The sequence below is a fragment of the Nocardia sp. NPDC050718 genome, assembly GCF_040654235.1.
GTDB lineage: Bacteria > Actinomycetota > Actinomycetes > Mycobacteriales > Mycobacteriaceae > Nocardia.
The window spans coordinates 625,514-681,056 of record NZ_JBFAHQ010000004.1 but is presented as its reverse complement, the minus strand read 5'-3'; the positions used below and the strand labels follow the sequence as shown (position 1 = coordinate 681,056).

The following is a 55,543-nucleotide window of genomic DNA, read 5'->3' as shown; positions in this document are numbered from 1 at the left end:
TGACCAGCGCCTTCGCCGGCGCCGCCGACATCGACACCGATCAGGCCGTCGCCCTGGCGACGCGCGCGATCGCCCGCCCGGAGACCGTCCGCGCGATCACGGTGGACGGCACCGCCTTCCACAACGCCGGCGCCGCCGACGCGCAGGAACTGGGCGCGTCCGTCGCGGCCGGACTCGCGTACCTGCGCGCGCTGACCGCCGCCGGTGTCGACATCGCCGACGCGTTCGGCCAGCTCGAGTTCCGCTTCGCGGCCACCGACGACCAGTTCGCCACCATCGCGAAATTCCGTGCGGCCCGGCGCCTCTGGGCGCGCGTCGCGCAGGTGTGCGGTGCGCCCGCCTTCGGCGCGGCCCCGCAGCACGCGGTCACCTCGGCCGCCATGATGACCCAGCGCGACCCGTGGGTGAACCTGCTGCGCACGACCCTGGCCGCCTTCGGCGCCGGTGTCGGTGGCGCCGACTCGGTCACCGTGGCGCCGTTCGACTCCGCCCTGCCCGCAGGTGAACTCGGTGTCTCGCAGTCGTTCTCGGAGCGCATGGCCCGCAATATCCAGCTGCTGCTGCTGGAGGAGTCGCGCCTCGGACATGTCCAGGACCCGGCCGCCGGCTCCTGGTACGTCGACTCGCTGACCGACGACCTGGCCGCCAAGGCCTGGGAGTTCATGCAGGAGATCGAGGCCGCGGGCGGTTACCCCGCCGCGCTCGCCGCGGGCCTGGTCGCCGACCGCATCGCCGAGACCGCCGCCGGCCGCGCCGCCGACATCGCGCACCGCAAGACCGCGGTCACCGGTGTCAACGAGTTCCCCAACCTGGCCGAGACCCCGCTCTCGGAGCAGGCCCGCGCCGGGGATTCGGTCGCGCGCTACGGCGCCGCGTTCGAGTCGCTGCGCAACCGCTCCGACGCGTTCCTCGCGGCCACCGGCGCCCGTCCCAAGGCGCTGATCGTGCCGCTCGGCCCGGTCGCCGAACACAACGCGCGCACGATCTTCACCGCGAACGTGCTGGCCTCCGGCGGGATCGAGTCGGTCAACCCCGGCCCGCTCACCGTCGACGGGATCGCCGCGGCCGCCACCGAATCCGGCGCGCCCATCGCGGTGCTGTGCGGTGCGGACAAGCGCTACGGCGAGGAAGCGGGCGCCGCGGTCGAGGCCCTGCGCGCCGCGGGCATCGACACGGTCCTGCTGGCCGGACCGGAGAAGTCGGTCGCGCAGTACAGCGGTACACAGCGTCCCGACGGATACCTGACCCTGCGCATCGACGCGGTCGCGGTCCTGTCGCAGCTGCTGGAGAAGGTGGGAGCCTGATGACGACATCCGATATCGAGCACCTGATCGGTAGTTTCGCCGAGGTGCCGCTCACCGAGCACGCGCCCACGGCCGCCGAGGTCGACGACGCGCAGGTGAAGGAGTTCGTGGCCGAGGCCGCCGCGGCCAACCACACCACCGCCGATCAGCTCACCTGGGCCACGCCCGAGGGCATCGACGTGCCGCCGGTGTTCACCAAGGCCGACCGCGATGCCGTTGTCGCGCAGGGTTATCCGCTGGACACGGTGCCCGGCGTGGCGCCGTTCCTGCGTGGTCCCTACCCGACCATGTACGTCAACCAGCCGTGGACCATCCGCCAGTACGCGGGCTTCTCCACCGCCGCCGACTCCAACGCCTTCTACCGCCGCAACCTGCAGGCCGGTCAGAAGGGCCTGTCGGTCGCCTTCGACCTGGCGACGCACCGTGGCTACGACTCCGACCACCCGCGCGTGCAGGGTGACGTCGGCATGGCCGGTGTCGCGATCGACTCGATCCTGGACATGCGCCAGCTGTTCGACCAGATCCCGCTGGACCAGGTGTCGGTGTCGATGACCATGAACGGCGCGGTGCTGCCGATCCTGGCGCTCTACGTCGTCGCCGCCGAGGAACAGGGCGTCACGCCCGCACAGCTGGCCGGAACCATTCAGAACGACATTCTGAAAGAGTTCATGGTCCGCAACACCTACATCTACCCGCCCAAGCCCTCGATGCGGATCATCTCCGACATCTTCGCCTTCACCAGCGCCGAGATGCCGAAGTTCAACTCGATCTCCATCTCCGGCTACCACATCCAGGAAGCCGGTGCCACGGCCGATCTGGAGCTGGCCTACACCCTCGCCGACGGCGTGGAGTACATCCGGGCCGGTATCGCGGCGGGCATGGACGTCGACAAGTTCGCCCCGCGGCTGTCGTTCTTCTGGGCCATCGGCATGAACTTCTTCATGGAGGTCGCCAAGCTGCGCGCGGGCCGGCTGCTGTGGAGCGAGCTGGTCTCGAAGTTCGAGCCCAAGAGCGCGAAATCGCTGTCGCTGCGCACCCATTCGCAGACCTCGGGCTGGTCGCTGACCGCGCAGGACGCCTACAACAACGTGGCGCGCACCTGCATCGAGGCGATGGCCGCGACCCAGGGCCACACCCAGTCGCTGCACACCAACGCCCTCGACGAGGCACTCGCCCTGCCGACGGACTTCTCCGCCCGCATCGCCCGCAACACCCAGCTGCTGATCCAGCAGGAGTCCAACACCACGCGCCCGATCGACCCGTGGGGTGGCTCGTACTACGTGGAGTGGCTCACCCACCAGCTCGCCGAGCGCGCCCGCGCGCACATCGCCGAGGTGGAGGCGCACGGCGGGATGGCGCAGGCGATCTCGGAGGGCATTCCGAAGCTGCGCATCGAAGAGGCGGCCGCGCGCACCCAGGCGCGCATCGACACCGGCCAGCAGCCGGTGATCGGCGTCAACAAGTACCAGGTCGAAGAGGACCAGCAGGTCGAGGTCCTCAAGGTCGAGAACTCGCGCGTGCGCGCCGAGCAGATCGAGAAGCTGGAACGCCTGCGCGCCGAACGTGATTCGGCCGCTGTCGAGGCCGCGCTGGCCAACCTGACCCGCGCCGCCGCCTCGTCCGAGGGCGGGATGGAGAACAACCTGCTCGCGCTGGCCATCGACGCCGCCCGTGCCAAGGCCACCGTCGGTGAGATCTCCGACGCACTGGAGAAGGTCTACGGCCGCCATCAGGCCGAAATCCGTACGCTCTCCGGTGTGTACCGTGACGAAGCAGGCAAGGCTTCCAACATCGGCGCGGCCATCGCGCTCGTCGAGGAGTTCGCCGAGGCCGAGGGCCGGCGCCCGCGCATCCTGGTCGCCAAGATGGGCCAGGACGGCCACGACCGCGGCCAGAAGGTGATCGCCACCGCGTTCGCCGACCTGGGCATGGACGTCGACGTGGGCCCGCTGTTCCAGACCCCCGAAGAGGTGGCGCGCCAGGCGGCCGACAACGACGTGCACATCGTCGGTGTCTCCTCGCTGGCCGCGGGTCACCTCACGCTGGTGCCCGCCCTGCGGCAGGCGCTGGCCGAGGTCGGTCGCCCCGACATCATGGTCATCGTCGGCGGTGTCATCCCGCCCGGCGACTTCGACGAGCTGTACGAGGCGGGCGCCGCGGCGATCTTCCCGCCCGGCACGGTCATCGCCGATGCGGCCATCGACCTGCTGAAGAAGCTGGGTGCCTCGCTCGGACACGAGATCGGCGGCGGCGCGCAGGCATGACCGGTGAGCGCCCGGAGGCGGTAGCCGGCGTCACGACGAAGGGTGCCCGAGCATGCCGTTGGGGAACACGATGAGCGAGCCCGCACAGGGAGGCGGGGGCGCCGTGGCGCACCCCCGGCTCGGCACCACCGCGGGTGTCGGGGCCCCGCGCAACGAAGGCCGGACCGTCGCCCGTGCCGCGCGCACGATCGATATCGGTGAACTCGCCGACGGGATCCGCGCGGGTCAGCGTGCTCCGCTGGCCCGGGCGATCACGCTGGTCGAATCGACCCGCGCCGATCACCGGGAGCTGGCCCAGCAGTTGCTGCTGCGGCTGGGGACCGAGCCGGGCACGGTCGTGTCGAACCGGGTCGGCATCACCGGTGTTCCGGGCGTGGGCAAGTCGACCTTCATCGACGCGCTCGGGATGTACCTGCTCGGCAAGGGGCATCGGGTGGCGGTGCTGGCCGTCGACCCGTCCTCGACCCGTGCCGGCGGCTCGATCCTCGGCGACAAGACCCGGATGGCGCGGCTGTCGCTGGAGGCCGACGCGTTCATCCGGCCCTCGCCGACGGCGGGCACGCTCGGCGGCGTCGCCAAGGCGACCCGCGAGACCATCGTGCTGCTCGAGGCCGCGGGCTACGACGTGATCCTGGTGGAGACCGTCGGTGTCGGCCAATCCGAGGTGACCGTCGCCAATATGGTCGACGTGTTCTGTTTCCTCACCCTGGCCCGCACCGGTGACCAGTTGCAGGGCATCAAGAAGGGTGTGCTGGAGCTGGCCGAGCTGGTCGCGGTGAACAAGGCCGACGGCAAGCACGAGATCGAGGCCAAGGCCGCCGCGCGCGAACTGGCGGGCGCCCTGCGCCTGATCCACCCGCACGACGCCCTCTGGCGGCCGCCGGTGCTCACCATGAGCGGCCTCGAAGGTGTCGGTCTCGACAAGTTCTGGGACACCGTCCTGGAACACCGCCGCGTCCTCACCGACGCGGGCGAGTTCGCCGAGAAGCGCCGCCGCCAGCAGGTCGACTGGACCTGGACCATGGTGCACGACCAGATCCTGCGTCGCCTCGCCGACAATCCGGCCGTGCGATCCGCACGCGCCCAGATCGAATCCGCCGTCCGCGACGGCACTCTCACCCCGGCGCTGGCCGCCGAGGAAATCCTGCGCGCTTTCGACGCCTGACAACTTTTCGCGACCCAGGGGTTGCGCGAAGTCTTGTCGGTGTGAATACTTAGGCATGTGCCTAAGTATTCGGGTGGTGAGTCGGACGGGGGACTGGACAGTGTCTTCCGGGCGCTGGCCGATCCGACGCGGCGGGCGATCGTCGAGCGGCTCGCTCGGGGTCCGGCCTCGGTGTCGGATCTCGCGGCGCCGTTCGAGGTCGCGCTGCCGACGATCGTGCAGCACCTGAAGGCGCTGGAGGCCGGGCGGATCGTCAGCTCGGCCAAGATCGGGCGCGTGCGGACCTATCAGCTGGCGCCGGGGGCCTTCGGGTCCGCGATCGACTGGCTGCGGCAGCAGCGCCCACCGGCCGAGCGTCAGCTGGACCGGCTCACGGCACTACTCGTGGAATCAGCGAACAACGCAGAGAGAGAAGAACAATGAACAACACCGCTACCCGCTCCATCAACCACGCCCAGTTCACCATCGAGCGCGAGGTGCCCGTGGCGCCCGCGGTCGCGTTCCAGGCGTTCGCCGACCCCACCATCAAGAGCAAGTGGTTCGGCGGCGAGGAGGGCTGGGAGCTCACCGAGGCCTCCGTCGACTTCCGGGTCGGTGGCATCGAGGTCAACGAGGGCGTCTTCCAGGAGACGGTGACCTCGCGCTTCGTCGCCACCTACACCGACATCGTCGCCGACGAACGCCTCGTCTACACCTACGACATGTGGCTCGACGGCGCCCACATCTCCACCTCGGTCGCCACCTGGGAGTTCGAGCCGACCAGCACCGGCACCAAGCTCACCCTCGTCGAGTTCGGCGCCCACCTCGACGGCCACGACACCGGTGCCCAGCGCGAAGAGGGCACCCGCGAGCTGGTCGCCGCCCTCGCGAAGTACCTCGAATCCGTCGCCTGATCACCCGTGCCCCATGTCCATCCGCATCGGGGCGGGCCGCTGCCCCGGCGCGAGGACCAGGAACTGGCCCATCATGCCCTGGTCCTCGTGATGCAGCAGGTGGCAGTGGTACATGTAGGGGAAGGTCGGGTCGGTGTGATCGGCGAAGTGCATAGCCAGGGTGTACGTGACGCCCGGTGCTGTGTACACGGTGTCCTTCCAGCCGGAAAGCGCTGGGGGCGGTGGATTTCCGTCGATCGCGAGGATCTGGAACTGGACATCGTGGATGTGGAAGTTGTGTGGCCAGTTGTCCTCGTTGCGGACCGACCAGACCTCGGTGGTGTCGACCGGGATCGTCAGATCTATGCGGTTCATGTCCATCCGGCGGTTGTTGATCATGAACCACCGCAAGGCGAAGGTCCGGGTCGGCGCGGTGCTCGCCGCGGCGAGCGGCCGGATCGGCACGAGCGCCGCGGGCACGGCCGCGGTGGGGCGCAGGGTGCCGGCGCCCCGGAGGGCGAGGATGTCGAAGGTGTCGTCGAAACCGAACTCGGTCGCCCGATCGATTCCCGCGCGGTCCTCGATCGGGAGCGACCGTAACGTGACGGTTTCACCCGCGCGGACGGTGACCACGATCTCCACCCTCTCCCCGGGGCTGAGCTGGATTCGGGACAGCGCAACGGGTTCCGGGAGCAAGCCACCGTCGGTGGCGATCAGCTGAAACGTCCGGTCGTCGCCGAGCGCCAGGTGGTACAGGCGGCCCGACGACCCGTTGAGGACACGCAGCCGGACCCGCTCGGTGGTGACGTCGAGATGGGCACCGACGATGCCGTTGGTGACGATGGTGTCGCCCAGCAGGCCGACATCGGTCGCGTCGGATTCGTCGATGCCGCCGTCGGCGGTGAACCGGCGGTCCTGGATCACCAGCGGGATATCGTCCACCCCATAGGTTTTCGGCAGGTCCAGCGCATCGGACGGATCGTCGTCGAGCAGGAAGAAGCCGGCCAGTCCGCGGTGGACGTGCTTCTCGGTCGCGCCGTGCGGATGCGGGTGGTACCAGAGCGTGGCCGCCTGCTGGGCCACCGTCCAGCTCGGCGTCCACACCGCCCCGGGCGCGATCATCTGGTGCGGTCCGCCGTCGACCGCGGCGGGCACGTGCATCCCGTGCCAGTGCACCGACGTCGGTTCGGGCAGGTCGTTGGTCACCGTGACACCGACCCGCTCACCGCGGCGGGCCCGCAACGTCGGGCCGAGGACCGACCCGCTGTACCCCCAGGTCGCGGTGCGCGACCCGGGCAGCATCTCGGTGCTGCCTGCCTGGGCCCGGAGCGTGAACCGGCGAACACCGTCGGCACCGACGGTCGACGGCGCCTGCGGTGGGATCGGCAGCGGACGCGTGCCGGCCGGTGCCGCGGGGGAGGCCGTGCGGACCGAGCATCCGACGGCATAGGCGAGCGGGGTGAGGGCGAGCCCGGTGAGGAAGCCTCGGCGGGAGACCACGTGTCGTACTCCTTGTCTGTGCGGGTGCCTCCAGCTTCGATCGGGCCGGGCCCCGGCGACTCCGCCCCGGAGCCGGATCGCGGGCGGTCGATTCCGGCCGCGCGGCTGTTGCGGACGCGCCGATCGCGTGCTAGTCCCGACGCGTCGCCTACCGTGGGTGCGTGATCGACACCAGCGCACGCCGCACCCGGCGGCCGATCCTGCGGTGGCTGCCGCTGGCGCTGATCCCGGTCCTGCTGCTGGCGAGCACCTATCCGGGCCAGTACCGGGTGCCGCCGCACTACTGGGTGCTCGCGATGACGGCCGGGGTGGTGTTCCTCGCGGGAACGCGATGGCCGCTGGCGGTCTCACTGATCCTGTCGGCGCTGGCCGTGCCGATGCTGCGGACCCCGGCCTGGGGCGTGTCCGGGCTGGTGCCGTACCTCGGCGCGGTCGCACTGGTCGACGTGATCGCGCGCACGCATCGGCGCTCGACGGTGTGGGTGGCGACCGCGGGTTGGGCCGCCGCGGTGGTTCTCGGGCGCGTCGGCCTGCACGACACCTCGATCGGGCGGGCCTCGACCGTGGTCGAGGCGGTCGCCTATGTCGGCCTGCCGCTGTTGCTCGGGCTGTACCTGCGCGGCCAGCGCGATCTCGCGGACAACCTCCGGATGCGCGCGGCCGAGGCCGAGGCCCGCACCCGCCTCGACGAGCGCGCGGCCATGGCCAGGGAACTGCACGATGTGGTCGCCCACCACATGGCCTCGATCATCCTGCGGGTCGCCGTCGCGGGCCGGGTGGTGCGCGACGCCGATCCGCGGGTGGTCGCCGTCCTCGACGACGTGCGCGCCACCGCCGCCGACGCGCTCGCCGACATCCGCCGCTTCCTCGCCGCCCTCCGCGATCCCGCCCTCGGCACCGTGGCCCTGGTCGAGCCGGACGCCGTCGACGCCGAGATCACCGCCGCGCTGGCCCGCGCGCGGGCCGCCGGATTCACCATCGACGCCGAGATCGCCACCGACCTCGGCGCACTCGACGCGATGCGCAGGCTGACCCTGCTGCGGGTGGTGCAGGAATCGCTGACCAACATCATGAAACACGCGGATCGCGCAGTGCCCGTGCGATTCCGGATCGACCGGCGCGCGGACGGCATCGACCTCGAGGTGATCAGCGGCCGTGGCGGCGGCACCGCGCCGCCGGGCCACGGCCTGGTCGGAATGCGGGAGCGCGCCGCACTGGCGGGCGGCACGCTCACCGCCGTGGCCGACGACCGGCACTGGATCGTGCGGGCCTGGCTGCCCGACGTCGCGAAGGGAGCCGAACCGGCATGATCTCGGTACTGCTGGCGGACGATCAGCGCCTGGTGCGCGCGGGACTGCGCATGCTCATCGAGGACACCACCGACCTCGCCGTCGTCGGCGAGGCGGCCGACGGCACGGCAGCCGTGCGCCTGTGCGCCGAACTCGCGCCCGATCTGGTGGTGATGGACCTGCGCATGCCCGGCCTGGACGGCGTCGCGGCCACCCGGCAGATCATGGCCTCGTCGCCGGGCGCGAAAGTGCTGGTGCTCACCACCTTCGATGACGACGAGCACCTGTTCCCGGCGCTGGCCGCCGGTGCCGCCGGCTACTTCGTCAAGGACACCGACCCCGAGGTCCTGCTCGATGCCATCCGGCGCACGGTCGACGGTGACCTGGTGTTCTCGCCCGCGCTCCTGCGCCGCCTGGTCGACCGGGCACTCACCGCCAAGCCCGCGGTCGCCGTGCCGGAGCTGAGTCCGCGGGAGCGCGAGGTGTTGCGTCTGGTCGGTGCCGGGTACGGCAATCAGGAGATCGCCGAGCGGCTGCACCTCGGCGTGAGCACTGTCAAGACCCACCTCGCGAATCTGTTCGAGAAGACAGGCACCGACAACCGCGTCCGCTTGGCCGTCTACGCGGCCGAGCTCCCGGAGTATCTCAATGGTGAGATACATCATGATTAACTAACTCAATATTGAGATATATTCGTCCTGTCAGGCAGTCGGGTTGTCGCACAGGAGGATTGATCATGCGGATCGCGGTGTTCGGAGCCGGTGGCGCCGTCGGGAGCCGGGTAGTGGCCGAGGCCCTCGCCCGCGGACACGAGGTGACCGCGGTGGCCCGGCGGGCGGTGCCGATGCCCGCGGGAGTGCGGCTCCTGCTCGGCGACGCGTCCAGTGCCGAGCAGGTCGAGCGGCTCGCGGCCGGGCAGGATCTCGTCGTCGCCGCGACCCGGCCCACGCCGGGCTCCGAGGCGGAGCTGCCGGTGGTCGCGGCGGCGATGCTGGCCGGGGTGGCGCGTGCCGGCGCGCGGCTGCTGGTCGTGGGTGGTGCGGCGACGCTGGTCGTTCCCGGCGTCGGGCTGCCGTTGCACGAAACCGCGGAGTTCCCGGCGGAACTGGCGGCGATCGCCCAGGCCTGCGCCGAGCAGCTCGCGACCTGCCGCGCGGACGCCGTGGCGGACTGGACGTATCTGAGCCCGCCCGCGGACCTGGCGCCCGGCACGCGCACCGGTGTCTACCGGATCGGCGCCGATGAGCTGCTCGTCGACGCGGACGGCGCGTCGGCGATCTCGATGGAGGATTTCGCCGTCGCGCTGCTGGACGAGGCCGAGCGCCCGGCACATCGGCGGGCCCGGTTCACCGTTGCTGCTTCATAATTCACCCGGGGTTCCGTTGTCTCTGGTGACGAATCGGTAAGAAGCCGGTAACGGCGCTGTGATCTTCCCCGATACTGAGTCGGACCGCACTGAGTGGTCGGTTTTCAGTAGGAGGTTCGATCGATGAGGTGCCGCAGCGCGCTCTCGGCGTTGGCGGCGGTGTTCCTCGCCGTCGGCGCGACGGTCTCCGGTGGCGCGACGGCCACCGCGCAGGGCCCGGAATCCGGTGTCGCGGTGGCCCATCGGGCGGTGACGATCGACGGCTCCCGCGCCGAGGTGACCTCGGTCGACGGACGGCAGGTGACGGTCCGGATCTACTCGGCGGCGATGGCCCGCGAGGTGTCGGTGAAGGTGCAGCGCCCCGCCGACACCTCGGTGCCACGGCCCGCGCTGTATCTGGTGAACGGCGCCGGTGGCGGCGAGGACACCGCGACCTGGGAACAGAACACCGACGTGGTGGACTTCCTGGCGGGCAAGGACGTCAATGTCGTGATGCCGGTGGGTGGCGCGTGGAGCTACTACACCGACTGGCGCAGCACGGATCCGCGTCTCGGCGTGAACAAGTGGCGCACCTTCTTCCTCGACGAACTGCCCGCCCTCGTCGACACGATGTTCGAGACGACCGGCCGCAATGCCATCGCCGCGAACTCGATGACCGTCACCTCGGTGCTGCAACTCGCCATCGCGAAACCGGGGCTGTTCCGCTCGGTCGCGGCCTACAGCGGTTGCGCGCAGATCAGCGATCCGGTCGGCAGGCAGTTCGTCAACGTCGTCGTCGGCACCGGGGGCGGGGACGCGTCGAACATGTACGGGCCGCCCGGGGATCCGGAATGGGTCGCCAACGACCCGGTCGTCAACGCCGAGGGGCTGCGCGGCACCAAGCTCTACATCTCCAACGGCAACGGCCTGCCCGGCGAACACGACAAGCTCGGCGACCCGCACCTGATCACCTGGGGCCCGGTCGGGCTGGCCAATCAGATCGTCGTCGGTGGCGTGATCGAGGCCGCGACCAGCTGGTGCACCGAGAACCTGCGGGAACGGCTGGCGGAGCTCGACATTCCCGCCACCTTCGACGTGGACACCCAGGGCACCCACTCGTGGGGCTACTGGCAGAAGGCGTTCAAGAACTCCTGGCCGCTGCTGGCCGAGGGGATGGAGATCCCCGCCTGATCAGGCCAGCTCGAACAGCGCGACCGCGTTGTCGTGGCAGACCTTGCGCAGCCACTCCGGGCCAAGATCCAGGCGCTCCAGTGCCTGGACGGCCTCGGCGTACGGGTACGGGATATTGGGGAAGTCGCTACCGAACAGGATCCGATCACCGAAGCGGCGCAGGCGTTCCCGCTCGCCGGGCGGGAACGGGGCGCCGCTCTCGCTGAAATCGGTCCACACCATGGTCGTGTCGAGGTACAGGCGCGGGTACCGCTCGGCCAGATCGAGGAACTCGCTGTACTCGGGGGTGCCCATGTGCGCGATGATCAGGCGCAGGTCCGGGAATCGCCGCAGCAGTTCGGCGATGGGCGCGGGACCGGTGAATTCGCCGGGCGCCGGACCGGATCCGCAGTGGATGAGCACGGGCACGCCCGCCTCGGCGAGGATCGCCCACACCGGGTCCAGCAGCGGATCGAGCGGAGAGAACGCGCCGACCTGGATGTGCACCTTGAAGACCCGCGCGCCACGGTCGATCGCCGCGCGGACGTAGTCGGGGGCCGAAGGCTCGGGGTAGAACGTCGCGGTGTGCAGGCAGTCGGGCGTGCGGGCCGCGAAATCGGCGGTCCAGTCGTTGAGCCAGGCCGCCATCTGCGGCTTGTGCGGGTACACCAGCGAGGTGAACGCGCGGACGCCGAAGTCGCGCAGTGTCTTCAGCCGCACCTGCTCGTCGTCGCGATAGGTGATCGGCCACGTCCGCCCGGTCAGCGGGCCCGCCTGGTCGAAGTACGCCCACACCTTGCGCATCACCTGATCGGGCATGAAATGGGTGTGCACGTCGACGATCGCGGGCAGTCCGAGGCGGGCCCGGAAGTCGGCGAGGTAGGCGGCGGTATCGACGGTCACGAGGGCGGCTCCGGGTACAGGCGACGGGCCAGCGCGCCGACGCGGGTGACGAGACGTTCGAAGAAGACGGCGGGATCGGTGCCGATCACGATGTCGGCGTTGGGCTCCCGGCCCCACATGCCCGCCCAGTCGGCGACGGTGGTGGCGCGGGTCAGCGTGCCGGTCAGCTCGACATCGACGGTCGCGGGCCTGGTCGTGGCCAGGGTGGGGTCCAGCGCCACCGCGGCGGCGAAGGGATCGTGCATGTGCGCGAGGTAGCCCAGGTCGTAGCCGTCGTGGAAGTCGAAGTAGAAGCGCACCGCGTCGACCAGATAGCGGATCACCGGATTGCTTGCCGCCGAACGCCATTCGGCGGCGTCACCCGCCGCGACCCGCTCCGGCGGCGTGCTGTGCGCGGCCTCGGCCAAGCGCACCAGGTGCTCGGGCCACATCTCGATCGACTCGGTGATGTCGAGCGCGCACACGAGGGGCCGGCGGTCCGGCGGGGCGGCCGAGAACGCGTCGAAGACCTCTTTGGCGGCCTCGGGGTCGACGTGGATGTTCCACTCGTTGGTCGGCGTCGTGTTCCCTGGGTGGTTGAACGCGCCGCCCATGATGACCAGGCGGTCCAGGAGCCGGGGCAGCTCGGGCTCCATGCGCAGGGCCAGCGCCAGGTTGGTCAGCGGGCCGGTGCACAGGCCGATCGCGGTGCCGGGGTGCGCGCGGGCCAGCTCCACCCACATCCGCGCGGCGGAGCGGTCCGAGAGCGGCCGCGGCGAGGCGGGGAGTTCGGCGTAGCCAAGGCCCTGCGGGCCGTGGGTGTCCTCGGTGGTGCGCAGCGGCACGACCAGCGGTCCGTCCGCGCCCGCCGCGACCTCGACGGTGCCCGCGCGGGCGAGATCGAGCAGCGCCAGGGTGTTCGCGGCGACCTGGGCGGTCGGCACGTTCCCCGCGGTCGCGGCGATCCCGAGGAGTTCGGCCTCGGGGGAGGCCAGCAGATACAGCAGCGCCAGCGAATCGTCGATTCCGGTATCGACATCGAGGATGATCTTGCGCGCCACAGGTCGAGGGTAACCGCGGGCGTTTCGCGTTCCGTCGCCGCCCGTGCCGTTCGCCGCTGGTCATGGCGGTTTCGCCCGGTTGGAGGACGCGTCCGGCTCCCCGAATATGACGTCGGCGGGGGCGAAAGAGCTGTGACGGCGGCGGTTTCGGTTAGTCTCGCTGGGAGATTGCGGACCGATAGCTCATAAAACCGGCGAGGGTAGGTGCATCTTGAAGGCGACGACCGCTGCGAAATTGGCAGAGTTGCGGAAGAATCTGGCAGCCGCGCAGGAGCCTGCGGGGGACGTGGGGGTCGCCAAACGGGCCGCCAAGGGGATACCCAGTCCGCGAGAGCGGATCGGCATGCTGCTGGACGCGGGCAGTTTCGTCGAGATCGGGGCGCTGGTGAAGCAGCCCGGGGTGGCGAACAGCCTCTACGGCGACGGCGTGGTGACCGGGCACGGCACGGTCGACGGTCGCCCGGTGGTGGTGATCGCCCACGATCAATCGGTGTTCGGCGGTTCGGTCGGGGAGATGTTCGGCCGCAAGGTCGCCAAGGCGATGGACCTCGCCGCCGAGATCGGCTGCCCGTTCGTGGCGATCAACGACTCCGGCGGGGCGCGCGTGCAGGACGCGGTCACCTCGCTGGCCTGGTACGCGGCGATGAGCAGGCGGCAGCTGAACCTGTCGGGCGTGGTGCCGCAGGTGTCGATCATGCTGGGCAAGTGCGCGGCGGGCGCGGTCTACGCCCCGATCAACACCGATGTGGTGATCGCGACCGAGAACGCCTACATGTTCGTCACCGGACCGGAGATCATCCGCGAGACCACCGGCGAGGAGGTGACCCTCGAGGAACTCGGCGGCGCCTACAACCAGGCGCAGAACGGGACCATCCACCATGTCGCGGTCGACGAGCGGGCCGCGTTCGACTGGGCCCGAGCCTATCTGGGCTTCATGCCGTCGAACTGCTTCGAGCACGCCCCGGTGGTCAACCCGGCGCTCGAGCCGGAGATCACCGACACCGACCGGGAACTCGACACCCTGATCCCCGACTCCGACCGCGCCGGCTACGACATGTACGACGTGCTGCTGCGGATCTTCGACGACGGTGAGTTCCACGAGGTCGGGGCCAGTGCGGCGCGCAACATGATCACCGGCTTCGCCCGGGTCGACGGCCGCAGCGTCGGTGTCGTGGCCAATCAGCCGCAGGTGTTCAGCGGGGCGATCGATGCCCGATGCTCGGACAAGGCGGCGCATTTCATCCGGCTCTGCGACGCGTTCGGGCTGCCGCTGATCTTCGTCGTCGACACGCCCGGGGTACTGCCCGGCGTCGAGGAGGAGAAGATCGGCGTCATCAAGCGGGGCGGCCGGTTCTTCTACGCGGTGGTCGAGGCGACCGTGCCGATCGTGACCGTGGTCGTGCGCAAGGCCTACGGCGGCGGCTACGCGGTGATGGGGTGCAAGCAGCTCGGCGCCGACGTGAATCTGGCCTGGCCGACCGCGCGGATCGCGGTCATGGGCGCCGAGGCCGCGATCGGGCTCACCCAGCGACGGCAGCTCGCCGCCGTGCCCGAGGCCGAGCGCGACGGCGTCCGCCAGCAGATGGTCGACTTCTACAACACCGCGGTCGCCACACCCTGGATCGCCGCCGAACGCGGCTACATCGACGCGGTGATCGAGCCGTCGACCACCCGGCTGGAGATCCGCAAGGCCCTGCACCTGCTGCGGGACAAGCACGTCGAGCAGCGACCGCGCAAGCATCTGCTGATCCCGCTGTGAGCCCGGCGCCCGCGTCGCCGCGCGGCCGGGCGGCGCGGATCAGTAGGTCGGCAGGGCGAACTCCTCGGTGTGGCCGAAGAAGATCTTTTTGGTGATCGGCCGCATCGGACGCGACATCATGATCCGCACATTGGTCTTGGCCAGGCGCGCCATCAGCGGGGTCTTGGGGAGCATCATCGCGATGCCGCCGCCGGGGATCTCCTTGGCCTTGGCCAGGAACGGGGTGATCTTGTCCTGGTAGCGCCGCTGCGCGCCGGCCGGATCGTCCGGGGTGGCGGCGATCTCGGCGGCGAGCACATAGGCACCGACGATGGCCATGGCGGTGCCCATGCCGGTCAGGGGGGAGCCGCAGTAGCCGGCGTCGCCGACGAGGGTGACCCGGCCGACGGACAGCTCGGGCACGTCCACCCGGGCGAGCTCGTCGAAGTAGAAGTCGGTCGTGGTCTCCATCGCGGCGAGCACCGCGGGGGCGTGCCAGCCCGCGTCACCGATCATCCGGCGGATGAGCGCGCGCTGGGCGTCACCGTCGCGGCGCAGGGTCGGGTCGACCTCGGTGCGCAGGGTGATGATCGCCTTCGCGGTGGCCGGGTCGCCGTCGGGCCGGATGCCGAGCATGGCGCCGGGCACCAGGCGCATGCCGAACCAGCCGGGCTCGATATCGGCCGGTGACGGCATGGTGAAGAACGCGCCGTAGCCACCGAGGTTGGTGCTGAACTGCTCCTCCGGGCCGAAGACCAGCCGCCGGGTCGCCGAGTGCACGCCGTCGGCGCCGATCACCAGGTCGAAGCGCTCGGTGGGGCCGGAGGCGAAGGTGACCGTGACGCCGGTGTCGTCCTGGTCGATCTGTTCGATCCACTCGCCGTAGCGGTAGTCCAGCTCGCCGGTCTCGACGGTGGCGATGGCCTCGAGCAGGACGGTGTTCAGGTCGCCGCGGGTGATCTCGATTTCGGCGACGGCGCCCTGACCGTCGAAGTCCTCCATCGCCATCCTGGCGTAGATCTTGCCCTCGCCGTCGACGTAGGACATGCCGCGCTCGTCGAGCTGGTACTTCGCGATGCCCGCCATCAGGCCCATCTTCTCGGCGGCCTCCTTGCTCGGTCCGCGCAGGTCGACCGCCTGGCCGCCGGGGCGGGGGACCGCGGCCCGCTCGACCACCGTCGTGCGAATGCCGTTGCGCAGCAACTGGAGTGCGACCGCGTTGCCCGCGATACCGCCGCCGGAGACCAGAACGTGCAGGGGGCTGGTGGTGGTCATCATGTTTCCCGTCTGGAGAAGAACGAATGTCTTAGACATATGTCTAACACAGGCCTGGCACGAATGTCTAGCACAAATGTCTAAGACGATCCGGTACGCTCGTGAGCATGGGAAACAGGGAAGACCTACTGGCCGGGGCGCGAAAGGTGATCTTGGAGCGCGGCGTGGCGAAGGCGACCGCCCGCGACATCGCCACGGCGGCGGGGGTGAGCCTGGCCGCGATCGGCTACCACTTCGGGTCCAAGGACCGCCTCGTCACCGAGGCGCTGGCCGAGGCGCTCGGCAACGCGATCGGCGATGCGATGGAGGCGCTGATCGCCGACGGTGCCGGCTCGGCGCCGCTGGCCGGGTTCGCCGGGCTGTGGAACGCGATGCCCGGGGTGTTCGCGGACAACCACGAGGCGATGCTGGCCAGCCTGGAGAACATCGTGCGCATCGTGCGCTCCGACGAGGCGCGCGCGCAGCTCGGTGACCAGCTGACCCGCGCGGTCACCGACATCGGGGACAACGTGCGGGCCGCGCATCCCGAACTCGACGCGGCCCAGGCCGACGCCATCGGGCGCCTGTATTTCGCCCTGGTGCAGGGGCTGGGCGTGCTGTCGCTGCTGAAGCCGGGCGAGGCGGTCGCCGACGGCGACCAGCTGGCGACCGCGATCCGGGCGCTGGCGGGGAAATGAGCGTCGTCGGTCAGCCGCGGCGCAGGCGGTCCGGCGCGTCGAGCCAGAACGGCTGGGCCGAGCCGTACGGCGGTGCGGGCCAGCGGTAGTCGTCGTAGTCGGCGAAAGCCGGTGCGGCCGTGACGATATCGCCGTGCGAGGTGGTCGCGGCCGGATCGGGCGGTGCCGGTGCGGGGTGGTCCGGGCTGCGGTCGGCCGCCTGGAGCCAGGACGCGGTGCGGGCCAGCGAGACCCGCACCGTACGGCCAACGCCGTCGGTGCTGTGGGCCCGCAGCGCGTCCATGACGCCCGCGGCGAGGAGGTAGCCCGAGCCGTGGTCGAGTGCCTGGGCGGGCAGCGCGCCGGGGCGATCCGGACCGCCCTCGAGCAGGGAGATGCCCGCGGCCGCCTGGACGATGCTGTCGAAGCCGCGTCGCCCGCCCCACGGTCCGGTCGTGCCCCACGCCGAGACGGACGCCTCGATCAGGCCGGGCCGGGCCGCCGCGCGGACACCGGCGGCGGCCAGCGCTCCCGGCCGGTAGCCGGTCACCAGGACATCGGCAGCGGCCAGCAGTTCGGCGAAGGTCGCGAGGTCGGTGCGCAGGTCGAGCAGCGTCGAGCGCTTGCCCTGGCAGGTGTCGGCGAACTGCCAGTCGATCTCGGGCAGGTGCGGTGGGTCGACGCGGAGGACGTCGGCGCCGAGCAGGGCCAGGGTCCTGGTGGCGACCGGGCCCGCGAGGACCCGGGTGAGATCGAGGACGCGGACATCGGCCAGCGGCCGTTCGACGGTCGGGGTGGCGGCGCCGGGGCGTGGCGGGTCCGCGGGCACCCGATCCCGCCGCGGGTCGACCGCGACCAGCGGGCCGGTCGCGGCGGCCCGGCCTTGCGGGCTGGTCGACCACTCGGCCTCGGTGCGGACCCGCACCGCGATGGCGCCCACCGTGGCGGCGGCGTCCTCGATCTCGGCGCCCTTCAGTGTGGCGAATCCGGCGGTCAACCGGGCGCGGTCGGCATCGGCGGGCAGATCGAGCGCGCGCAGCAGCCGCGTGCGATGGTGCGGGTAGTTGGCGTGGGTGCGAACCCAGCCGTCGGCGCTGCGGAAGAACCCCGACAGCTCGGCGAAGATCGACGGCGCCGCCCCGGCCCGGCGGAACAGCCGTTCGCTCGCGAAAGCCGCGGCGATGCGGTCCGGGTCGAGCCGCGTCGGCCGGGTGGCCAGGCCCAGCGCCGCGCGGTACCGATTCGCCGATCCGGCCACCGCGGCCACCGATCCCGCGGCCAGCGCCCACACCGGTAGCGTGGCTGCCAGCCGGGCACCGGGCGCCGGCTCGCCGTCGAGTACCGACGGCTCGAGTCCGAGCCCGGTCTCATAGGCGTGCACGAGGTGCTGCGCGGTGGTCACACCGCTCAGCCTAGCGACGAGGATGTCAGGTGAGGAGCGTGATGTGGGCGTGAATACAGCGGCGACGGAATGGATTCGGGTGCTACGTGCCGATCCGGTGGCCCGGCGGCGGCTGGTCTGCTTCCCGCCCGGTGGGGGATCGGCCACCGCGTATCGTGCGCTGGCCCAGCACATCGGGCCCGGCGCCGAGGTGACGGCCGTGCAGTACCCCGGCCGCCAGGATCGGCTCGGCGACGCGGTGATCACCGAGCTGCACGCGCTCGCCGACCGCATCACCGAGGATGTCGCCCGCCGCCCCGGTCCGCCGCGGGTGCTGTTCGGGCACAGCATGGGCGCGACGGTCGCCTACGAGACCGCGCGCAGGCTGGCCGCCGCGGGCGAACCGCCGGCGGCGCTGATCGTGTCCGGCCGTCCCGCACCGGATGTCGTCGAGACCGGGCGACTGCACCGCGGCTCCGACGCGGCTCTCATCGACGACCTCGAGCGCCTCGCCGCCGACCCGGCCCCGGTGCGGCTGCTGCGCACCGAGCCCGGCCTGGCCGAGCTGGTGCTGCCCGCGGTGCGCGCCGACTACCAGGCGGTCGAGACCTACCGCCACGCGCCGGGCCCCGCGTTGACCTGCCCGGTCGTCGCGCTGGTCAGCACCGAGGACCCGACCACCACGGTCGAGCAGGCCGAGGGGTGGCGCACGGTCACCGAGGGGTCGTTCGCGCTGCGGACCTTCCCCGGTGGGCACTTCTACCTCGACGAGCAGCCCGCCGCGGTGGCGCAGGAGATCACACGGCACCTGAGCTGAGGCCGCGGTGGCGCAGCTGGAGACGCACATAGCCCGCCCACGACACCAGCACCGCCACCGCGGCCGCCAGCCGCACCAGCCCGAGCGCGCTGTCGGGATAGATCACGCCGGTCAGATAGTGGTCGATGAACCCGGCCTGCGGCAGCCGGGCCACCCCGGCCTGGGTGCGCGCCCAGTTCTCGGCGTAGGTCAGCGGGCAGTCGAAGCCGATCAGAATGGTGCCGAACCCCCACGACGCCGCCAGCAGATGCAGCCCGATGGTGCGCGGCCATCGCCACGCGAGGAAACCGCCGGCGACCACGTACGCGATGAACGCGACGTGGGTGACGGCGATCAGATCGGCCAACACCCGGAACGGCACATATTCAGATTAGGCGGCCGTTCGCCGATCGGAATCATGATCAACATTCCGGTTCGGCATCGCTTGGTTCGTGTCACCAGGGGGACGGTTGGTAATCCTTGAGGAAGCAGCCGTAGAGATCGACGCCGTTCTCGCCCTGCACGATCGGGTCGTACACGCGGGCGGCGCCGTCGACCAGGTCCAGCGGTGCGTGGAAGCCCTCCTCGGCCAGCCGCACCTTGGTGTAGTGCGGGCGCTCGTCGGTGATCCAGCCGGTGTCGACCGCGGTCATCAGGATCGAGTCGGCCTCGAACATCTCCAGCGCGCTGGTGCGGGTCAGCATGTTCAGCGCGGCCTTGGCCATGTTCGTGTGCGGATGGCCGGGGCCCTTGTAGCCGCGGCTGAACTGGCCCTCCATCGCCGAGACGTTGACGACGTACTTGCGCCGCCCCGCCGCCGCGGCCATCACCGGACGCAACCGCGACACCAGGATGAACGGCGCGACGGAGTTGCACAGCTGCACCTCGAGCAGCTCGGTGGCGTCCACCTCGGCGACCGTCTGCACCCAGCTGTTGGTGTGCGCGAGGTCGGGCACCAGCCCACCGGCATCGATCGCCACGCCCGCCGCGATCCGCTCCGGCGTCGCCGAGCCGGCGACCAGCGCCAGCTCGGCGACATCGGCGGCCGACAGCGACGGCGTCAGCGAGGCGGTGAGCGCGGTCGGATGCGCCTGCATGGTCTTGCCGAAGGTGACCATCTCCGGCAGCACACCCGCGGGCAGCGGCGCGGTCTCGGCGTCGACGAGGGCGCTGTAGGCGCCCACCGAACGGCGCACGGTCTGCGCGGCGTTGTTGATCAGGATGTCGAGCGGGCCCTGCGCGGCGACGTCGTCGGCCAGCGCGACGACCTGGGCCGGGTCACGCAGGTCGATGCCGACGATGCGCAGCCGGTGCAGCCAGTCGGCGCTGTCCTCCATGGCGGCGAAGCGGCGGATGGCGTCGTTGGGGAACCGGGTGGTGATGGTGGTGTGCGCGCCGTCGCGCAGCAGCCGCAGCGCGATGTACATGCCGATCTTGGCGCGGCCGCCGGTGAGCAGGGCGCGCTTGCCGGTCAGGTCGGTGCGGGCGTCGCGCTTGGCGTGGCTCGCCGCGGCGCAGTCGGGGCAGAGCTGGTGGTAGAACGCGTCGACCTGGGTGTAGCGCTGCTTGCAGATGTAGCAGGGCCGCGGCTTCAGCAAGGTGCCCGCGCTCGCGCCGGTGGTGGCCGAACTGATCGGGATGCCCGCGGTCTCGTCGTCGATGCGCTGCGGCGAGCCGGTCGCGGTGGCCGCGATGACCGCGCGGTCGGCCGTGGCGACCTGCTCCCTGGCCTCGATGCGCCGCCGCTGCTTGAGCTTCTTGAACATGTGCCCCACCGCGCGCTGGACGGCGATCGAATCGGGGTGTTCCTTTTCCAGCTGCCCGGCCTGTTCCAGCACCCGCAGACAGGTCGCCAACTCGTCCGGATCGATCATGTTCGCGGTCATCGGGGAGTGCGGCATTCCTTCGTGCGGGAGCGGGGGACGACACTCATTGTCGCATTGGCCGCTCGACGGACCCGCTGGGTATCGTGGTGCACCGTCACCGCAACAGCGCGGCGACCCTCGAACCCGACGGAGCAGCCCGATTTCCCCGCTCGACACCGATACCGCAGACGCGCCGCGCAGGCGCAGGCTCGAACCCGACGAGCGACGCGCGCAGATCCTGGCCTGTGCCATCGACATGTTCGGCGAGCGGCCCTACGCGGCGGTGTCCACCGCGGAACTCGCGCAACGCGCCGGTGTCGCCCGCGGGCTGATCAACCACTACTTCGGCAACAAACGTGACCTGTACCTGGCCGTCGTGCGCCGCATGGTGACCTTGCCGCGGCTGGAGAAGGTGTCCATTCCCGACGGCACGCAGGTCGAGCGGGTCGCCGCGATCGTCAGCTGGCTGCTCGACACCATCGCCGAGCACGGCACGACCTGGGTGAAGGTCACCAGTCACGAGGGCGTCGGCGACGACCCCGAGGTGCAGCAGATCCTCGACCAGGCCGACGACGCGGCCGCCGAGCGGATGCTGGTGATGATGGGCCGGTCCGATCTGGCAGGCAGTGCGACATCGCGCGCACTGGTGCTCGCCTACGCCGGACTGGTGAAGGTGGCGGGCCGGGAGTGGATCACCCGCGGCACGCTCACCCGCGACCAGGTGCACCGGCTGCTCGTCGACACCCTGCTCACGGTGATCACCCAGACCATCCCGAGCGTGGAACCGCGACCGGGCGTGCCCGGCTAGGACGTCAGCCTGCGCTGGCCGGGGTTCGGCAGCGGGATGTCGCGGGCGCTGTAGCGCTGCGGGCCCACATGACCCGGCGCGTGCCCGCTGCGTCCGTAGGCGAGTTCGATCTGCTGTTCCCTGCGGTGTTCGAACATCAGGGCGCCCAGGCCACCGACGAGGAATATCGCCGTCGCCACCCCGGCGACCACCGCCCAGCCGTAGTGCTCCGTCCCCGCCGCCACCAGTGTGCAGGCCAGGCCGACGACGCCGATCGCGCACGCGATGATGCCGGGAACGTTGTAATCGTCGGCGAGCAGATCGCCGGCCTGGGCATGCCAGGGCTGTTTGTCTGCCGGAGTGGTGCTGCCGGGCATAGGGTCCTCCTCGCGGGCCGATGCTGCGCGCTGTGGTTCACCTCATGACCAGCATGGACCCGTCGATGGTGGGGAGGCAAAGGTGTTTGCCGGTTCGTTACCCGTGTCCATGCCCCTGGATTCGGGGGCGAACCGCAGGTACACGCATTTGTCGTTTGCGCTGACCGACCGCCCCGGAGTCCCTATTCTCGTCGCGTAACCCGGCGCCGCAAGTGGTTCGATTCCGCGCCGGGGGGATCGAGAGGGACCCGGGGTTGATGGCACGGTACGACGAATGGGACGACGACCCCGAGGAGGAAGCCGACGATCGGCGCTGGAACGGCCAGCGCTGGCCGCACGCGACCCAGGAAGAGGGTGCGGCGGGCGGCGCACGCGCCGACCAACCGCGGGTGAACCCGTACGCGATGGTCGCGCTCGCCGCCGCGCTGGTGCTGCTGTTCCCGATCGCGATCGTGTTCGGTCTGCTCGCGTTCGGACATCCGCGGGGGCGCGGGATCGCGGTGTTCGCGCTGCTGCTCGGCATCGCCGAGGTGGCCGCCCTGGCCACGGTGGGACTGGTGATGTTCGGCGGGCTCGACGTCGAGGTGCCGACGCTGGCCAAGGAGACGACGGTGACCTCGGTCTCGACCACGGTGCCGTCGCAGGGCGCGCCGACGGCCACCGCGACCGGGACGGTCCCGGTGCTGGGCACCGTCGTCGAGAAGGGCACGCCGTGCTCGGCGGACCGGGCCGGGCTGCTCGGCGTCGCGGCCGACGGCGCGACCCTGCTGTGCCTGCGCGCCGACGGCGCCTACACCTGGTCGGGCCCGTTCCGGGTGTCCGGGTCGTACTACACCGAGGGCACGCGCTGCGATCCCACGGTCGACAAGTCGGGGCGCACCTCCGACAACCACGCCCTGGTGTGCGAGGGCAAGGCGGGGGCGGGCACCTGGGTGCCCTGGACCGAATAGGTCCTCAGTCGGCCTTCTTGGCCCGGCTGGGCTGCACCCGCGGTGGCTCGTTCGGCATCTTCGGGTACTGCGGTGGCCACGGCGCGTCCATCAGGCCGGCCGCCATATCGCGCTCCGACATGGCCAGCAGCGGTTCGATCGACTGGGGCGCGCGGTCGGCCCACGGGTCGCCGAACTCGGCCAGCCGGGCGGGCACGGTGGCGAGGGTGAGCTCGTCGGGGACGACGGTGTCGAGATCGGCCCAGGCGATCGGGGTCGACACCTGACCGCCCACCTTCGGCCGCACCGACCACGCGCCGAACACGGTCTTGTGCGGTGCGTTCTGGTTGAAGTCGACGAACACCCGCGACCCGCGCTCCTCTTTCCACCAGTGCGCGGTGATCTCCTCGGGATGGCGGCGCTCCAGCTCCCTGGCCAGCGCGACGGCGGCCGCGCGCACCTCGTAGCCGTCCCACCGGGGTTCGAGCACGGCGTAGATGTGCAGGCCCCGTGAGCCGGAGGTCTTGATCCAGCTCTCGATGCCCAGTTCGGTCAGCAGGTCCCTGGTGCGCACCGCGGCCCGGCGCAGATCGTCGAAACCGATCCCGGGCGAGGGGTCGAGGTCGATCCGCAGTTCGTCGGCGATCCGTAGATCGGGCACATGATTGGGCCAGACGTGGAAGCCGAGGCAGCCCTGGTTCACCGCCCACAGGACGTGGGCGAGGTCGTGCGCGACGAGAGCGTCGCTGGTGGTGCCGTTCGGGGTCGACACCTCGACGGTCCGCAACCAGTCCGGCGCCGACTTCGGCACCCGTTTCTGGAACCACGACTTGCCGGACGCGCCGTCGGGATAGCGCTCGAGCAGCAGCGGCCTGCCGCCGATGACGCCCAGCAGCGGCTCGGCCACGGCCTGGTAGTAGCGCACCAGGTCGAGCTTGGTGTCGCCGCGCTTGCTGAAGTAGACCTTGTCCGGATTGCTGATCGACAGCGCGCGCCCGTCGACTTCGAGCTCCACGGCGGCGCTCATCGCGCACCGCCGAAGATCGCGTCGAGCTCGGCCGGGGCGACCTCGTCGAGCTGGGCGTAGGTGCACGAGTCCGGGGTCCGGTCGGCGCGGAAGCGGACCAGCCGTCCGCCGTGCCGGAACCGTCCCGATTGCACGTGCTCGTAGCGGACCTCCGCGACCAGTTCCGGCCGCAGCGGCTCCCAGGACAGATCCTTGCCGCCGGTCCATCGGCTCACCCCGCCCGGCATCTTGCCGTCGGCGGTGGCCTGGGCGGCCGCGTCGGCCCAGGTGCGCCACGGGTGATCGTCGAGCGCGTTCTCCCGCAGCGGTGCCAGCTCGCCGAGCAGTTCGCGGCGCCGGGCCGCGGTGAAACTGGACGCGACTCCGACATGATGCAGGTTCCGGTCGTCGTCGAAGAGGCCGAGCAGCAGCGAGCCGACCCCCTCGCCGTCCTTGTGCATCCGGTAGCCCGCGACCACGCAGTCGGCGGTGCGTTCGTGCTTGATCTTGAGCATCACGCGTTTGTCCTGGAGATAGGCCAGATCGTCGGCCTTGGCCATCACGCCGTCGAAACCCGCGCCCTCGAACCGGGTGAACCAGTCCTGGGCGACATCGGGGTCCTGGGTGATCGGGGTCAGGTGGATGCGGCCCGGCGCGGCCTCGAGCAGCGATTCCAGCGCGCGCCTGCGCTCGGTGAACGGTTCGGCGGTCAGATCGCGATCGTCGAGGGCGAGCAGATCGAAGGCGACGAAGCTGGCCGGTGTCTCGGCGGCCAGCTTGTTCACCCGCGACGCGGCCGGATGCAGCCGCTGCTGCAGCGTGTCGAAATCCAGGCCCTGATCGGTGACGACGACGATCTCCCCGTCCACCACACAGCGCTGCGGCAGCGCGGCTTTCAGCAGTTCGGCCAGTTCGGGGAAGTACCGGGTGAGCGGGCGGTCGTTGCGGGAACCGAGCTCGATCTCGTCACCGTCGCGGAACACGATGCAGCGGAACCCGTCCCATTTGGGTTCGTAGCTGAGCCCGGGCTCACGGGGTAACGACGGGGTCGATTTGGCCAGCATGGGGCGCACTGGCGGCATCACCGGTAGATCCATCCGATCCTCCTCGCGGGTGGGTTCACCCGTGTCGACGGCGCGAGCGTGCCCGATTCATCGGTGCGGGTTCGATCGTAGGTCGGCCCACCGACACCGGCGCGGACATCGCGCGCGGTGGTGTCACGCTCAGCTGTCGACGTGCACGTGCGGCCGCCGCGCCGGGTCCGGCTCGGCCCGCCGGATGATCTCCCTGGTCACCGGCGCGACCTCGCCTTCGCCGACGAACAGGAACTTCAGCAGGTTGACCAGCGGATTGCCTTCGGTCCATTCGAAGTACACGTGGGGTTCGAGCCCGGTGCGATCGCGGATCGCGAACAGGATCGCCGCGATCGAGTTGGGCACCGCGGTCGCCTGCACGCTCAGGACGTGGTGGCGCCCGACCTCGATCGCGGTCACCCGCAGATCGGTACTGAACTCCGAGGCGTCGCCGACGATCACCTCGAGGAACAGGATCGAGTCGGCGTCCGGGATGTGGCTCTCGCGCCGCTGGTCGGCTTCCTTCTCGTCGTACTCGGCGGGCACACGCTGATCGATGGCGTGGGTGACGATCCGGACGACGTCCGTCGCGGCGGCCCCGTCGATCAACGTGGCCGCCGCGTCGTCGAAGCTCACCTCGATGGCCCGCAGCTCGAACGCGCGGTGCGCCCGCGAGGCCAGCGACACCACGATGATCGCGAGGATGAACAGCGAGGCCAGGTGCACGCCCTCGGGCCGTTCGAAGACATTGGCGATGGTGGTGTAGACGAACACCGCGCTGACCACCCCGAAGCCGATCACCTTGCGCCGCTCGCCCTTCCGGTGCGCCGAGAGCGTCACCGCGATCGCGGCCGAGGTGATGAGCACCAGCACGCCGGTGGCGTAGGCCGCGCCTTGGGCGTCGACATCGGCGTCGAAGTACCAGGTGATCCCGAAGGCCACCGCCGCGAACACCAGCACCAGCGGCCTTACCGCCCGCGCCCACTCCGGCGCCATGCCGTAGCGGGGCAGATACCGGGGCACCAGATTGAGCAGCCCGGCCAGCGCGGACGCGCCGGCGAACCAGAGGATCGCGATGGTGGCGATGTCGTAGACGGTGCCGAAGCCGTTGCCCAGGTACTCGTGGGCCAGGTACGCCAGCGCGCGCCCGTTCGCCTGGCCGCCGGGCTCGAACTCCTGCTCCGGGATGAGCACGACCGTGATGAAGCTCGACACCAGCAGGAACGCGCTCATGATCAGCGCGGCGGTGGTGAGCAGTTTGCGCGCGCCGATGATCCGCCCGCGCGGGTACTCGGGGGTGTCGCCGGGTTCGCCCTTGATCAGCGGCATCACCGCCACGCCGGTCTCGAATCCGGACAGGCCGAGCGCGAGTTTGGGGAAGACCAGCAGCGAGACCGCGATCATCATCCAGACGCTGCCGTGCTCGGTGGTCATCGCGTGGGTCCAGTCGATCACCCGGTGCTCGCTGGTGAACACGTGCCACAGCCCGACCGCGCCGACGATCGCGTTGAGCGAAAGATACACCCCGACCAGGCCGACGGCGATCCCGATGGCCTCACCGAACCCCTTGAGGAACACCGCGGCCAGCAGCCCGAGCAGGATCAGCGTGATGATCAGGCGCGAGTCCTGCCAGGCGGCCGGGGCGAACGGGTTCTCGATGATGTGCGCGGCGCCGTCGGCGGCCGAGAGCGTCATGGTGATGACGAAGTCGGTGCACGCGAACCCGAGCAGCACCAGGATGAACAGCTTGCCCGACCAGCGCGGCAGGATGTCGGTGAACATCGCCAACGACCCACCGCCGTCCGGGCTTTCGCGCGCGACGCGGCGATACACCGGCAGCGCGCCGAACAGGGTGAGCGAGACCAGCACCAGCGTGGCCAGCGGGGAGAGCGCGCCCGCGGCGATGGCCGCGATGCCCGGTTGATAGCCGAGGGTGGAGAAGTAGTCGACGCCGGTCAGGCACATCACCCGCCACCACGACCGCTGATGCGGTTCGGCGTGCGCGACCGCGCGCATCGGTCCGGAATGCTGGGCGTGCTTCGGGTCCGCCACGCCGTCGAGCAACCAGGCGGTGAAGCGTGACTGATCGGTGGTCGTCGTCACCGTGACTCCCTGGGCGGTCGGTCAAGCAGCACCGCAGCTACCGGATCAGTCGGGAGTCTAGGTGGCCCGGCGGCGGTGACCGCGCAGGCGCGAGGTCAGCTGTCGAGCCAGCCGTGCTCGTCGGCGAAGGCGGTGAACCGCTCGCGAATGGTGATGATCTCGGCCGCGGTGAGTGCGGGGGAGGCTTCCAGCAGCAGCTCGGTGATCTGTCGGCGCAGGTCCTCGGCGCCGAGGCGGTCGCCGCCCGCGCGCTCCTTGCGCGACTTCGGCGCGGGCGCGGTGTGCCCCGCGGCGGTCAGGTTGATCGCCTTGGGTCCGCGATCGCCTTCGGTCACATCGAATTCGAAGAGTCTGCCCTGGCGCAATTCGTCCTCGTCGAGGCCGATGTCGTTGACGTGGACGAAGACATCGGGCCCGCCGTCGTCGGGCCGGATGAACCCGAATCCCCGTGACCCGTCGAACGACACCAATTTCCCGATGGACACCGACCAGCTCCTCGCTCCGCTTCCCGACGCCACTGTAACGCGGCTTTTGGGCGTTTTTCCGGGAAAGCGGACAGACAGCGACATCGCGGGGCCGCGGTCCGGTCGGCCCGACCGGACGTGGTCACAATCCGGTAACTGTTAGTTCACATCCGCTCGTTAGCGTTCCGAATCTGTTGGTACGGGCGTGGAGGTTGTCGCGAGTGTTCGACCCCGGTCGGGGAATCAGGTCGGGGGGCCACGAGGACGGTCGCGGTGTGCTGACGGCGCCGCGAGACGGGTCGGCGGCGGTGTGTTTCCGGCCGCCGGTACCGCCGGTCGTCCTGCTCGGGCCGCAGCCGCGTCCGGCGTATGTGCCGCTGGCGCCCGCCCAGGAGCGCATGTGGCACGCCGCCCGGCTCGGCCGCTCCGCGGACTGGAATGTCGCGCGGGCGCTGCGGCTGCGCGGTGCCGACGTGGACCGGGCCGCGCTGCGGTCGGCGCTGGAATGCCTTGTCGCCCGGCACGAACCGCTGCGCACGATCTATCCGGTGACCGAGTACGGCCCGGCCCAGCACGTCGTCGACCCGGCGGATCTGCACCTCGACATCGCCGAATGCGCCGTCCCCGAGGCGGACCTCCCGGCGGCCGTCGCCGCGCTGTCGGCGCGGGCCTTCGATCTCACCCGCGAGCCGCCGGTGCGGGCGCGGGTGTTCGTCGTCGGCCCCGACGACGTCGTGCTGGCCCTGGTCGTGCACCACATCTCGGTCGACGGCCGCTCGCTGGGCCCGCTGATCCGGGACCTGGTCACCGCGTATCTCGCGTGCCGCGACGGCACCGCGCCCGAGTGGTCGCCGCTGCCGGTCAGCTACACCGACTACACCCTGTGGAAGCACGCCCAGCTCGGTGAGTTCACCGACGAGTGGAGCCGCGCGACCCATCAGCTGCGCTACTGGGCCAACGCGCTGGCCGGCCGGCCCGCCCTGCTGGATCTGCCCGCGCGCGAACCCCAGTCGCCACCGGTCGACCCGGTCGCCGGTGCGCTGCTGCCGATCTCGTTCGACGCGCGCACCCATGCCGGTCTGCTGCGCGTGGCCCAGGACCGGCGGGCGAGCCTGTTCATGGTCCTGCAGGCCGCGTTCGCGGTGTCGGTCGGCGCGTTCGCCCGCAGCGCCGACGTCACCGTGGCCACCGCGGTCTCCGGGCGTGATCACCGCCTGCTCGACGACCTGGTCGGCAACTTCTCCGACGACGTGCTCATGCGGGTGCGCCTGGACCGGGCAGGCGACGTCGACGAGCTCGTCGACCAGGTGCGCCGGGTCGCGCTCGCCGCCTACGCCCACCCGGACACACCCAATCCCCGGCTCAAGCGCTGCCTGCTCCAGGACGCGGCGCTGCCGCTGTTCCAGGCGACGTTGATCCTGCAGCGGGCCGAGGCCCCGCGCACCGCCACCGAACCCCCTCCAGCCCACGGGCTCTCGATCACCGAGATGCCGACCGGTGTGATCAGGGCCAAGCACGATCTCGAGTTCGGGCTGACCGATCACTACGATCCGGTCGGCGCCCCGGCCGGTATCGACGGCTCGTTCCTGTACCCGGTCGCCCGGTTCGACGAGGAGACCGCGGACCGGTTCGTCGCCCGGTTCCGGGCCGTCGTCGGGCTTCTCGCCGACGGCTATCGCGGCCCGCTCGGCGCGCTGCTCGCGGCCACGGGCACCCGCCGGTCCCTCGCCGGCGTCCGCCGGGCGGCGCGGGTGCTGGTCTGATCAGCCGCCGCGTTCGAGCGGATGACCCGCGTCGCGCCAGGCGACGATGCCACCGGCCAGGCTGTAGGCGTCGTAGCCCGCGCGATGGGCCAGGGCGGCGAAGCGCAGCGAGGTCTCGCCGACCGGGCACACGAACACGACCGGCCGGGAGCGCGGGAACGGCATGCCCTGGGCGAGCATCTCGTCGAGCTGATCGTCGCGGATATTGAGCGCGCCGGGCACGTGCCCCACCCGATAGGCCATCGCGCCGCGGGTGTCGACGACGGTCGGCCTGCCGGTGCGGTCCAGCTCGGCCAGCGCCGCCGGGGTGAGCGTGGGCGCGGCGGCGGTGTCGTCGGGGCCGGGCGCGGCCGGGCCCGGCGTCGTCCCGAACAGATCCGGCCTGCGCTTGGCGATATAGGACAGGTACGGCTCGAGCCGGTCACACACGATGAGGACCGCGACCAGCGGCCGATCGTCCGGGCGCGGCGCCGCGGCGAGCGCGCGCAGGGCCGCGGCGTAGCCCGCGCCGCTGGTCGGCCCAGCGAGCACGCCGTAGCCGTGGATCAGCGCGAGGGTGGCATCGATGGCGGCGGCCGAGTCGACGGTGACGATGTCGTCGTAGAAGTCGGGCCGGAACAACCCGACATCCCACATCTCGCGTTCGGAGCGGATACCGGGAATGAAGTCGAACCGGTCGGAGACCACCCCGATGGTGCGCAGCCCCGGATGATGGGCGAGCAGCGCGGTCGCGGTGCCGCGGGTGGAGCCGGTGGTGCCGAGCCCGCCGATGAGGTAGTCGAGATGCGCGATGCCCGCCGCGGCGAGGTCGGCGGCGATCTCGGTGCCGGTGCCGTCGTGGTGGGCGTCGATATTGCGCTCGTTGGTGTACTGCGACGGATGGAACCACCGCTCGGGGGCCTGGCCGGTGGTCTGCGCGATCACCGCCGAGACGTCGTCGGCCGCGTGCGGATCCGGGCATTCGGACAGGCCCGGCAGCTCCACGATCTCGGTGCCGAGCAGTTGCAGCAGCTGCCTGACCTCGCCCACCCTGATCCGGTTGGTCACCGCCCGCAGCGGGATGCCGTGCAGCGCACCGAGGACTCGCAGTGCCTTGGCGGTGTTGCCGCTGGAGGCCTCGATGAACGACTGCCCGTCGGCGGCGATACGGTCCATGTCGGCGCGGATCATCGCCCAGGCGACCCGGTCCTTGACCGAGCCGAACGGATTGTGCGACTCCAGTTTCGCGTACAGCTCGACCCCGGCCAGCCCGTGCACCGCCGGGTCGAGGCGCAGCAGGGGAGTGTTGCCGATGAGCTCGGTGATGTGGGTGTAGACCATCACGGCACCCGGAAGTCCGCGTCATGGCACAGCGTGAAGCCGCTGTCATCGTGCAGCACAGCGATTTTCGCCACCACCGGATGCATACTGGCCTGCGCGGCGGACAGATCCATGTGATAGGCGCCGGTATTGGCGAACAGCACGGGATCACCCGGCGCGGGCACCCCGGCCACCCGCACCTTCCGCTGGGTGACCAGATCCCGCTCCAGACACAGCTGCCCGGCGAAGAACACCCCGCAGGGTTCGGCGAGCGCGGGTTCGGCGAGCACCACGGGGTCGATGAGCACCTCCTGATCGGCGGCGGTGACCGTGTCGCGGCTCAGGTCCAGATGCACCAGGGTCGCGCCGTTGCCCGCCTGCTTCACGAATTCGACACTGGCCAGGGTGATTCCGGCCTGATCGACCAGTGCCTTGCCGGGTTCGAGCCACAGCTCGAGCAGATTGTCGGCGAGGACCTGTCCGAGCCCGCGACCGCCGTGCCCGGGCAGCGGTGTCGCGAGCAGGTCGGCGAGGATATCGGCGGCCGATTCGGTATTGGCGTACTTGTGGAACACCGGTCCGCCGTGGATCGCCCCGCCGGACACGTGATAACCGAAGGAGGCACTGCCCCAGTGCAGCGCCTCGCCCCGGCCGAGCAGGCCCGCGCGCAAGGCGTGATCGTAGGCGTCGTAGCCCGCGGCGTCGGCGGTGAACACCTGACGCAACCCACCGCCGATATCGAGCACGGTCGGCGTCAGATCGTGGCCGTAGGCGCGCTCGACCAGATCCAGGCACGCGGCGACCGCCCGCACGCGTTCCGCGGTGGCGGCGGTGTCGAGGTGGAAGGCGAAACCCCGCAGCCGCAACCGATCGCGGTGCCGGGTGAGCACGTCGAACGCGGCGTCCACGGCCGTGAGATCGATACCGAAGCGGCTCGGCGCGCTCCCGGGGAATCCCGAGATACGCAGCAGGACAGGGACTGTCGTCCGCGCCAGGTCGGCTAGCGTCGACAGCTCCCACAGATTGTCGACATTGACCGTCACGCCCGCCGCGAGCGCCGCGCGCACCATGGCCACACCCTTGGGTCCGGTCGCCTCGATCCGCTCGGCCGGGAACCCGGCGGCCAGTGCGGCCGACAGCTCCCGCGCCGACGCGACATCGACGGAGATCCCTGCGGCCGCCGCGGTCCGCGCGAAGGCGGCCGAACGGTTCACCTTGTGCGCGTAGCAGATCCGGTACCGGCTGGCCCCCGCGTCGAGCACCCCGCGCAGCCCGGCCAGGTTCGCTGCGAAGACCTGGGGGAACAGCAGGTGCAGCGGCGAACCGTAGCGGTCCAGCGCGGCCCGCACAGCGGTCCGATCGGCCAGGAACTCGGCGACCAGCGGGGGGAGCGCGGCGGGGACGGCGGGCGGCGTCATCCCACCGCCGCGCCCGGCGCCTGCGCCGGCACGTTGTCGACCGGGTTGTAGCCGCCGTCGCGCAGCGCCTCGAACACCCGGAACCGATGGCGTGGACTGCGGATCCGCGCGCTCACCCGCTTGGACTCCAGATCGACCTCGGCCACCGGGATGTCCATCGATTCGAGCAGCGCGGTGATCGTGCGGACACAGTGTTTGCAGCTCATATCGGGCACGTAGAACACGCCGTCGTCGGCAAGCGCACCGTCGGGGACGTGCTCGGCGGTGTCCTCGACGACCACCACCGTGGCCGCCAGCGCGGCGAAGGTCTCGACGAACCGGTCGACCACTGTGGCCAGCACATGCACCGCCGCCCCACCGACCGCCTGCGGCGCCGCCGCGAGGCAGGCGGGCCGCGCGCCCGCGGGCAGCAGGGCGTATTGCCGGGAGACGAGATCCAGCTCGTCGTGGTACTTGGCCACCGCCGCCTCGGTGTCGAGACCCTCCTCGGTGACCGCCCGGCGCATCACCGTGTGCGCGTCGGCGATGGTGGCGTCCTTCATGGCACGCAGCACCGCGATCGAGTCGGCCGTGTAGCGCACGCTCCCGTCGGGCTGGGCGACCAGGCGCACCGGGATCATCCCGCGCCGGAAGGTGGAGGCCTGCAGCTCCCAGAACCAGCGCGTCGCGACGGCGGCGAAGATGCCGGAATCGCGCAGCCCCCTGGCGAAGTCGACGATCTCGCGGTACGGGGTGTCCGCCGCCACGAGCCCGTGCTGGGTCAACGCGCGTCCGGTGGCCTCCACCCCGACGCGGAAGATCTCGTGCGGATCGTGATCGGTGGTCGTGCCGACCAGCACCGCGAGATCGGGCGCGGGCAGCGTCGCCGCGCGTGCCACCAGGCCCGAGGCGGCCAGCTCCCGCCACAGCGTCAGCACCGTCTCCCTGGCCACCACGGCCAGCTCGGGACCGGCGCCCCCGGTGTGGAAATACCCGGTGTTTGGCACGCCCGCGCTGTCGGTCCAGGTGATGCGATGGGTCGCGCTGGTGACCTGGTCGGGGCGGCACGGCCGCATGAACCGCTCCAGATACATCCGCTGCGACTGGGTCAGCGCGCTGCCGGGCTCGGGGCGTAACGCGGTGGCGCGGACAGTGATCCGGGTCGGCGACGGCGGCTCGGCGGCCACGAACAGTCCCGGTGCGGCCAGCTCGGCCAGTACCCGGGACGCGGCCCGCCGATCGTAGTGCTGCGTGGGGTGCGTGCCCATGGGTTCCTCCTCGGCTCGGGACAGGAAATGGTCAGCGCCCGTGCCCGGCGAGGCCGGCCACGCAGGCGACGAAACGATCGATCTCGTCCAGGGTGTTGTAGAGGTGGGTGCTCACCCGCACCGAATCCGCGCCGGGCTCGGTGCCCGGCACGCAGTGCGCTCCGGTGCGGACCAGGAAACCGGCGTCGGCCAGCACGAAACCGAGATCGGTGGCACTGATCCCGTCGAGGGTGAACGAGACGATCCCGTACCCCACCGCGCACCCCGCGTAGGCGGGCCCCGGCAGGAACTCCAGACCGGGCAGCGGCCGCAACCCGTCGATCAGCCGCAGCGTGAGCTCCCGGTTGTGCGCGGCGATCGCGATCGGATCCAGCTCGTCGAGCAGATCGAAAGCCGGTGCGAGGGAAAGTATTCCGGGAATGTTGTAGGTGCCGCCCTCGAGCATTTCCGGCATCGAGCCGGTGATCAGTCCGGTGTCGCCGACCCGCACCCCGGAATGGCCACCGGGCAGGAACGGCCGCAGCCGGTCGTGCACCCGCCGCCGGCAGTACAGCAGGCCGATCCCGGGCGCGCCGAACATCTTGTGCCCGGCGAACACCGCGAAGTCGGCGCCGAGGTCGAGCACGTCGACCGGCAGGTGCCCGCCGCTCTGCGAGCAGTCGAAGCACAGCAGGATCTCCGGATCGATCCGGCCGCGCAGTTCCTCGAGCGTGGTCAGCCCGCCGTAGACATGGTGCAGATGGCTGGTGGTGATCAGCCGGGTGCGCGGACCCACCTGGGCCGCGATGTCGTCGATATCGGCCTCGCCCGCCGCGGTGCTGCGGTAGGGGCGCAGCACGATCCGGCGCCCGAACCGGGCCAGGGTGTCGCGCAGGTGGTGCCAGGGCAGCACGTTGGACGCGTGATCGGCGGGGTTGTAGAGGATCTCGTCACCGTCGTCGAGGACGGCCAGCCCCCAGCTGTGGGCGACGGCGCCGAGCGCCGCGGTCGCGCCGGCGGTGAACACGATCTCGTCGGGATGCGCCGCCCCGACGAACGCGGCGGCCCTGGACCGGACGGCGGCGATCCGCGCGGACAGCGCTGTCGCCCAGCTGTAGGTGCCGCGCCCGGCGTTGGCCGTGTGCTCGGCGTGATAGCCGGTGACGGCGGCGATCACGGTGTCCGGCTTCTGGGTGGTCGCGGCGCTGTCGAGATACACCACGGCGGGATCGGCCAGCGCGGGGAAGCGGTCACGGATCGTGGCGGGCACCGGGGTCGGCGCGTGCCGCGGCGCCGGAACGGCGGTCAGCTCGGGCCGGAGGGGGTGCACCAGATCAACGATACGCACTTTTCTGGTACGGCCGACGAAGAATTCTCGCGGGCAACGCTTTTCGGGCCCCGGCTCAGTACCTGCCCTGCAGGTAGTCGACCAGGTGCCCGCGTTCGGCGGCCAGTTCGGTGATCTCGCTCTTCACCACGTCGCCGATGCTGACGATGCCGACCAGCCGGCCGGCCTCGACCACGGGCATGTGCCGGACGCGATGCTCGGTCATGATCTCGCGCAACGAGGAGACGTGATCCTCGGGCCCGCAGGTGCGGACCCGGTCGGTCATGATCTCGGCGACCGGCCGGTCGAGCACGGCGGCGTCGAGCCGGGCGAGGTGGCGGACCACGTCGCGCTCGGAGACGATCCCGCTGATGGCCGCGCCGTCGGGGGAGACCACCACCGCGCCGATATTGTGCTCGGCCAGCACGGTGAGCAGGACACGCACCGTGGTCTGCGGCGGCACCGTGGTCACCGTCGTGCCTTTGTTGCGCAGGATCTCCGCTATACGCATATGCCGCTCACCCGTGTCGAGCCCGATTCTTCATCTCCAGGATGCCCCGGGTGACACGGCTGTGACCAGCACGAAGACGTTACAACCGGCTATTCGTCGTCCAGGCCCGCGGACAGATAGGCCGCGGCGGCCAGCCACTGCCTGCACTGCGGTCCGTGCACGTCGTGCTGACGCAGCATCTCGCGGGCCTGCCGGTAGGTGAGCCCGAGCGGCTCGTCGCTACACGATCCGGTGGCCGCGCCTGCCGTGCCGAGGTATCGCGGGACCTCCAGGCCGGCGGTTCCGGCCGAGACCCTGCGGGGTGTTCGAAACGGCGTACTCATCCGAGTCCCCTCGCATCCGGCAGCGGAAGGCCCGTCCGGCTGGTGCTGCCGACGTCCCTTCCGGTGATCTTGTGGGCTGAGTCTACGGGGGTGTTGTTTGCAGGTGCAAGAACATCTGCACTGTCAATTCGGACGTGTCGGGCATCTGATCGGGTTGTGGCGCTTGCGAATTCAGGGGACTGGACGTCACCGATCGAGCGGCCGCCCAGGTCGTGTCGTCGGGTAAGTACCGACCGGTGCGACCGCATGTGAACCGTGTTAATGTCCCGATCGCGACGTGCAGATGCAAGAACGTTTGTACGTGCATCTGCAACTTTCGTACTGATGGCATCAATCGAGAACGAGGAGTGTGACGTGTCCGGTATGCACCATGATCAGCGGGAACGCCCCGGCGTCGGCGACTGGCGCAAGAGCACCTTCAGCAACCCCAGCGGCAACTGTGTCGAGGTGGCCGAAGCGACGGACGGTTCGGTCGCCGTACGCAACTCGCGCGACCCGCACGGCTCGGTGATCTTCTACACCCGGCCCGAGATCGACGCTTTCATCCGCGGCGCGAAGGCCGGAGAGTTCGACTACTTGACCCGGTGATCGGTAATATCGGCAGCCATGACGGCTGAACCCGACGAGATCGGTCGCGTGCAACCCGTTGTCGATCGCGGCCCCACCGTGCTGCGCATCGCCCTCGGTGGTCAGTTGCGCAAACTGCGCGAGAGCAAAGGCATCACCCGCGAAGCGGCTGGTGACGCGATCCGTGGCTCACACGCCAAGATCAGCCGGCTCGAACTGGGACGCACCGGATTCAAGGAACGCGATATCAGGGACCTGCTCACGCTCTATGGTGTCCACGACACCCGCGAGCGTGAGTCTTTCTTCGAACTGGCCCGGCAGGCAAGTGAACCCGGTTGGTGGCATCGCTACAGCGATCTGCTGCCCTCGTGGTTCAGTACCTATCTCGGGCTCGAGCAGGCGGCCAGCCAGATCCGCACCTACGAGGCCCAGCTGGTGCCCGGCCTGCTGCAGACCCCGGAGTACACGCGGGCGATCGTGACCCTCGGGTTCGACGACGCCGATACCGAGCGCCGGGTGCAGGTCCGCCAGCTCCGCCAGGACGTGCTGCGCCGGGTGGACCCGCCGGTGGTGTGGGCGGTCATCGACGAGGCCGTGCTGCACCGCCCGATCGGTGGGCGCGAGGTGCATCGCGCGCAGCTGCGCTACCTGGCCCAGCTGTCGACGATGCCGAACGTGACCGTGCAGGTGCTGCCGTACTCGGCCGGCGGGCACGCCGCCGCGGGCAGTTCCTTCAGTATTCTGCGCTTCGCCGAGCCCGAACTGCCCGACATCGTCTACCTCGAGCAGCTCACCAGCGCGCTGTACCTCGAGCGCAGGCAGGACCTGGCGCTGTACCTGTCGGTGATGGACCAGCTCAGTGTCCAGGCCGCGCGACCGGATCGCTCGCGCGAGATCCTGCTCGACTACGCCGAGCGGGCCTGAGGCGAGACACCGCTACCGGGCGCCGAGGACGGCGCCCGGTCCGGGTCGGTGATTCAGTAGCGGATGCAGCCCGCGGCGATCCGCCAGAAGGTGTCGGGGGTCAGCGTCTGCAGATCCCAGTCGTCGGCCAATTCGTGCGCGGTGGTCACGATCCGGTCGATATCGAAATCGTTGCGTGTCGCCGCGCCGGTGGATTCCACCGCGTCGATGACATAGGCGACCGCTGTTTCCCTGGAGCACCCTGCGGTGACGGGGTGGGTCGTCGCTGCGCGATCAGCGAGGCCGAAACGGCCGTTGGTGTTGTTCATGGTGAACGCCCCTGTGTTTAGGCAGTGGCAAACCCAAGGCAAACCTAGCCCCAGGTGTGCCGCTCGCGGCCTCCCCTGACTATCCCCTGAATTGTGTTGCGGCCCTGAGTTTAGGACGGGGCAAGTTTCAAATGCAAGCACATCTGCACGATCGATTCCGTCTCGATGCAGCGCTTTTCCCGGCTTCTGAGCGGCGAATCCGGGGTGACGCCACCGTGTTCACGGCGGGCGGTGGGTGGATAACGCCGTGACCGGCGGCTGGCTTGTTCCGCGGGGTGGCGAAAAGGGTGCCGCCGGTCACCGGGAATCGGCTCCCCGGCCGAATACTGTTGGGATAGTTAATTTTCGGCTATCGAATTGCCGACACGGCCGACGCAATCGGCTCCGGACCGGAAACCACTTCCAGCGTGTGCCGAAAAGTGTTGTCCGCGACCAAGATCGACGCGAGCGTCGCGGCGACGTCGGCGCGGGGAATCGGACCGCGCCCGATCGGCGGCGCTCCGAGCGTGACCAGACCGTTGCCTGCGTCGTCGGTGAGCATGCCCGGCCGCAGGATCGTCCAGTCCAGCGCGCGGGACCGCAGGTCGTCCTCCGCGCGGGTCTTGGCATCGATATAGGCGGCCCAGACCTCGTCGGTCCCCGGGGCCGGTGGCGCGCCGGCGCCCATGGTGGAGATCTGCACGAAACGCCGGACGCCGGTCCGCTCGGCGGCGTCGGCGAGCTGCACCGAGCCCCCGAGGTCGACGGTGTACTTGCGCTCGACGCCGCTGCCGGGGCCCGCGCCCGCGGCGAAGACCACCGCGTCCGAGCCGGCGACCGCGGCGGCGAGGTCGGCGGGAGTGTCGCGCTCCATGTCGAAGATGACCGGGACGCCGCCGGTCGCGGCGATGTCGGCGGCCTGATCGGGGCGGCGGATGAGCGCGTGGACCTGATCACCGCGGCGGGTGAGCGACGATGCCAGCAGCAGGGCGATCTTGCCGTGTCCACCGGCGACGACGATGCGCATGCGAGTGCTCCTTTCGAACGGATCGACGGCCCTCAGCGCTCCGGGCCACCGGGATTGCAGTTCGCCGACACCGTGGCCGAATAGCCGACGGCGGGCCGCCACGGTTCGAGATTCCAGCTCGGCTTGTCCGGCGCCACCATCCTCGCCCACACCCAGTGGCACACGAACTGGTCCCGCATCCCCGGCGAGTCGGCGTCGGCGTCCAGGGCCAGGACCTCCTGCCAGGCGAGTTCATCGGTGCCCGGCGCGGCGGTGCGTCGGCCCGCGACGGTCGGCACGACGAGCAGGCGGGCGCCGTCGACGGTGTCGGTCCAGGTGACATGGTCGATCAACGGCAGCCCGGCGTACGGGTCGACCGTCGGCGTCGGCGGTGCGAGGGTGACCGGCGGCTTGCTGGTCGAGCGGGGCGGCGTCGTCGTTGTCGACGGTGTGGCCGTGACCGGCTCGTCGGCGGCGGTCACGGCACAGGCGGTGAGCCCGAGTACCGCGACGGCGGCGAGTGTGGCCGGGAACTGCCACCGAATCACGCGACGCCCCTCCTTGTCGTCCTGGCACGCGGCCGGGACGCGGCCGCCCGGCCCAGCCTAGTGCGGCGGGCGCGGCGGCGCCGATGGGCTCAGTGCCACAGCGATCGGCAGGGGAGCCGGCGCAGTTCGGGCCCGACCTGCCCGTCGACGGTCACCAGCAGGCCGGCGTGCACCGCCGCGGTGGTGAACTCCCATGCCTCGGCGGGGGTCGCCGCGTACTCCAGCACCAGCGCGTCCTGCGGGGTCGCGCCGTCGAAGTAGACCGTGATCCGCCGGGTCGGTATCTCGGTGCGGTCGGCGCGATGGGCGGTGGCGGCGATGTTCTCGTCGATGGGAATCATGGCGTGCTCCTTCTACCCCGGCGCTGGTGGGCGCCTTCCTACTCGACGGTAGGGCCCGGGCCGTCGAGTGGAACATGTTCTGGAATTCACTGGAGATCTCACAGCCCTCCGGTGCCGTGGCGGGGCGGTGGCCGACAAGAATCGCCGTCGACTTGAATCCGGTCACAACCCGCATTCGTGCCGGTTGTGAGCTCCGCCGATCTAGGTCCGAAGGGGTACCGACGAGCCACGCTACCGGCAAGTATCGGTCTCGACGGCAGCGACACGGGAGGAGCGCCGGATGATCTGGGAAGCCACGGCACGACGGGCTCGGCCACGCCGCACGATGTCGGCGGTGGGGGTGGCGCTGGTGCTGGCCGTGGTCGGCGTGGCCCCCGCGCACAGCGCACCGCTCTACCCGAGCGCCGATCCCGACCCCTTCTACGCCCAGCCCGCCGACCTGTCGGCGGTGCAGCCGGGCGACGTGCTGGCCGTGCGGCCGATGCCGCCACTGGCGATGTTCCCCGACACCAGGATCACCCTGGTGAAGTTCCGCTCGACCAACTCCGCGGGCGAGCCGATCGCGGCGACCACGACGGTGCTGCAACCGGCGGGCCACCGCCGGGACGAACCGGTCCTGTCCTACCAGCACATCATCAACGGCCTCGGCGTGCGCTGCTCGGTCTCCAAGGTGCTCTACACGAACGACCCGAATCTCATGGTGCGCGAAGCGGTCTTCTGGAATCTCGCCCTGCGGCGCGGCTGGACGATGGCGCTACCCGACCACCTCGGTCCCGATTTCGCCTACGGCGCGGCCAGATTGGGCGGTCAGGTGACCCTCGACGGGATCAGGGCGATCCGCAAGGTCGACGAACTCCAGGTCGCGGGGAGCCGGGTCGCGATGGCGGGCTACTCCGGCGGCGGGATGGCGACGGCCTGGGCAGCGGCCTTGCAGCCAAGCTACGCGCCCGACGTCGAGATCGCGGGCGCCGCGATGGGCGGGGTCCCGATGAACCTGGTGTCGATGCTCGAGGGTCTCGGCTTCGGCTCGCACCCGGTGTTCGGTCTGGCGCTGGCGGCGGGCATCGGCCTGGAACGGGAGTATCCGCAACGGTTTCCGATCAGCGAGCAGATGAACGCGCGCGGGCTGGCCGCCCGGGCCGCGATCGCCGACGCGTGCACCAACGACATCCTCGGCGCGGGCGCGGGCCGGGGCATCCTCGATTTCGCCGCGACGACCTCGATGGTCGACGACCCGGAGGCCCGCGCCGTGGTGGAGGAGAACAGCCTCGAGCTCTACCCCGGTACGCCGAGGATGCCTGTCTTCGAATGGCATTCGCCCATCGACGGCCTGATCCCGGTCGACGCGATCACCACCACCACGCACCGCTGGTGCGCGGCCGGCACCCCGGTGGTCACCGAGTCGACGCCCACCCCGGACCACCTGACCGCAGCTGTGCTCGGACTGCCTTCCGCGCTGAGATGGCTCGACGCGCGGCTGCAGGGGGAACCGGCGCCCAGCACCTGCTGAGCCCGGTGGCGATCGGCCCGGATCCGCACACCCCGACACGGGTCCGGGCCGATTGTTGTTGCGATCGAGCCGCATTGCGTCACGACTCGGGCACGACGCCGATCCGGCCGGGGGGTTCCGGCGTACCGTCAGTGGACTGACGAGGGCGCGTTCGGGGAGGTTCGGCGGGAGACGAAGCACCGCATCGCCGCACGTCAGAGACGATTCCGACGTTGCCACCCGAAGGCGTGTGTGCCATGCGATCTGTCCGTGTGCTGTTCTGCTCGATTCTGCTGCTCTGTTCGTTCGCCGTCGGCACCGCCGCCGCCGAACCCACCCCGGAATTCCCGGTGCCGCACCCGGGTACGCCGGGCTTCCTGCCCGATCTGCAACGCTGGATCGATCAGGTGCTGCCGTCACCGATCCAGCCCTCGGGCGGGACGGCCGCCGACCCGGAGGCCGAACTCGCCGCGCTGCGAGCGGCGGTCCTGCCCGCGGCGGTCGGTGACGCCATGTTCGACCACTGGCCCGACGGGCTGGCCGATCTCGCGCCGGGCGACATCATCGCGACCCGCGACATCCTCGCCACCGCGGGCCCGTTGACGCTGGTGCCGCTGCGGTCGGCCACCCTGCTCAAGTACCGGACCGACGATTCGCAAGGCCGTCCGTCCTTCGCCACCGCGACGCTGCTCGTGCCCGCCACCGACTGGACCGGTCCCGGCGACCGGCCGGTCCTGGTCAACAATCTGCCGATCGATGCGCTCGGCCGCGACTGCACCCCGGGCTACACGCTCTCGCACGGCCTCAACCTGCACTCCAGCATGACCGAGTTCTTCCCGCCGACCACCCAATTGGCGGCACTGCGCGGGTACGCGGTCCTGGTCCCGGACCACGAGGGCCCGTGGATGGCCTACGCGGAACCGTATGTCGCCGGGCACGCGGTGCTCGACGGGATCCGGGCGGTGCGCGGCATCGACCCAGCGGTGTTCGGCGCGAGCCGATTCGCGATGACCGGTTACTCGGGCGGCGCCATCGCCACCCACGGCGCGGCCAAGCTGATCGGTTCCTACGCACCGGAACTCGCGGACGTGATCGTCGGCGCGGCGCTGGGCGGCGTGCCCGCCGATTTCGAGATCCTCTCGCGCAGCATGAACGCCAACCTCGCCTCCGGGATCTTCATGGCGGCCACCTTCGCGATCGGCCGGGAGCGCCCCGAGATCCTGGCCGCGATGAACAACCTCGCGCGCTGGGTGGCCACCTCGGTGATGAAGGACCAGTGCGTCAGCGTGTTCGCCGTTCCCGGCATCCTGCACCTGCCCATCGATGTCGGCGCGAACATCCCCGACCCGCTGCGGTCGGACCTGGCCGAGCGGATCTACGAGATCACCCGCATGGCCGGAATGCGCTCGGCCACACCGCTCTACATCTACAACGGGGAGCAGGAGTTCTGGATCCCCGCCGCGGGCGCCCGCAATCTGTACAACGAACAGTGCGCACTCGGCGCGAACGCGGTGTACCGGAGCGTCTTCGGTGAGCACGTGATCGGCGCGGTCACCGGATATCCGGAGGCGATGCTCTGGCTCGACGAGCGATTGCAGGGAGTAGCCGCTCGCACGGAATGCTGACTCGGCGGAACTGGGAACCCTCTGCGTTTTTCGCGGGAAATGCTGTGAACGTTCAGCGGGCCCGGGGAATACCCGGGTGAGGTGCGATGACAGCCGGTCGGTGCTGGTGAATCGCGCCAGAGGGTGACCAGGGCCGCCTCGCGGTCCGGGTAGCCGAAGAATTCCTGTGCCCCCTCATGGGGGTTTTCGACAACCGGTGGTGACCTGTCCAGAAACCCGTAAACGGCGGAAAGACCAGGATTTTCGGGCCTTATGTTCGTGGCGGTTTCGACAAAAGCCATTCGTATTTCTCGAATCGCACAGGAAGATACGCCAACGATGAAATCTCCCAGTCGCAGACGGACGCTACAGACGGCGGTGCTCACCGGCGTCGGCGCGCTCGCCGTCGCGCTCACGGGTCCGGGGGCGGCGGCGTCCCCCGACCCGGCGCCCTCCGAGCAGGCTCTCGCCGACATCATCACCGCAGGCCGCGAAGTGGCCGGGCCCGGTAGCGGTTCGGCCTGCACCTCCGGCAGCGGCGCCGGGTCCGGGAACGGTTCGGGCAACTGCTACGGCGGTTCCGGGTCCAGTTCGGGCTCCTCCGGTGGAAAGTCCACCGACACCATCGGTTACGGCCCGGCGCAGACCTCCTGGCTGGCCGCGTTCGCCTACGGACTCGGCAACGGCGACGCCGCGCCGCCCGGGGCCAATGATTGGAACTGCAAGCCCACCGCCGAACATCCGCGTCCGGTGGTGCTGCTGCACGGCACCTGGATGAACGCCTACAACGGCTACGCCTACATGGGTCAGCCGATCAAGGACGCCGGCTACTGCACCTTCACCTTCAACTACGGCCGCTCCGGCCTGGTCGAAGGCGGCGGTCTCGGATCGCTGCTGCCCGGCGTCATGGGCACCGGCTACATCCAGGACTCGTCCAAGCAGGTCGCCACCTTCGTCGATCGCGTGCTCGCGGCCACCGGCGCCGGCGAGGTCGACATCATCGCCCACTCCCAGGGCGGTGCCCTGGCCAACTGGTACACCAAGTTCGACGGCGGCGCGGCCAAGGTGAAGAACCTGGTCACCTACGGTGCCACCCACCACGGCACCAGCCTGGACGGCATCGGCGCCCTGGGCCGCATGATCAACAATGCCGGCATCGACATCCTGGGCCTGATCGAGATCTTCGTCGGGCACGCCGGTATCCAGCAGACCATCGGCTCGGACTTCGTCAACCAGCTCAACGCCAACGGTGACACCGTCGCCGGGGTCGACTACACCGTCGTCGGCACCCGCTACGACGAGATCACCAACCCCTACGACCTGACGTTCCTGAAGCCGGGGCCGGGCGCCACCGTCACCAACATCACCCTGCAGGAGGGCTGTGAGCAGGACGTCTCCGACCATCTGACGATGATGTACTCCCCGCGGGCGCTGTCGATCGCGCTGCGGGCCCTCGATCCCGCGAGCAGCCCGAACCTGGTCTGCGAGTTCAACCCCTGGCTGGTCGGGGGTGGTGGCTCCCTGTGAGACGACACGAAGGCGCTGTCCGCGATCGCGGACAGCGCCTTCGGCGTTTCCGGGGTCGGTCAGGCTGCCGAGCGGTAGCTGCGGGCCACGAGGGCCGAGCGCAGGTACCACAGGCCCGACGGCTGGGTCGGGTCGAAACCGGTGAGCTGGCCGATCCGCTTGAGGCGGTAGTCGACGGTGTTGGTGTGCACATGCAGCACCCGGGCGGTGCGCTGGCGATTGAGATTGTTGGCGATGTGGCGCTGCAGGGTCTCCAGCAGCTCGGGGTACTGGTCCAGCGGGTCGAGCAGCGAACCGAGGAACTCCCGGCCGGGGCCGGGGCGGGTCAGCTGGTATTCGAGGGCCAGCTCGTCGAAGCGGTACAGCCCCGAGGTGACCTCGAGCCGCTGGACCATGTCGAGCAGCTCGTGGGCCTGGTCGGCGGCGTCGGGGACGCCGGTCGTGCTGGTCTCGACCAACGCCGCGGTGATGCCGACCTGCGCCGCCTGGGAGAGCTGGGCGACGAGGGCGGCCAGACCGTCGCGATCGAAGGTGCCCGCCGGGATGAGCACCGTGCCACCGTCGACGCTGAGCAGCGAAAGTGCCGAATCGCCGCACCGCTTGGCCAGTTCGGCCTGCACCCGGCGCAGCTTGCGCCGCGCGACGACCTGCGCGTCGAGGGCCGGGTTGGCCTCTTCCCGATGCGGCGGGATCGCCAGGGCCAGAACGGCGTACGTCTCGGCGATCGCGATTCCGCACTCGCGGGCCATCGTCGAGGTGCTGTGGCCGCCGAGCAGCGCCGAGGTGAGCGTGTGCACGGCGGTGTGGTGCTCGCTGACCACGCCGCGCAGCTCCCGCACGTAGGCCAGCGACACCTGGGCGGTGATGGTGTCGAGCATCTCCATCACCATCTTCACGCCGTCGACCAGGTTGTCGTAGTCCTTCACCGACGCATTGGCGACCACCAGATCGAGGCCGATCTTGAAACCCTCGGCGATCGAGTGGTGGATGGTGTCGATCGGCACGCCCTCGCGGGCCCAGCCGCTGGCCGCGTCCTGCAGGCGCTGGAGCTTGTTGGGGATGTCGCGGCCGTCGAGCATGCTGACGGCGAATTCCAGGCAGATCCGCGTGATGGTGGTGACGTCGCCGGTGATCGCGTCGCCGGGCAGGGTGCCGCAGGGGACGACATTGGCGACGAAGTGGCCGACCATCTGCCGTGACAGGGCGCGCACGTCCTTCAGCGGCGACGACATCGGCTGACCGGAGATGGTCAGCGATTGCCGGGGTGGATTCTCAACGGACATCTGTGTTCCCTTCGCCCATCTTGCGGCTCTGCCCCCGCTGTCCAGCGACTTCACCCTAGCCAACCCGCGGCGATGCCGGAATGGAACGTCAGGTTATGGGTCGCGGACCCATGCTTGCTTGCCTGCTTGGTGAGCGGTCACAAGTCTGGTCCATCGCTATGAGTGGTTGTAGAGTTCTCCGCGCCGGAACGAACCGATAGGGGCACCATGCGACCTGCCGTCCGTTGTCTGGTCTGGGAACTGGACGAAACCCTGTGGGACGGCGTGGTCCACGACTCGACCAGCACCACGCTGCGCCCGCAGGCACTGCGTACGCTCACCAAGCTGAGCGAGCGCGGAGTGCTGCATGCCGTCGCGGCACGTGGTGATCGTTCCCGTACCCTGCGCACGCTCTACCGGCACGGCCTCTACGAGATGTTCTCGGCGGTCGAGGTGGGCTGGGGCCGCAAGTCGGCCTCGATCGTGCGGGTCGCCGACACCCTCGGCCTCGGGCTGGAGGGAATGGCGTTCGTCGACGCCGAGCCGGTGGAACGCGCCGAGGTATCGCGGGCGCTGCCGATGGTGCGCTGCTATGCCGCGCGCAATGTGGACATGCTGCCGCTGCTGCCCGATTTCCGGCACGACCTGCGCTCGGGCCCGGTCCCGACCCCGCCGCTGGGCTTCGCGCGCGTCCCGGCACTCTGACGACCCGAGTCCGCTTGCGCGCGCTGCGATCTCGCATGCCATGCGACTCCGCACGGCATGCCATCGTGCACTGTGTGCCGAAATCGGGCGCGGGGCAGTGGATCAGGACTTTTCCGGCAGCAGCGACACGGTGAGTCCGGCCAGCCGGGCCGGGTCGGCGACCACGTCGTAGGCGGCGATCCGCGCGTCGCGGACCGTGAAGGTGACCACGAACAGCGCCCGGCCCGCCCGCACCACGACGAGTCCGGGCCGACCGTCGACGAGCACCACGACCGCCTCGCGCGAGCGCTGCCGCAGCACGACCGTTCCCTCGGCGACCGCGGCCGCGCCCCGCACCAGGGCGGCCATGCCGGGTGGCAGTGCCGCCGGATCGGCCGAGCGCACCACATCGGGCGCCAGCACGGCGAGCAGTTCGTCGAGGTCACCCTCGCGCGCCGCCTTCAGGAACGCGGTCACCACGGCCCGCTGCGCCGTGAGTTCCGCCGGGCCGATCCGGGCCGGTGCGTGGACGCGCTGCCTGGCCCGGCTGGCCAGCTTCTTGGTCGTCGCCGGTGTCCGCCCGAGAATCGGGGCGAGGTCGGCGAAGGGCACGGCGAACAGGTCGTGCAGCACGAACGCGACGCGTTCCTCCGGTCCGAGCACGTCGAGGACGACGAGCAGCGCGCGCCCGACCGCGTCGGCCAGCAGCGCGTCGTCCTCGGGGTCGGCCCCGGGACCGACGGCGGGTGCGTCGACGGCCGGCTCGGCGGTCTCCGCGCGCTGGGCCCGGACGCGCAGCTGATCCAGGCAGATCCGGGAGACGACGGTGGTCAGCCAGCCGTCGAGATTGCCGATCTCGGTCGCGGCGACGCGGTCCAGCCGCAGCCATGCCTCCTGTACCGCGTCCTCGGCCTCGGCTGCGGTGCCCAGCATCCGGTAGGCGACGCCGCGCAGCCGGTCACGGCGCTGTTCGAAGGCGAGCGCGAGCGCATCCGCGTGCATCGGTCACCTTTCGGCCGGCCCGTTCGTCATCGGATCGACGGCGGTCGCCGTCGCTCACCGTAGACCGGAGGAACCCACTCATGCACACGAGCTTCGTCATCGTCACCGTGCTCGCCGGCTTGGCCGCACTGATCGCCGCCGCGGTCGATGTCGTCCGCGCCGACTGGGTCCGCGAGAACATGCGCCGCTACGGCGTCGCACCGTGGACGCTGACCCCGCTGGCGGCGATCAAGGCGGTCGGCGGGCTGGCCTTGCTGGCCGGGCTGGCCTCGCGGCCGCTGGCGATCGCCGCGGCGGCCGGGCTGGTGCTGTATTTCCTCTGCGCCGAACTGACCGTCCTGCGCGCCCGCGCCTACACCGATCTCGGTTATCCGCTGCCGTACCTGCTGCTCGCCGCGGGCTCGCTGGCGCTGGCTCTCGCCTGAGGTGGTGGTGGCGCGCCCGGCCGGACGCGCCACCACGGCGGGTCAGGACTCGGCCAGGATGAAGTCCGCCGCCTGCTCACCGATGAAGACGGCCGGGGCGTTGGTGTGCCCGCGGATGATCAACGGCATCACCGACGCGTCGGCGACGCGCAGGCCCTCCACACCACGCACCTTCAGGTCCGGGGTGACGACGCTGGCCGCGTCGGTGCCCATCCGGCAGGTGCCGACCGGGTGGTACAGGGTGTGCGAGAACTGCTCGATGGTCAGCGCCATGGCCGCCTCGAGCTCGTCGGGCGCCTCCGGCGGGTAGATCAGCGCGCCCAGCGCGCTCTTGAGCGCGGGCTGCTCGACCAGGCTCGCGCACACCCGCAGGCCCGCGGTCAGCGCGGCGCGGTCGGCGCCGTCGGGATCGGACAGATACCGCGGGTCGATCACCGGCTTGGCCGTCGGATCGGCCGACGCGAGACCGATCCGGCCCCGGCTGCGCGGGCGCAGCAGGATCGCGCCGACCACGACACCGTGCTCGGTCGGCTCGACCAGGCCCTCGTGATAGAACGGCGCGGGCGCGTAGATGAGCTCCAGGTCGGGGTGCTCGAGATCGGGCTCGCTGCGCACGAAGCCGTACGCCTCACCGACATTGGAGGTGAGCATGCCGCGATGCCGGACCAGGTAGTTGATCAGCTCGAGCGGCTTCTCCGCCGCGAACAGCGAGTCGCCGTCGACGCTGTAGCCCAGCGCCGCGATCAGGTGGTCCTGCAGGTTGGCGCCGACCTCGGGGGAGTGCGCGACGACCTCGATGTCGAACTTCTTCAGCTCCTCCTGGTCGCCGATGCCGGAGAGCTGCAGCAGCTGCGGGCTGTTCACCGCGCCACCACACAGGATGACCTCGCGCTGCGCGGTCACGGTGTGGGTCTGCCCGTCGTGCAGGTACTCGACCCCGGTGGCCTTGGTGCCGTCGAACAGCACCCGGGTGGCCAGCGCCTCGGCCCGCACGGTCAGGTTGGCCCGCTTCATCGCCGGGCGCAGGTACGCGTCGGCGGTGCTCCAGCGCCTGCCGTCGCGCTGGGTCACCATCGTCTGGGAGAAGCCCTGCGGTGCGGGCCGGTTCGGCGACTCGAGCTCGTGGCCCGCCTGGCGCGCGGCCTCGAGGAAGGCGTGCGTCGAGGCGCGCGGGCTGCGCTGACGCTGCACGTGCAGCGGGCCGCGCGACCCCTCGTCCGGGTACTGCGCGTCCTGGACGTTCTCGATCTTGCGGAACTGCTCGACCGCCGCCGCGAAGTTCCACTTCTCGCCGGCGAGGAGCCCCCACTCCTCGTAGTCGGCGCGGAACCCGCGCACCCACATCATCGCGTTCATCGACGACGAGCCGCCGAAGGTCTTGCCCCGCGGCCAGTAGATCTGCCGGTCGCCCAGGCCGGGCTGCGGCTCGGTCAGGTAGTCCCAGTCACGCTCGGTGCGGAACAGCTTCGAGAACGCCGCCGGGATATGGGCGAACTTGTCGTCGTCGGCCGGACCGGCCTCCAGCAGCACGACCGTGCTGCCCGGGTCGGCGCTGAGCCGATTCGCGAGCACCGCCCCCGCCGACCCCGAGCCGACGATCACGTAATCCGCGGACATCCCACCTGCTTGCACTGTCCAACTCCGATCCTGCACTGCATCTGTCGTAGCCAACTGGACGCGCCCGCTCGCGGGCCCGAAAAGCCCGCGAGCGCAGCCGGACTCGTCGTCCGGCGGCGGCGCTGCATGCAGCGTACTGACAGTGGCGGTCCGGTGGGTGCCGCCTGTCTCAGTCCGTGCCGGCCGCTGCCGCGGCCTGACCGGCGCGACGGCCGTAGAAGCTGCCGTCACCGAGCGAAGCACCGCTGACATAACCGTACGCGCACAGCCCTGACGTGCAACGACCCGCCGCGAAGAGTCCGGGAATCGGCTCCCCGCTGACGTGCAGCACCCGCGAGTCGAGGTCGGTGCGCAGCCCGCCGAGGGTGAATCCGGCGGTGAAACCACGCAGATCGAAACCGGCCAGCGGCGTCGAGATCGGGCGCACCCATTCGGGCTTCTTGCCCAGCAGCGGGTCGTTGCCGTTCTCGGCGTGGCGGTTGTAGGTGGCGATCGTGGTCTGCAGCGTCTGCTCCGGCAGCCCCATATCCGCTTCGAGCTCGGCCACCGTCTCGGCGACCCACTTGGGCGGGAACCGGAAGAACGGGGTCGCGGACTCGGTCGCGAGCGCTTCCTCGAGCGAGGCCTCGTCGATCACGAGGAAGGCCTGGTTGTCGTTCTGCAGCAGGGTCGCCTGCCCGATCCGGCCGGGGTAGGTGTCCTCGGTGACGTAGCGCTGGCCGCGCCCGTTGACGAGGATGCCGCGCGCCATCATCTGCGGATCGCCGAAGATGGCCACCTCGCTGGCATCCATGTGCGCCAATTCGGCGCCCAGCGCCTGGGCCAGCCGGATGCCGATGCCGTCGTGCTCCTCGATCGCCGCGCCGGGCCTGCCGCTCAGCCGCGGGGTGTAGCGGTCGATCATCTCGGTGTCGTAGGCGAAGCTGCCGGTCGCCAGGACGACACCGCGGGCGGCCCGCACCGTGATCGGCTTGCCGTAGTTGGTCGCCAGGATGCCGACGACGCGATCGTCGTCGTCGACGATCAGCCTGCGGATGCGGGTGTCGTACTCGACGTCGATGTCGAGCGCGGCGACGGTGTCGGCCAGCGGCTTCATCAGCATGTAGCCGCCGCTGCGCTCGCCGATCTTCTTGTCGGCCAGCTCCGGCACGTGCCCGCGCGGAGCGGGCTTGGCGATGTCGAGGAACGGCGCGGAGTTCTCGCCACCGGAGTACATCAGGCCCTCGTCGTGCGGCGGCTCCCAGCCGGGCTCACCCCAGAACGACTCCTTGAACGGCACGCCGCAGTCGACGAGCCAGTTGTAGTGCTCCACGCTGCCCGCGCAGTAGTCGTCGATCTTGGCCTCGTCGACGCCGGGGCCGAGCGCCGCCTTGAGGAAAGCGGCCATGTTCTCCGGCGTGTCGTCGAAGCCGAGCGCCTGCTGCAGCGGCGTGCCGCCACCGAGGTAGACGAAACCGCCCGCCAGCGCCGCCGCGCCGCCCCAGCCGCCGGTCCGTTCCAGGATGAGGACCTTCGCGCCCGCCCTGGCGGCCTCGATCGCCGCGCAGACGCCCGCGATGCCGAAACCGGCCACCACCACGTCGGCCTCGAAATCCCAGTGCTCCACGGCGTTCGCGCGCAGCGGGCGGACGGTGTCGATCCGATAGGGCTGTTCGGTCACGGGCTTCCTCCGCTGCTCGGGGTACGTACCGAAATGGTGCCGCCAACCGCGCGACAAAACAAGAACGTGTTACAAAAGCTCCCGCCCAGCGGGACGGTTGCGCCCCGATCGGGCTCCGGTACGGTGGCGATCGAACCGACGTAGACGAGATCTGGTGGTGTTGTGGTGAGCGCGAACATTCGAGACATTGCGGTGCAGACCCTGGCCGGGGCCGACACCACGCTGGGTGAGCTGGCGGGCGACCGGGCGGTCCTGCTGGTCAACGTGGCCTCCAAGTGTGGGCTGACCCTGCAGTACACCGGCCTGGTGGAACTGCAGAAGACATACGGGGAGCGTGGCTTCACCGTGGTCGGCGTGCCGTGCAACCAGTTCATGGGTCAGGAACCCGGCAGTGCCGAGGAGATCCAGGAATTCTGCTCGGTGACCTACGGCGTCGACTTCCCGCTGCTGGCCAAGACCGAGGTCAACGGCGACGACCGGCACCCGCTCTACACCGCCCTGGTCGAGACCCCCGCCGCCGACGGCAGCGCGGGCGACATCCAGTGGAACTTCGAGAAGTTCCTGATCGGCCGGGACGGCACGGTCGCAGGCCGCTTCCGCCCGACGGTCACCCCGGACGCGGGCGAGGTCGTCGCCGCGATCGAAGCCCAGCTCTGATCCTGGTCTCGCACCCGGGATAGCTTCCCCGCCAACGGAACCGATGCTCTAGGCTGATTTCGTACAGTCGGTCCGATGCCCGGAGGCTCCCGATGTCGCACAGCTCTGCCGCCTACCCCAGCGCCGTTCCGGTCGGGGTGGACACCACCCGCGCCAGCATCGCGCGCGTCTACGATGCCGCACTCAACGGCAAGGACAACTACGACGTGGACCGCGCGGTGCTGGAACAGGTCCGCACCGTCGCGCCGCAGGTCAACGATTTGGCCTGGGCCAACCGCGATTTCCTGATCCGCGCGTGCCGGTTCCTGGCCAGGGCCGGGATCGATCAGTTCCTCGATCTCGGGTCCGGCCTGCCCACCGCGGAGAACACCCATCAGGTCGTGCAGCGGGTCAATCCGCAGTCGCGGGTGGTCTACGTCGACAACGATCCGTCGGTGCTCGTGCACGGTCAGGCGCTGCTGGCCAGCAACAGTCGTACGCGCATCGCCGAGGCCGACATCTTCCGCCCGCTCGAGGTGCTCGGCAACCAGACGATCCGGGGCGCGCTCGACTTCACCCGCCCGCTGGCGCTGTTCCATATCGGCACCCTGCATCACTACCTGGGGGAGGACGGCCCCGCGTTGATGCAGACCTACATAGATGCCCTGCCTGCGGGCTCGTTCGTCGCGATCGCCCACTTCCACGATCCGCAGACGCCCGAATACAGCGAACTGGCCCGCAAGATGGAAGAGAAATTCATCCACAGCCCGATGGGCAGCGGCCGCTTCCGCACCAGGGACGAGATCCAGGCCATGTTCGGCGACCTGGAGATGGTCGAACCCGGCCTCGTCCGCTGCGACGACTGGTGGCCCGACGGGCCCCACCTGACGCCGCTGAACGCCGTCCGCCACTGCATCGTCGGCGGTGTCGGCCGGAAGCGGTAGGCCGTCGTTTCTGGTTGAATGGACTCGTGTGCCGGTGGATGGCGTACTCGGGTGAGCCGATCCTCGCCGAGGATCTGCTGTTCCGCCCTGAACACTCCCTGATCGACCAGAGCCTGCATTCCCGCATGGGCGCGACCACCACCAACGGTGACGGCTTCGGCCTCGGCTGGTACGGCCTCGGCACCGAACCGGCGGTGTACAAGAGCATCGAACCCGCCTGGAACGATCGAAATCTGCGCGAGATCGCCGGTCAGGTGCGCACACCGATGATGCTCGCGCATGTTCGCGCCTCGACCGGGACGCCGGTGCAGCGCAGCAATTGTCATCCGTTCCGGCACGGGCGCTGGTTGTGGGTGCACAACGGCGCCCTGCGCGGCTTCCACGAGACCCGGCGCGACCTGCTGGCCGCCGTCGAACCGGGGCTGTTCGCCGATATCGAGGGCTCGACCGACAGCGAAACCCTGTTCTTTCTCGCGTTGACGTTCGGGCTCGTGGACGACCCCTTCGGTGCCGTCGCCCGCGCGGTGGGTTTCGTCGAGGACGTCGGGCACGCGTACGGCGTCGAGCACCCGGTACAGATGACCGTCGCGACCACCGACGGACAATTCCTGTGGATTTTCCGCTATTCCAGCGAGCGGGAATCGCGGTCGCTGTTCTTCTCGACCGGGATCGCCGCATTGCGGGCACTGCACCCCGAGGTCGAGATATTGCGCGAGCTCGGCTCCGAGACCCGATTCGTGGTCTCGGAGCCGCTGGGCGACCTGTCGGGCGCGTGGAACGAAGTGCCGGAATCCTCGGCCGGGGTGGTGGGTGCCGGTGCCGACTCGATCCGTTCCTTCGAGCCGATCGCACCCGGCTGAGCCCCGCCGAGGTTCGGTACCGCAGGCATCGCTCGCGGATTAGCCGGCGGGATGTTTCCTGGCCCGCGTGCGGCGCGTGGCCTTGGCCGGTGTGGCGGCCTTGGTCCGCGCCGTGGTCTTCGCCGGTGTCGTGGTCTTGGCCGGTGCCGCGGCAGCCTTGGGTCGCGGGGGAGTAGCGGGCGCTGATTCGCCCGGGTCGTCCCGCCATTTTATTTCGATTTCGATCTCGGTCTCGGTGCCGTCGACCTCGATCTCGAATTCCCACCTGACCCGGTCGGCGACTTCGACCTCGATAGAATCGCCCTCCGAACCGAATTCCACCTCCGATTCGCCTGCCAGTGCCTTGCCTATCGCGATCAGCCGCTCGGAGGCCTCTTTCCGAGACAGTACGGACTTTCTCTTGATCTCCAACTTCGGCATGCTGACTCCAAGATGTCGGGTCTCGGTGAATTGGATAACTACACCGTAGCCGGAATGTCGGGGATTGCCGATCATCCGTTTCCGCCGCCGTGGTACGGCACTTCGAACGACGTACAGCTCGCGGGCGCCTACTCACCGGTATGTCACGCCGATCCGGGCGTTGTGCGGAGCGTGGCATCGTCGTGGTGTTGTGTCGACGGCGGTTGTGCGCCAGCGGAGTTCGCCGTGCCGTACGACCCTGCCGTCCGCTCGGGAAGGAGCACCAGCTGTGGAGGACGTCCATGGAGGCCGGCCCGCGCCGCAGTCGTCGCCGTTGTCCGGTGGGGGAGCCGGCTGCCCGGTCCACGGGCGCGTCTACGAGCCGGATTTCGCCGCGGATCCGCACGGGAACTACCGGGCCATGCGGGAGCGATACGGGGCGATAGCGCCGATCGAGTTGTCCCCGGGCGTCCCGGCCAATCTGGTGCTCGGCTACCGGACCGCGGTGCGCATCCTGCACGACCCCGACAACTTTCCGGCGGATCCGCGGGTGTGGCAGGACAGCATCCCGGAGGACTGCCCGGTGCGGCCGATGATGCAGTGGTATCCGAACGCGCTGCGGAACTCCGGCCCGGTGCATGCCCGCTATCGGCAGGCCTATGTCACCGCGATCGACTACATCGACCACCATTCCCTGCACACCATCGTGGAACAGGTCGCTATCCCGCTGATCAACACGTTCTGCGGCGCCGGTTCCGCGGATGTGCTGACGCAGTACGCTTTTCCGCTGGTCTTCGAAACGCTCAACCAGATCGTCGGCTGCACCCCGGAGCTGGGGCGGCGGGTCGCCACCGGGATGGCCGCGCTGTTCGACACCGTCAACGCCGCCTGGGGCATGGAGTATCTGTCCGCGGCGCTGATGGAGCTGATCACCCTGCGTCGTGCGGCTCCCGGTGACGATCTGACCTCGCGACTGGCGCACCACGCGGCCGGTCTCGACGACGAGGAGATGCTCTACAACCTGATCAGCTTCTACGGCGCCGGCATCGAGCCGATGCAGAACCTCATCAGCAACGCCCTGCTGCTCATCCTCACCGACTCCCGTTTCGGCGGCGGCGTGATCGCGGGCAGCCTGTCCACCCGCGACGCCCTCGACGAGGTGTTGTTCCTCGACCCACCGATGGCGAACTTCTGCACCACCTATCCGCGGCAGCCGGTCATGGTCGACGACGTGTGGCTACCGGCCAACGAGCCGGTGGTGATCAGCTTGTCGGCCTGCAACAACGACCCCGCGATCGCCCAGGGCGACCGCAACGGCAATCGGTCGCACCTCGCCTGGGGCGCGGGCCCGCATGCCTGCCCGGCGCGTTCGGTGGCCTATCAGATCGCGCAGGACGCGCTCGACCAACTGCTCGACGCGCTGCCGGACCTGACCCTGGCCGTGCCCGCGGACGAGATCGCCTGGCGGCCGGGACCGTTCCACCGGGCGATGACCGCGCTACCGATCAGCTTCCCGCCCTCGGCGCCGCTGTTCGTCCCCTGAGCGGCCGGGCCGCGAGGTAAGTTTGCCCACCACGTGGCCGAAACCGGCTGCGGCACTATCGATCACGGGCCGAGGTCCCTGGTATGGAGGAGAACATCATGGAACCGATCGTGCTGGATTCGACCGGTGCCGACATCCAAGGGGAGTCGGCACGCATTCAGCAGCGCGGGCCGGTGGCGCTGGTCGAACTCCCCGGCGGCGTGCCCGCCTGGTCGGTCACCGATCAGGCCGTGCTCCGCGGCCTGCTCGCCGACCCCCGGGTGTCGAAAGATCCACGACAGCACTGGATGGCGTTCATCAACGGCGAGATCACCGAGGCCTGGCCGCTGCTGCCGTGGGTCGCCGTCGACAACATGTTCACCGCCTACGGCGCCGATCATCGCAGGCTACGCCGGCTGGTGTCCCCGGCGTTCAGTCATCGCCGCAGCACCGCGCTGCGTCCGCGCATCGCCGAGATCACCGAGGGCCTGCTCGACGCGCTGGCCGCCGCCCCGGCCGGTGAGCCGGTCGACCTGCGTACCGGCTTCGCCTACCCGGTGCCGATCCGGGTCATCACCGAACTCCTCGGTGTGCCGGAGGAACTGGGTCCCGCGCTGCACAAGTGCGTCGACGGCTTCTTCGACGGCTCGTTCACGGCCGAACAAGCGCAGGCCAACTACCTCGAGATGTACCGGTTGGTCAGCGAACTCGTGGCCTACCGGCGCGCGCAGCCCGGCGACGACGTCACCAGCGTGCTGATCACCACCCGCGACGAGGACAACGACTCCCCGCTGTCGGAGAAGGAACTCGTTGACACGCTGATGCTGGTCATCAACGCCGGGCACGAGACCACGGTCAATCTGCTCGACCAGGCGATCGTCGCCCTGCTCAGCCATCCCGAGCAGCGGGCCGCCGTCGCCGCGGGCGAGGTGTCGTGGGCGGACGTGGTGGAGGAGACGCTGCGTTTCCAGGCTCCGGTGGCGCACCTGCCCCTGCGGTACGCGGTGGAGGACATCGAGATCGAGGGTGGGTACCGGATCGCCAAGGGTGAGGCCATCCTCGCCTCCTAC

54 protein-coding genes (2 of these 54 cut by a window edge) are annotated in these 55,543 nt (G+C 70.2%); 27 read left to right on the top strand and 27 right to left on the bottom strand.

The annotated features are described in order from the left end of the window. The 5 genes from AB0H54_RS22135 to AB0H54_RS22115 all read left to right on the top strand — a co-directional run. Nucleotides 1-1,304, top strand: partial view of a methylmalonyl-CoA mutase family protein gene (locus AB0H54_RS22135; protein WP_357347357.1) — the 3' portion only. Its footprint begins 568 nt before the window's first position; the window shows 1,304 of its 1,872 coding nt (coding positions 569-1,872); its start codon lies beyond the left edge, outside the window; it ends in the stop codon at nucleotides 1,302-1,304. Next, nucleotides 1,304-3,568 carry a methylmalonyl-CoA mutase gene (gene scpA, locus AB0H54_RS22130; protein ID WP_355271812.1) on the top strand — a complete coding sequence of 755 codons (2,265 nt, stop codon included), beginning with the start codon at nucleotides 1,304-1,306 and terminating at the stop codon, nucleotides 3,566-3,568. The genes AB0H54_RS22135 and scpA overlap by 1 nt, the downstream gene beginning before the upstream one ends. A gap of 70 nt (nucleotides 3,569-3,638) precedes the next feature. Further along, on the top strand, nucleotides 3,639-4,733 hold the full coding sequence (gene meaB, locus AB0H54_RS22125; protein ID WP_357347355.1) for a methylmalonyl Co-A mutase-associated GTPase MeaB: 1,095 nt from the start codon (nucleotides 3,639-3,641) through the stop codon (nucleotides 4,731-4,733). Nucleotides 4,734-4,790: 57 nt separating this feature from the next. Next, nucleotides 4,791-5,156: a metalloregulator ArsR/SmtB family transcription factor gene (locus AB0H54_RS22120; RefSeq protein ID WP_357347353.1), complete on the top strand. Its 366-nt coding sequence runs from the start codon at nucleotides 4,791-4,793 to the stop codon at nucleotides 5,154-5,156. Beyond that, nucleotides 5,153-5,626, top strand: coding sequence for an SRPBCC domain-containing protein (locus AB0H54_RS22115; protein ID WP_357347351.1), 474 nt, complete (start codon nucleotides 5,153-5,155; stop codon nucleotides 5,624-5,626). The genes AB0H54_RS22120 and AB0H54_RS22115 overlap by 4 nt, the downstream gene beginning before the upstream one ends. Here the strand turns inward: AB0H54_RS22115 and AB0H54_RS22110 are convergent, their stop codons facing one another. Further along, a complete protein-coding gene (locus AB0H54_RS22110; protein ID WP_357347349.1) occupies nucleotides 5,627-7,105 on the bottom strand; it encodes a multicopper oxidase domain-containing protein in 1,479 nt (492 codons plus the stop codon). 161 nt (nucleotides 7,106-7,266) lie between these two features. Here AB0H54_RS22110 and AB0H54_RS22105 point away from each other — a divergent pair, with 161 nt between their 5' ends. From AB0H54_RS22105 to AB0H54_RS22090, 4 genes are all read left to right on the top strand, one after another. Beyond that, on the top strand, nucleotides 7,267-8,415 hold the full coding sequence (locus AB0H54_RS22105; RefSeq protein WP_357347347.1) for a histidine kinase: 1,149 nt from the start codon (nucleotides 7,267-7,269) through the stop codon (nucleotides 8,413-8,415). Continuing rightward, a complete protein-coding gene (locus AB0H54_RS22100; RefSeq protein ID WP_357347345.1) occupies nucleotides 8,412-9,065 on the top strand; it encodes a response regulator transcription factor in 654 nt (217 codons plus the stop codon). Before AB0H54_RS22105 ends, AB0H54_RS22100 begins: the two co-directional genes overlap by 4 nt. 65 nt (nucleotides 9,066-9,130) lie before the next feature. After that, nucleotides 9,131-9,760, top strand: a complete 630-nt coding sequence (locus AB0H54_RS22095; protein ID WP_357347343.1) for an NAD(P)H-binding protein — start codon at nucleotides 9,131-9,133, stop codon at nucleotides 9,758-9,760. A gap of 123 nt (nucleotides 9,761-9,883) precedes the next feature. Continuing rightward, nucleotides 9,884-10,930 carry an alpha/beta hydrolase family protein gene (locus AB0H54_RS22090; protein ID WP_357347341.1) on the top strand — a complete coding sequence of 349 codons (1,047 nt, stop codon included), beginning with the start codon at nucleotides 9,884-9,886 and terminating at the stop codon, nucleotides 10,928-10,930. Here AB0H54_RS22090 and AB0H54_RS22085 read toward each other — a convergent pair whose 3' ends face one another. Continuing rightward, on the bottom strand, nucleotides 10,931-11,812 hold the full coding sequence (locus AB0H54_RS22085; protein WP_357347339.1) for an amidohydrolase family protein: 882 nt from the start codon (nucleotides 11,810-11,812) through the stop codon (nucleotides 10,931-10,933). After that, nucleotides 11,809-12,852, bottom strand: a complete 1,044-nt coding sequence (locus AB0H54_RS22080) for a nucleoside hydrolase (protein WP_357347337.1) — start codon at nucleotides 12,850-12,852, stop codon at nucleotides 11,809-11,811. The genes AB0H54_RS22085 and AB0H54_RS22080 overlap by 4 nt, the downstream gene beginning before the upstream one ends. A gap of 211 nt (nucleotides 12,853-13,063) precedes the next feature. On the opposite strand from AB0H54_RS22080, the gene AB0H54_RS22075 reads away from it, so the two are divergent. Then, a complete protein-coding gene (locus tag AB0H54_RS22075; RefSeq protein ID WP_357347335.1) occupies nucleotides 13,064-14,611 on the top strand; it encodes an acyl-CoA carboxylase subunit beta in 1,548 nt (515 codons plus the stop codon). A gap of 39 nt (nucleotides 14,612-14,650) precedes the next feature. Here AB0H54_RS22075 and AB0H54_RS22070 read toward each other — a convergent pair whose 3' ends face one another. Continuing rightward, nucleotides 14,651-15,865, bottom strand: coding sequence for an FAD-dependent monooxygenase (locus AB0H54_RS22070; protein WP_357347333.1), 1,215 nt, complete (start codon nucleotides 15,863-15,865; stop codon nucleotides 14,651-14,653). Nucleotides 15,866-15,972: 107 nt separating this feature from the next. Between AB0H54_RS22070 and AB0H54_RS22065 the strand changes: the two genes are divergently transcribed. Then, nucleotides 15,973-16,542 carry a helix-turn-helix domain-containing protein gene (locus AB0H54_RS22065; RefSeq protein WP_357347331.1) on the top strand — a complete coding sequence of 190 codons (570 nt, stop codon included), beginning with the start codon at nucleotides 15,973-15,975 and terminating at the stop codon, nucleotides 16,540-16,542. A 10-nt stretch (nucleotides 16,543-16,552) separates the two neighbouring features. Here the strand turns inward: AB0H54_RS22065 and AB0H54_RS22060 are convergent, their stop codons facing one another. Further along, nucleotides 16,553-17,923 carry a CoA transferase gene (locus tag AB0H54_RS22060; protein WP_357347329.1) on the bottom strand — a complete coding sequence of 457 codons (1,371 nt, stop codon included), beginning with the start codon at nucleotides 17,921-17,923 and terminating at the stop codon, nucleotides 16,553-16,555. A gap of 43 nt (nucleotides 17,924-17,966) precedes the next feature. Here AB0H54_RS22060 and AB0H54_RS22055 point away from each other — a divergent pair, with 43 nt between their 5' ends. Beyond that, entirely contained in the window at nucleotides 17,967-18,719 is a 753-nt protein-coding gene (locus AB0H54_RS22055; protein ID WP_355271841.1) for an alpha/beta fold hydrolase, read from the top strand. Here AB0H54_RS22055 and AB0H54_RS22050 read toward each other — a convergent pair. Continuing rightward, nucleotides 18,700-19,080, bottom strand: a complete 381-nt coding sequence (locus tag AB0H54_RS22050; protein ID WP_355271843.1) for a DUF2784 domain-containing protein — start codon at nucleotides 19,078-19,080, stop codon at nucleotides 18,700-18,702. The genes AB0H54_RS22055 and AB0H54_RS22050 overlap by 20 nt on opposite strands. Nucleotides 19,081-19,153: 73 nt before the next feature. Continuing rightward, nucleotides 19,154-20,584 carry an SDR family NAD(P)-dependent oxidoreductase gene (locus AB0H54_RS22045; RefSeq protein ID WP_357347327.1) on the bottom strand — a complete coding sequence of 477 codons (1,431 nt, stop codon included), beginning with the start codon at nucleotides 20,582-20,584 and terminating at the stop codon, nucleotides 19,154-19,156. 139 nt (nucleotides 20,585-20,723) lie between these two features. On the opposite strand from AB0H54_RS22045, the gene AB0H54_RS22040 reads away from it, so the two are divergent. Further along, complete coding sequence (locus AB0H54_RS22040; RefSeq protein WP_357347568.1) at nucleotides 20,724-21,371, top strand: TetR/AcrR family transcriptional regulator; 648 nt, start codon at nucleotides 20,724-20,726, stop codon at nucleotides 21,369-21,371. On the opposite strand, the gene AB0H54_RS22035 is transcribed toward AB0H54_RS22040, so the two are convergent. Next, nucleotides 21,368-21,727 (bottom strand): hypothetical protein, encoded by a 360-nt coding sequence (locus AB0H54_RS22035; RefSeq protein ID WP_357347325.1) that lies wholly within the window; start codon nucleotides 21,725-21,727, stop codon nucleotides 21,368-21,370. The genes AB0H54_RS22040 and AB0H54_RS22035 overlap by 4 nt on opposite strands. Nucleotides 21,728-21,984: 257 nt before the next feature. On the opposite strand from AB0H54_RS22035, the gene AB0H54_RS22030 reads away from it, so the two are divergent. Further along, nucleotides 21,985-22,677, top strand: a complete 693-nt coding sequence (locus AB0H54_RS22030; RefSeq protein WP_357347323.1) for a hypothetical protein — start codon at nucleotides 21,985-21,987, stop codon at nucleotides 22,675-22,677. 4 nt (nucleotides 22,678-22,681) lie between these two features. On the opposite strand, the gene ligD is transcribed toward AB0H54_RS22030, so the two are convergent. From ligD to AB0H54_RS22010, 4 genes are all read right to left on the bottom strand, one after another. Further along, entirely contained in the window at nucleotides 22,682-23,683 is a 1,002-nt protein-coding gene (ligD, locus tag AB0H54_RS22025; RefSeq protein WP_355271852.1) for a non-homologous end-joining DNA ligase, read from the bottom strand. After that, nucleotides 23,680-24,759 carry an ATP-dependent DNA ligase gene (locus tag AB0H54_RS22020; protein ID WP_355271854.1) on the bottom strand — a complete coding sequence of 360 codons (1,080 nt, stop codon included), beginning with the start codon at nucleotides 24,757-24,759 and terminating at the stop codon, nucleotides 23,680-23,682. The genes ligD and AB0H54_RS22020 overlap by 4 nt, the downstream gene beginning before the upstream one ends. Before the next feature lie 126 nt (nucleotides 24,760-24,885). Continuing rightward, nucleotides 24,886-26,751, bottom strand: a complete 1,866-nt coding sequence (locus AB0H54_RS22015; protein ID WP_357347566.1) for an amino acid transporter — start codon at nucleotides 26,749-26,751, stop codon at nucleotides 24,886-24,888. 182 nt (nucleotides 26,752-26,933) lie between these two features. After that, nucleotides 26,934-27,323 carry a cold shock domain-containing protein gene (locus AB0H54_RS22010; protein WP_355271856.1) on the bottom strand — a complete coding sequence of 130 codons (390 nt, stop codon included), beginning with the start codon at nucleotides 27,321-27,323 and terminating at the stop codon, nucleotides 26,934-26,936. Between the two features lie 254 nt (nucleotides 27,324-27,577). On the opposite strand from AB0H54_RS22010, the gene AB0H54_RS22005 reads away from it, so the two are divergent. Next, nucleotides 27,578-29,065, top strand: coding sequence for a condensation domain-containing protein (locus tag AB0H54_RS22005; protein ID WP_357347320.1), 1,488 nt, complete (start codon nucleotides 27,578-27,580; stop codon nucleotides 29,063-29,065). Here AB0H54_RS22005 and AB0H54_RS22000 read toward each other — a convergent pair whose 3' ends face one another. From AB0H54_RS22000 to AB0H54_RS21975, 6 genes are all read right to left on the bottom strand, one after another. Continuing rightward, nucleotides 29,066-30,385, bottom strand: a complete 1,320-nt coding sequence (locus tag AB0H54_RS22000; RefSeq protein WP_357347317.1) for a pyridoxal-phosphate dependent enzyme — start codon at nucleotides 30,383-30,385, stop codon at nucleotides 29,066-29,068. It lies immediately after the preceding gene. Beyond that, nucleotides 30,385-31,782 (bottom strand): alanine racemase, encoded by a 1,398-nt coding sequence (locus tag AB0H54_RS21995; RefSeq protein WP_357347315.1) that lies wholly within the window; start codon nucleotides 31,780-31,782, stop codon nucleotides 30,385-30,387. Before AB0H54_RS21995 ends, AB0H54_RS22000 begins: the two co-directional genes overlap by 1 nt. Next, the gene (locus AB0H54_RS21990) at nucleotides 31,779-33,029 is read right to left on the bottom strand and encodes a heavy-metal-associated domain-containing protein (protein ID WP_357347314.1); all 1,251 of its coding nucleotides are present in this window, start codon (nucleotides 33,027-33,029) and stop codon (nucleotides 31,779-31,781) included. Before AB0H54_RS21990 ends, AB0H54_RS21995 begins: the two co-directional genes overlap by 4 nt. A 31-nt stretch (nucleotides 33,030-33,060) precedes the next feature. Further along, complete coding sequence (locus tag AB0H54_RS21985; RefSeq protein ID WP_357347312.1) at nucleotides 33,061-34,338, bottom strand: aminotransferase class V-fold PLP-dependent enzyme; 1,278 nt, start codon at nucleotides 34,336-34,338, stop codon at nucleotides 33,061-33,063. Nucleotides 34,339-34,411: 73 nt separating this feature from the next. Then, the gene (locus AB0H54_RS21980; protein WP_355271866.1) at nucleotides 34,412-34,846 is read right to left on the bottom strand and encodes a CBS domain-containing protein; all 435 of its coding nucleotides are present in this window, start codon (nucleotides 34,844-34,846) and stop codon (nucleotides 34,412-34,414) included. 89 nt (nucleotides 34,847-34,935) lie between these two features. Next, nucleotides 34,936-35,169: a hypothetical protein gene (locus tag AB0H54_RS21975; RefSeq protein ID WP_355271868.1), complete on the bottom strand. Its 234-nt coding sequence runs from the start codon at nucleotides 35,167-35,169 to the stop codon at nucleotides 34,936-34,938. Between the two features lie 363 nt (nucleotides 35,170-35,532). On the opposite strand from AB0H54_RS21975, the gene AB0H54_RS21970 reads away from it, so the two are divergent. Both AB0H54_RS21970 and AB0H54_RS21965 read left to right on the top strand, forming a co-directional pair. Then, nucleotides 35,533-35,757 carry a DUF397 domain-containing protein gene (locus AB0H54_RS21970; RefSeq protein ID WP_218720531.1) on the top strand — a complete coding sequence of 75 codons (225 nt, stop codon included), beginning with the start codon at nucleotides 35,533-35,535 and terminating at the stop codon, nucleotides 35,755-35,757. An 18-nt stretch (nucleotides 35,758-35,775) separates the two neighbouring features. Continuing rightward, nucleotides 35,776-36,660, top strand: a complete 885-nt coding sequence (locus AB0H54_RS21965; protein WP_357347309.1) for a helix-turn-helix transcriptional regulator — start codon at nucleotides 35,776-35,778, stop codon at nucleotides 36,658-36,660. A gap of 53 nt (nucleotides 36,661-36,713) precedes the next feature. Here the strand turns inward: AB0H54_RS21965 and AB0H54_RS21960 are convergent, their stop codons facing one another. The 4 genes from AB0H54_RS21960 to AB0H54_RS21945 form a co-directional block, all read right to left on the bottom strand. Then, nucleotides 36,714-36,968, bottom strand: coding sequence for a hypothetical protein (locus AB0H54_RS21960; RefSeq protein WP_218720037.1), 255 nt, complete (start codon nucleotides 36,966-36,968; stop codon nucleotides 36,714-36,716). A gap of 349 nt (nucleotides 36,969-37,317) precedes the next feature. Then, on the bottom strand, nucleotides 37,318-37,974 hold the full coding sequence (locus AB0H54_RS21955; protein ID WP_357347307.1) for an SDR family oxidoreductase: 657 nt from the start codon (nucleotides 37,972-37,974) through the stop codon (nucleotides 37,318-37,320). 32 nt (nucleotides 37,975-38,006) lie between these two features. Continuing rightward, nucleotides 38,007-38,501 carry a DUF2599 domain-containing protein gene (locus tag AB0H54_RS21950; RefSeq protein WP_357347305.1) on the bottom strand — a complete coding sequence of 165 codons (495 nt, stop codon included), beginning with the start codon at nucleotides 38,499-38,501 and terminating at the stop codon, nucleotides 38,007-38,009. Between the two features lie 89 nt (nucleotides 38,502-38,590). Next, the gene (locus tag AB0H54_RS21945; RefSeq protein ID WP_355271875.1) at nucleotides 38,591-38,842 is read right to left on the bottom strand and encodes a hypothetical protein; all 252 of its coding nucleotides are present in this window, start codon (nucleotides 38,840-38,842) and stop codon (nucleotides 38,591-38,593) included. 325 nt (nucleotides 38,843-39,167) lie between these two features. On the opposite strand from AB0H54_RS21945, the gene AB0H54_RS21940 reads away from it, so the two are divergent. The 3 genes from AB0H54_RS21940 (at nucleotide 39,168) to AB0H54_RS21930 (ending at nucleotide 43,462) form a co-directional block, all read left to right on the top strand. After that, on the top strand, nucleotides 39,168-40,352 hold the full coding sequence (locus tag AB0H54_RS21940; protein WP_357347564.1) for a lipase family protein: 1,185 nt from the start codon (nucleotides 39,168-39,170) through the stop codon (nucleotides 40,350-40,352). Nucleotides 40,353-40,588: 236 nt separating this feature from the next. Continuing rightward, complete coding sequence (locus tag AB0H54_RS21935; RefSeq protein ID WP_357347303.1) at nucleotides 40,589-41,956, top strand: lipase family protein; 1,368 nt, start codon at nucleotides 40,589-40,591, stop codon at nucleotides 41,954-41,956. 318 nt (nucleotides 41,957-42,274) lie between these two features. Further along, nucleotides 42,275-43,462: an alpha/beta fold hydrolase gene (locus tag AB0H54_RS21930; protein ID WP_355271880.1), complete on the top strand. Its 1,188-nt coding sequence runs from the start codon at nucleotides 42,275-42,277 to the stop codon at nucleotides 43,460-43,462. 59 nt (nucleotides 43,463-43,521) lie between these two features. Here AB0H54_RS21930 and AB0H54_RS21925 read toward each other — a convergent pair whose 3' ends face one another. Then, nucleotides 43,522-44,745, bottom strand: a complete 1,224-nt coding sequence (locus AB0H54_RS21925) for a helix-turn-helix domain-containing protein (protein WP_218720043.1) — start codon at nucleotides 44,743-44,745, stop codon at nucleotides 43,522-43,524. A 207-nt stretch (nucleotides 44,746-44,952) separates the two neighbouring features. Between AB0H54_RS21925 and AB0H54_RS21920 the strand changes: the two genes are divergently transcribed. Beyond that, nucleotides 44,953-45,429: an HAD-IIIC family phosphatase gene (locus tag AB0H54_RS21920; RefSeq protein ID WP_355271882.1), complete on the top strand. Its 477-nt coding sequence runs from the start codon at nucleotides 44,953-44,955 to the stop codon at nucleotides 45,427-45,429. A 102-nt stretch (nucleotides 45,430-45,531) separates the two neighbouring features. Here the strand turns inward: AB0H54_RS21920 and AB0H54_RS21915 are convergent, their stop codons facing one another. After that, on the bottom strand, nucleotides 45,532-46,410 hold the full coding sequence (locus AB0H54_RS21915) for a sigma-70 family RNA polymerase sigma factor (protein WP_357347300.1): 879 nt from the start codon (nucleotides 46,408-46,410) through the stop codon (nucleotides 45,532-45,534). Between the two features lie 80 nt (nucleotides 46,411-46,490). Here AB0H54_RS21915 and AB0H54_RS21910 point away from each other — a divergent pair, with 80 nt between their 5' ends. Next, complete coding sequence (locus AB0H54_RS21910; protein ID WP_357347298.1) at nucleotides 46,491-46,835, top strand: DoxX family protein; 345 nt, start codon at nucleotides 46,491-46,493, stop codon at nucleotides 46,833-46,835. Nucleotides 46,836-46,877: 42 nt separating this feature from the next. Here the strand turns inward: AB0H54_RS21910 and AB0H54_RS21905 are convergent, their stop codons facing one another. Then, entirely contained in the window at nucleotides 46,878-48,452 is a 1,575-nt protein-coding gene (locus tag AB0H54_RS21905) for a GMC family oxidoreductase N-terminal domain-containing protein (protein ID WP_357347296.1), read from the bottom strand. A gap of 169 nt (nucleotides 48,453-48,621) precedes the next feature. Beyond that, a complete protein-coding gene (locus AB0H54_RS21900; RefSeq protein ID WP_355271889.1) occupies nucleotides 48,622-50,112 on the bottom strand; it encodes an FAD-dependent oxidoreductase in 1,491 nt (496 codons plus the stop codon). A gap of 162 nt (nucleotides 50,113-50,274) precedes the next feature. Between AB0H54_RS21900 and AB0H54_RS21895 the strand changes: the two genes are divergently transcribed. From AB0H54_RS21895 to AB0H54_RS21885, 3 genes are all read left to right on the top strand, one after another. Continuing rightward, nucleotides 50,275-50,769, top strand: coding sequence for a glutathione peroxidase (locus AB0H54_RS21895; protein WP_357347294.1), 495 nt, complete (start codon nucleotides 50,275-50,277; stop codon nucleotides 50,767-50,769). Nucleotides 50,770-50,861: 92 nt separating this feature from the next. Beyond that, complete coding sequence (locus tag AB0H54_RS21890) at nucleotides 50,862-51,692, top strand: SAM-dependent methyltransferase (RefSeq protein WP_355271893.1); 831 nt, start codon at nucleotides 50,862-50,864, stop codon at nucleotides 51,690-51,692. A 38-nt stretch (nucleotides 51,693-51,730) separates the two neighbouring features. Further along, nucleotides 51,731-52,552 (top strand): class II glutamine amidotransferase, encoded by an 822-nt coding sequence (locus AB0H54_RS21885; RefSeq protein WP_357347292.1) that lies wholly within the window; start codon nucleotides 51,731-51,733, stop codon nucleotides 52,550-52,552. Between the two features lie 39 nt (nucleotides 52,553-52,591). Here the strand turns inward: AB0H54_RS21885 and AB0H54_RS21880 are convergent, their stop codons facing one another. Continuing rightward, the gene (locus AB0H54_RS21880) at nucleotides 52,592-52,972 is read right to left on the bottom strand and encodes an amphi-Trp domain-containing protein (protein ID WP_357347290.1); all 381 of its coding nucleotides are present in this window, start codon (nucleotides 52,970-52,972) and stop codon (nucleotides 52,592-52,594) included. A 313-nt stretch (nucleotides 52,973-53,285) separates the two neighbouring features. Between AB0H54_RS21880 and AB0H54_RS21875 the strand changes: the two genes are divergently transcribed. Together AB0H54_RS21875 and AB0H54_RS21870 are read left to right on the top strand one after the other, a co-directional pair. Then, nucleotides 53,286-54,494 (top strand): cytochrome P450, encoded by a 1,209-nt coding sequence (locus AB0H54_RS21875; protein WP_357347562.1) that lies wholly within the window; start codon nucleotides 53,286-53,288, stop codon nucleotides 54,492-54,494. Nucleotides 54,495-54,592: 98 nt separating this feature from the next. Continuing rightward, nucleotides 54,593-55,543, top strand: partial view of a cytochrome P450 gene (locus AB0H54_RS21870; RefSeq protein ID WP_357347288.1) — the 5' portion only. It continues 276 nt past the right edge of the window; the window shows 951 of its 1,227 coding nt (coding positions 1-951); it begins with the start codon at nucleotides 54,593-54,595; its stop codon lies beyond the right edge, outside the window.

What these genes read in the sequence shown, in the direction of transcription:
- AB0H54_RS21915 (WP_357347300.1), bottom strand. Translation starts at nt 46,410, where the DNA reads ATGCACGCGGATGCGCTCGCGCTCGCCTTCGAACAGCGCCGTGACCGG.
- meaB (WP_357347355.1), top strand. Translation starts at nt 3,639, where the DNA reads ATGAGCGAGCCCGCACAGGGAGGCGGGGGCGCCGTGGCGCACCCCCGG.
- AB0H54_RS22030 (WP_357347323.1), top strand. Translation starts at nt 21,985, where the DNA reads ATGGCACGGTACGACGAATGGGACGACGACCCCGAGGAGGAAGCCGAC.
- AB0H54_RS22020 (WP_355271854.1), bottom strand. Translation starts at nt 24,759, where the DNA reads ATGGATCTACCGGTGATGCCGCCAGTGCGCCCCATGCTGGCCAAATCG.
- AB0H54_RS21995 (WP_357347315.1), bottom strand. Translation starts at nt 31,782, where the DNA reads ATGACGCCGCCCGCCGTCCCCGCCGCGCTCCCCCCGCTGGTCGCCGAG.
- AB0H54_RS22115 (WP_357347351.1), top strand. Translation starts at nt 5,153, where the DNA reads ATGAACAACACCGCTACCCGCTCCATCAACCACGCCCAGTTCACCATC.
- AB0H54_RS21945 (WP_355271875.1), bottom strand. Translation starts at nt 38,842, where the DNA reads ATGATTCCCATCGACGAGAACATCGCCGCCACCGCCCATCGCGCCGAC.
- AB0H54_RS21885 (WP_357347292.1), top strand. Translation starts at nt 51,731, where the DNA reads ATGGCGTACTCGGGTGAGCCGATCCTCGCCGAGGATCTGCTGTTCCGC.
- AB0H54_RS21960 (WP_218720037.1), bottom strand. Translation starts at nt 36,968, where the DNA reads ATGAACAACACCAACGGCCGTTTCGGCCTCGCTGATCGCGCAGCGACG.
- AB0H54_RS21980 (WP_355271866.1), bottom strand. Translation starts at nt 34,846, where the DNA reads ATGCGTATAGCGGAGATCCTGCGCAACAAAGGCACGACGGTGACCACG.
- AB0H54_RS21925 (WP_218720043.1), bottom strand. Translation starts at nt 44,745, where the DNA reads ATGTCCGTTGAGAATCCACCCCGGCAATCGCTGACCATCTCCGGTCAG.
- AB0H54_RS21940 (WP_357347564.1), top strand. Translation starts at nt 39,168, where the DNA reads ATGTCGGCGGTGGGGGTGGCGCTGGTGCTGGCCGTGGTCGGCGTGGCC.
- AB0H54_RS22070 (WP_357347333.1), bottom strand. Translation starts at nt 15,865, where the DNA reads ATGACCACCACCAGCCCCCTGCACGTTCTGGTCTCCGGCGGCGGTATC.
- AB0H54_RS21975 (WP_355271868.1), bottom strand. Translation starts at nt 35,169, where the DNA reads ATGAGTACGCCGTTTCGAACACCCCGCAGGGTCTCGGCCGGAACCGCC.
- AB0H54_RS22015 (WP_357347566.1), bottom strand. Translation starts at nt 26,751, where the DNA reads ATGCGCGCGGTCGCGCACGCCGAACCGCATCAGCGGTCGTGGTGGCGG.
- AB0H54_RS21965 (WP_357347309.1), top strand. Translation starts at nt 35,776, where the DNA reads ATGACGGCTGAACCCGACGAGATCGGTCGCGTGCAACCCGTTGTCGAT.
- AB0H54_RS21920 (WP_355271882.1), top strand. Translation starts at nt 44,953, where the DNA reads ATGCGACCTGCCGTCCGTTGTCTGGTCTGGGAACTGGACGAAACCCTG.
- AB0H54_RS21935 (WP_357347303.1), top strand. Translation starts at nt 40,589, where the DNA reads ATGCGATCTGTCCGTGTGCTGTTCTGCTCGATTCTGCTGCTCTGTTCG.
- AB0H54_RS21890 (WP_355271893.1), top strand. Translation starts at nt 50,862, where the DNA reads ATGTCGCACAGCTCTGCCGCCTACCCCAGCGCCGTTCCGGTCGGGGTG.
- AB0H54_RS21970 (WP_218720531.1), top strand. Translation starts at nt 35,533, where the DNA reads ATGCACCATGATCAGCGGGAACGCCCCGGCGTCGGCGACTGGCGCAAG.
- AB0H54_RS21930 (WP_355271880.1), top strand. Translation starts at nt 42,275, where the DNA reads ATGAAATCTCCCAGTCGCAGACGGACGCTACAGACGGCGGTGCTCACC.
- AB0H54_RS22000 (WP_357347317.1), bottom strand. Translation starts at nt 30,385, where the DNA reads ATGGTCTACACCCACATCACCGAGCTCATCGGCAACACTCCCCTGCTG.
- AB0H54_RS22100 (WP_357347345.1), top strand. Translation starts at nt 8,412, where the DNA reads ATGATCTCGGTACTGCTGGCGGACGATCAGCGCCTGGTGCGCGCGGGA.
- AB0H54_RS21990 (WP_357347314.1), bottom strand. Translation starts at nt 33,029, where the DNA reads ATGGGCACGCACCCCACGCAGCACTACGATCGGCGGGCCGCGTCCCGG.
- AB0H54_RS22065 (WP_357347331.1), top strand. Translation starts at nt 15,973, where the DNA reads ATGGGAAACAGGGAAGACCTACTGGCCGGGGCGCGAAAGGTGATCTTG.
- AB0H54_RS21880 (WP_357347290.1), bottom strand. Translation starts at nt 52,972, where the DNA reads ATGCCGAAGTTGGAGATCAAGAGAAAGTCCGTACTGTCTCGGAAAGAG.
- AB0H54_RS22095 (WP_357347343.1), top strand. Translation starts at nt 9,131, where the DNA reads ATGCGGATCGCGGTGTTCGGAGCCGGTGGCGCCGTCGGGAGCCGGGTA.
- AB0H54_RS22035 (WP_357347325.1), bottom strand. Translation starts at nt 21,727, where the DNA reads ATGCCCGGCAGCACCACTCCGGCAGACAAACAGCCCTGGCATGCCCAG.
- AB0H54_RS21955 (WP_357347307.1), bottom strand. Translation starts at nt 37,974, where the DNA reads ATGCGCATCGTCGTCGCCGGTGGACACGGCAAGATCGCCCTGCTGCTG.
- AB0H54_RS21905 (WP_357347296.1), bottom strand. Translation starts at nt 48,452, where the DNA reads ATGTCCGCGGATTACGTGATCGTCGGCTCGGGGTCGGCGGGGGCGGTG.
- scpA (WP_355271812.1), top strand. Translation starts at nt 1,304, where the DNA reads ATGACGACATCCGATATCGAGCACCTGATCGGTAGTTTCGCCGAGGTG.
- AB0H54_RS22045 (WP_357347327.1), bottom strand. Translation starts at nt 20,584, where the DNA reads ATGACCGCGAACATGATCGATCCGGACGAGTTGGCGACCTGTCTGCGG.
- AB0H54_RS21910 (WP_357347298.1), top strand. Translation starts at nt 46,491, where the DNA reads ATGCACACGAGCTTCGTCATCGTCACCGTGCTCGCCGGCTTGGCCGCA.
- AB0H54_RS22090 (WP_357347341.1), top strand. Translation starts at nt 9,884, where the DNA reads ATGAGGTGCCGCAGCGCGCTCTCGGCGTTGGCGGCGGTGTTCCTCGCC.
- ligD (WP_355271852.1), bottom strand. Translation starts at nt 23,683, where the DNA reads ATGAGCGCCGCCGTGGAGCTCGAAGTCGACGGGCGCGCGCTGTCGATC.